This is a genomic window from Pseudoruegeria aquimaris (assembly GCF_900172235.1).
In the GTDB taxonomy this organism is placed as follows: Bacteria; Pseudomonadota; Alphaproteobacteria; order Rhodobacterales; family Rhodobacteraceae; genus Pseudoruegeria; species Pseudoruegeria aquimaris.
On the sequence record NZ_FWFQ01000007.1, the window covers coordinates 54,772 to 110,850 of the forward strand.

A 56,079-nucleotide genomic window follows, 5' to 3' on the forward strand; every position below is an offset into this window, starting at 1 on the left:
CCCTATTTCGACCGCCCCGCAAAGGAGGCGCTTTTTCCCTCCTTCTGGTGGGCGCTGAACCTCGTCGTGAACGGTGGCTTCGAAGAGCGGATGCCGCGCACCTTCTTCGGGCGCATTTTCGGCGTTTTCCTCGTGGTTTCGTCTCTGTTCATCGTCTCCATCTTCGTCGCCAACATCACCGCCGTGATGACGGTGAAGGCGATCCAGAGCTCGGTGAACTCGATCTCGGATCTGGAGGGAAAACTCGTGGGCACAACGGCAGGCTCCACCGCGAGCGTGTTCCTCGCCGGGCGCGACATTCGGTTCGAGGGCTACGAGGATCTCGAGAGCCTGCTGGCCGCCTTCGAGGCGGGGGATCTCGACGCCGTCGTCTTCGATGCGCCGATCCTGGCCTATTACGTGAACACCCGGGGGCGCAAACTTGGTGAACTGAAGGGCAGCGTGTTCCTGCGGGAGGATTATGGCATCGCCTTCCCGACAAACAGCCCGCTGGCAGAGCCGGTGAACCAGGCCCTGCTGCGGCTCAAGGAAAACGGCACCTACGACGATCTCAGCCGCAAGTGGTTCGGCCGGGTCAACTGAGGCCCGCTCAGCCCCTGGCCTCGTCGTAGAAGGGCGTCATTTGTGCCACGATCACGCTGTTTTCCTCCAGCGCCCGCGCCATCAGGGCCTGTTCTTCCTCGGGGATGTCGTGGCCCTCGGCCAGGCGCTCTTCGAGCGTGCCGTAGCCGCTGATTTCCAGCGGCGCGAGATCGGCCTGCTTCAGGATCGCCACGGTTTCGCGCACGGCCTCGGCTTCGTCCACGCCGGAGGCATAGCACACCAGCGCCGCGCCTGTGGCGCCCTTCGGGAGGCCGTCGCCCTCCTTGCGGCCCACTTCCACGAGGAGCGTGAAGACCTGCTGCCGGGACGGCTTCTTCTGTTTCTTCTCGGTGTTCATGCGTTCGCCCCTATCGGCTGGCGCGGGGCGGGTCAACCGGGCAGTCGGCCCGGCCGGATTGATCCGAATGGATAGGGCAGCCCCTACCCGAACGAATTTGACTCATACTTTCGGGAAAACCCTATCCCGAAGCCCGGATCGTTTTAGCCTTCGTTAGGCGTATGCCCTCTAGCGTGTCCTTTAACGCGTGAATGAGGTTTCGCCGTGGTTACCGCTTCTGAACTGAACATCGATACGAACGCCACCGCCGATGCCATGGCCGAGGCCATGTTCGGATCCGGCATCCAGATCGTTGACGCCAGCTACACGGGCGCGCAGGGCGCCTCCGGCATCTACTCCGGGGGGGACGCCACGGCGCCCCTGCTCACGCCGTCGGACACCGGCGTCATCCTGTCCACCGGCCGGGCGACGGACGTGACGAACAGCTCCGGCGATGCCAATGCCTCGAGCGGCACCACCACAAGCTGGGGCCTCGGCGGGGATGCGGATCTGAACGAAATCGCCGGCGCCCAGACGTTCGATGCCGCGATCTTCGAAGCCACCTTCATCCCGCAGGGCGATGTTCTGACAATGCAGGTCGTCTTCTCGTCGGAGGAGTATCTGGAATACGTGAATTCCGGCTTCAACGATGCGGTGGGGATCTGGGTGAACGGCCAGAAGGCCGAGCTCACCGTCGGCGACGGTGACATCACGATCAACAACATCAATGATCAGAGCAACCAGAGCCTCTACATCGACAACCCCGCCGGCTCCGATCCCGTCAACACCGAGATGGACGGGCTGACCGTCACGCTCACGTTGAAGGCCAACGTGAACGCCGGGGATCAGAACACGATCAAGATCGCCATCGCGGACGGGGGCGATTCCGCCTATGACAGCAACCTCCTGATCGCGGGGGACAGCATCCAGACGGCGCTTGTCGCCGGTGACGACGCCTACCAGCTCGACAACGTGCAACCCAAGACCGTGGACCTGCTGGCGAATGACTCTTCCACGGTGCCCGGCACGCTCACGATCACCGCCATCAACGGCACCCCGGTCGTCGCCGGCCAGGAGGTGACGCTCCCGACGGGCGAAAAAATCACGCTCAACGCTGACGGCACCATCACCATCGTTTCGGACGGAGACGAGGGCACGAACCAGTTTTCCTACGAAGTCACGGACGAAGGCGGCAACACCGATACCGCCTTCGTGAGCCTCACCACGGTGCCCTGCTTCGTTGCCGGCAGCCTGATCAAGACGGTGGAGGGCGATGTGCCGGTCGAACGTCTGCGCCCCGGCGATCGCGTGATGACCCGCGATCACGGGCCGCAACCGGTGCGCTGGGTCGGCATCTCCCGCAGGGTGGCGCGCGGCAAGGATGCGCCCGTCGTCTTCGAGGCCGGCGCCCTCGGTTCGCACGAGCGGCTTGCCGTCTCCCCGAACCACCGGATGCTCGTGGTTTCCTCCGATGCGCAACTGCTGTTCGGGGAGCGGGAGGTGCTGGTGAAGGCCAAGCACCTCGTGAACGGGTCCTCCATCCACATCGCGGAGAGCGACGCGCAGATCACCTACGTGCATCTGCTGTTCGACCGGCATGAAATCGTCTGGGCGAATGGCGCGCAGAGCGAAAGCTACCACCCGGGCCGTGAAACCATGGACGGGTTCGATCCGGAGACCCGCGCGGAAATCCTGCGGCTCATGCCCAGCCATGACAGCCTCACGGGCTATGGCTACGGGCCCACGGCGCGGGCTTCGCTGCGCAGCTACGAGGCCCGGCTTCTGACGCGGCATGTGGTGAGCGGTGCGGGGCGCGAAGAACGGCGGCAGGGCAACCAGCACTGAGGTTCCCCGGCCGCTCCGTTCGTGAAGTGGCCGCGAAAATCAGGCTCTGTTGACGCCGGATCGGGCTCCGTCGCGGCTTGGCTGAGGATTGAAAGAGCCGCCAGGGCCGGGTGTTTCAAGCGGCGCCGAAAAGGCGCCGCCATCGGGATCAATCCCGCAGAAGTTCGTTGATGCCGGTCTTGGAGCGGGTCTGCTCGTCCACCCGCTTCACGATCACCGCGCAGTAGAGGTTCACGCCGTTCTTCGACGGCATCGAACCGGCGACGACCACCGAATAGGGGGGCACCTCGCCATACATCACTTCGCCGGTTTCGCGATCCACGATCTTGGTGGATTTGCCGATGAACACGCCCATGCCCAGCACCGAGCCTTCGCGCACGATGCATCCTTCCACGACCTCGGAACGGGCGCCGATGAAGCAGTTGTCCTCGATGATCGTCGGGCCGGCCTGCATCGGCTCCAGCACGCCACCGATGCCGACGCCGCCGGAGAGGTGCACGTTCTTGCCGATCTGCGCGCAGGAGCCCACCGTGGCCCATGTATCCACCATGGTGCCTTCATCGACATAGGCGCCGAGGTTCACGAAGGAGGGCATCAGCACGACGCCCGGCGCGATGTAGGCCGATTTGCGCACCACGCAGTTGGGCACGGCCCGGAAACCGGCGGCCTTCCACTGGTCCGCGCCCCAGCCGGCGAACTTGCTGTCCACCTTGTCCCACCAGCCGGAGCCCTGCGGGCCGCCGGGTTGCTCTTCCATGTCCTTGATGCGGAAGCCCAGCAGAACGGCCTTCTTGGCCCATTGGTTGACGTGCCAATCGCCGCTTTCCAGCTTCTCGGCCACGCGCAGGGTGCCCGAATCCAGCGCGTTCAGCGTTTCCTCGATGGCTTCGCGGGTTTCGCCGGTGGTGGCGGGGGTGATGGTATCGCGCGCCTCCCAGGCGGCTTCGATGGCAGCTTCCAGCTGTGCGTTAGACATGAACGGCCTCCAATTGTCGCGCGCCTGCTATAGGCGGTTGCCCCCATTGGGGCAATCCCCGCAGCGCGACGCAGGGTCAGGCTTTTGCCTGCCGCCGATAGGGCGGACTGTGCGGAAAACGGGATCGGGGGGAGATCAAACATGATTCGCAGGATCGGTATCGGGCTGGGTGGAGCTCTTTTGGCGCTGGGCGTCGTTCTGGCCGTCAACACGTTGCGCTATGCGCCCGAGGCCGTCGCCACCGCGGCCAGGGTCTCCACCCCCACCGCGGTTGACGGCACGCGGCTGGCCGCCCAACTCGCCGAGGCCGTCCGGCTCAGGACGGTGGCGCCGGCGGAGCGGAATCGGGCCGAATTCGAAGCCTTCATCGCGCTGCTGGAGCGCAGCTTTCCCCGCGCCAACGAAGTGATGGAACGCGAGTTGATCAACGGGCTCACGCCGCTCTACCGCTGGCAGGGGCGCAACCCGGATCTCGCGCCGGTTTTGCTGACGGGTCATTACGACGTCGTGCCCGCGTGGGACGCGGATCCGGCCGGCTGGGAGCACCCGCCATTTGCCGGCGAGATCGCCGACGGGTTCGTCTGGGGGCGCGGCACGCTCGACGACAAGGGCGCGATCCTCGCCATGATGGCCGCGGCGGAGGGGCTGGCGGCAGAGGGCTTCCAGCCCGAACGCACCCTCTACTTCAGCTTCGGCCACGATGAGGAGACAGGGGGCCGGATGGGTGCTGCCGCCGTGGTGGCCCATCTGCAGGCGCAGGGTGTCCGCCTTGCCTGGAGCCTCGATGAGGGATCCATGGTGCTTCGGGGCATGGTGCCTGGGCTGAAACAGGACGTGGCCTCGATCAACGTCGCCGAAAAGGGCTACATGACGGTCGATCTCGTGGCCAGCGCCGCCGGGGGGCACTCCTCCCTGCCGCCGCGTGAAACCGCTGTCGGCATCCTCGCGGCCGGGATCGCCAAGTTGCAGGAGAAGCCCTTTCCGGGTGGGCTGACGGATGTATCTGCCGATTTCTTCGACGGGCTCGGCCCCCATTTCGGCTTTCCCGAGAAACTGGTGTTCGCCAATCAATGGCTGTTCCGCCCGGTTCTCGAAAGCCAGCTCGGCGGCTCGGAAGGCACGGACGCGATGCTGCGCACCACGGTTGCGCCCACCATGCTGGCGGGTTCCGATACCGAGAACGTGTTGCCGCAGGAGGCGGTGGCCACGGTCAATTTCCGCATCCACCCGCGCGATACCGTCGAGAGCGTTCTGGCCTATGTGCAAGCGGTGGTGGACGATCCCCGCATCGAGATCCGCCCGAGGGAAGGCGCCCGCGGTGCGAGCACGGTGTCCTCGGCGCAATCGGAGGCCTTCGGCCTGCTTTCCGCCAGTTTCAGAGCCGTTTTCGGGGATGTGGCGGTTGTTCCGGGCCTGACCGTGGCCGCCACCGACAGCGCGCATTACCAGGCCGTTGCCGAGGACAGCTATCGCATTAACCCCTTCGTGTTCGAGCCGCATGATCTGCCGCGCATCCACGGCGTCAACGAGCGTGTGTCGCTGGAAAACCTCGAAAAGGCCGTGCAGTTCTACAGGATCGTGATGGAAGGGGCGTGAAGGCGTCTTGCTGCCGTGCAGCGAAGCGGGGTAGCCTGATCGGGTAGCGAACAAGGAATTACCCATGAAAGACGAGCCCCGCGCCCATCCGTTTCGCGATTCCCATCAGGATGCGGAAACGGCCAAACATCTTCCCGACACCCCGCAGACCCGCTCGCCCGCCTACCGGCTCGCCTATGCGGACACGGATTTCATGTGCCGCGAGGAACTGCGCCCGGTTCGGCTGCAACTTGAGCTTCTCAAACCGCAGATGCTTCTGGACGAGCGCGGGATCATCTCGACCGTCGTGATGTTCGGCGGTGCCCGCATCCCCGAGCCGGCCAAGAAGGATACGGCGCGCACGAAAACCCTGGCGGAGCTTTCGGCCTACTACGACGAGGCCCGCGAGTTCGCGCGCCGCGTGACGGAGAAATCGCTTGCGACCTACGGCAAGGAGTATGTCGTCGTCACCGGCGGCGGGCCGGGCGTGATGGAGGCGGGCAACCGAGGCGCCGATGACGCCGGCGGCGCCTCGATCGGGCTCAACATCGTGCTGCCGCACGAACAGGCGCCGAACCCCTACGTCACGCCGGAACTGAGCTTCAACTTCCACTACTTCGCGATCCGCAAGATGCATTTCCTGATGCGCGCGAAGGCCATCGCGGTGTTTCCCGGCGGCTTCGGCACTCTGGACGAGCTGTTTGAAAGCCTGACGCTGATCCAGACGCGGCGGATGGAGCCGATCCCGATCCTCCTATTCGGCACGGACTTCTGGAAGACCATCGTCAATTGGGAGGCGCTGGCGGATGCCGGCACGATTTCGGCCGAAGATCTGGATCTGTTCCGTTTCGTGGATACGGCCGAGGAGGCGATCGAAGTGATGGAGGGCTGGGGGCAGGGCTGAGATCCCGCCTGCCGCAACGTCGCGCGGTGATTTCGATTTACCGCCACGCCGCTTTTCGCCCATCCTTCCGCTCAGGCTGAGGGAGGGCAGACATGGCACATCATTGGTCGAACTGGTCAGGCGGGGTGGTCGCGCAACCGGCGCAGATCCTCGATGTGGCGGACGAGGCGGCGCTCGCGGCGGCGATCCGCTCCGCCGCCGTTCCGGTCCGCCCTGTCGGCTCGGGCCATTCCTTTTCACCCGTTGCGGCGGTCCCCGGTGGCACCCTGTTGCGCCTCGCGGGGTTCGATCATGTCGAGCCGCTGGCAGATGGCGATGATGGCGCCAGGCACGTTCGCGTCGGGGCCGGGATCACGCTCGGCGCGCTGACGGAACGGCTGCACGCCATGGGCCATGCGCTCGCCAACATGGGAGACATCGACGATCAGACGGTCGGTGGCGCGCTGGGCACCGCCACCCATGGCACCGGTGCCGCATTCGGCTGCTACCCTTCTATGCTTGAGGCGCTGACGCTGATCGATGGCATGGGAAACCGGCGCATGATCAGCCGGGCCGAGGAGCCCGAACTGTTCAAGGCGATGGCCGTGGGGATCGGCACCGGGGGCGTGGTGACGGAGGCGGTGATCCGGACGGTCGCCCCCTACCGGCTGGAACGCAGCCGATACGCGCTGCCGATCGGCGACATGCTGGCGGATTTCGAGGCGCGCATGGCCGCGGCGCGCAACGTGGAATTCTACTACATCACCGGGTCCGGCCAGGCGCTGGTGATGGAAAGCCGGGAAACGGAGGGCGATCTGGTCGCCCGCCCGCCCGACAGGGACCAGGAGGGGCTGCGGCAGCTTCGGCTGGCAGCGAAACTCACGCGCGCAGCGCCGCGCCTGCGCCGGTTTGCGCTGGGTTTGGCTCTGAAAGGCCATGTGAAGGAACACTTCGTCGAGGATTGGCACAAGGCCTTCCCCACGGACAGGGACGGCATTCGCTTCAACGAAAGCGAGTATCACCTGCCTGCCGAGGCCGCCCCCGAAGCCCTGAAGCGGGTGATCGAACGGGTGGAGCGCAACTTCCGCGATGTCTATTTCCCGATGGAGGTGCGCACGGTGGCGCCGGACGATCTCTGGCTGTCCCCGTTCTTCGAGCGCCCCACGGTCTCCATCGCCGTTCATCACGAGGCCGGCCGGCCATTCGGGGCACTTCTGGCCGAGATAGAGACGATTTTTGCCGATTATGAGGGCCGCCCGCATTGGGGCAAGATGCATGGCCTGAAAGCCGGACAGCTCCGGAAGCTCTATCCCAAGTGGGACGAGGCGATAGCCGCGCGGCGCGAACTGGATCCGAAGGGCCTGTTCCTGACGCCCTACATGCGGGAGTTGCTGGGGCAGTGAGCTGCTACTTCGAAGCCATCGCGCGGGCGATGAAGGAGGCAGGTATCTTTCGGCCGGCGCTCGTTCTGGATACCGCACGCATGAACCGCAACCTTGCCACGTTGCGCAAGGGGCTGCCCAAGGGCTACGCCGTGCGGCTGGCCGACAAATCGCTGCCCGCGCCCTACCTGCTGCAGGCAGGCTTCAACGGGTTGGATACGCAGGCGGTGATGTCCTTCCACCTGCCGATCACCCGCGCCGTGCTCGGGCGGTTTCCGAATACGCAGGTTCTGATGGGCAAGCCGATGCCGGTGGCCGAAGCGGCCCGTTTCCTGAAGCAAGAGCCGCGGGCCGGGCAACTCACCTGGCTGGTGGATTCGCTCTCGACGCTGGCCGAGTATCGCGCCTTGGCCGAGCAGCGTGGGCAGGCGATGCGCATTGCCTTCGAGGTGGATATCGGCCTTGGCCGGGGCGGGCTGCCGGCGCCCGAGGATCTTGCCTCCGCGCTTCGGGCCTGCGACCCCCTCAAGCCCGTGGGCCTGATGGGATACGAAGCCCATGTCAATGCCCTGCCGGGGCTTCTGGGCCGGGGCGAAAAGGCGGCGCGCGCTGCGCGGGAGAGGCTTGCGCAGTTCAAGCGCATCCTGCCTGAAGGTGCGGCGGAGATCATCAACACCGGTGGTTCGACCACGGTGCTCGAGCTGCCTGAGGGCGGCCCGGCAAATGACCTGACCGTCGGGTCGCTGATCGTGAAGCCGTCGGACTTCGATCAGCCCAAAAACGCCCAAATAGAGCCTGCTTTGTGGATCGTCAGCCCGGTTCTGAAGAGGCACCCACACGGGCTGCCCGGCCATCCCCGGCTGTCCGAAGTGCTGCGCCGATGCGGGGTGATCGCCCCGAAGATTGCCTTCCTCTACGGCGGCAAATGGATGGCCGCGCCGGTCTGGCCCGAGGGGTTGAAGCAGAGCCCGTTCTTCGGGCCGTCGTCCAACCAGCAGGGCTTCACCTATCGCGCGGGGACGCCGGAGACGGTGGTGCTGCGGCCCACGCAATCGGAGGCCGTGATCCAGCATTTCCCGGAGCTTTGGCTGTTTGACGGAGTGCGGATCACAGGTAGCGAGCAGCCGTTTCCGATCTTGTAACGAGAGGCGCGCCCGGCCCTGGGTGGGTGCAGAATGCGCCCTCCCGGGGGGAGGGTCGGGCGCGGCTCGGGCGTACCGCCCAAGCTGTTTTTATCCCAGCCCGGCTTCGCTTTCGATCTGCTTGCGGCTCTTGCGGGCGCGCTCGGTTTCGCTCTTCAGCTGGCCGCAGGCAGCCATGATGTCCTCGCCGCGCGGGGTGCGGATCGGCGTGGCATAGCCGGCCTGGTAGATGATGTTGGCGAAGGCGCGGATCCGGTTGTTGGACGAGCGCTGGTAGGGCGCGCCGGGCCATTCGTTGAAGGGGATCAGGTTGATCTTGGCCGGAACGTTGTAATCCTTGATCAGCTTGATCAGCCGGTGCGCGTCCTCGTCGGAATCGTTCACGTCCTTCAGCATCACGTATTCGAAGGTGATCCGCTCGGAGTTCGAGGCCTTCGGATAGCTGGCCAGCGCCTGCATCAGCTGTTCGATGTTCCAGCGTTTGTTGATCGGCACCAGAACGTCGCGCACTTCGTCGGTGGTGGCGTGGAAGCTGATCGCGAGCTGGCAGCCGATCTCCTCGGCGGTGCGGGCGATCTCGGGCACCACGCCGGAGGTCGAAAGGGTGATGCGGCGGCGGGAGAGCGAGATGCCCTCCGGATCCATCGCGATCTTCATCGCGTCGCGCACGTTTTCGAAATTGTAGAGCGGTTCGCCCATGCCCATCAGCACGATGTTGGACAGAAGCCGCGTTTCGTTCTTCGGGTTGCGCCCGGGCTCGGGCCATTCGCCGAGGTCGTCACGGACGAGCAGCACCTGGCCGACGATCTCGCCGGCGGTCAGATTGCGCACCAGTTTCTGGGTGCCGGTGTGGCAGAAGGAGCAGGTGAGCGTGCAGCCGACCTGCGAGGACACGCAGAGCGTGCCGCGATCTTCCTCGGGAATGTAGACGATTTCCACCTCGTGGCCGCCGGCGATCCGCACGAGATACTTGCGCGTGCCGTCTTCGCTGACGAGCTTGCGCACCAGTTCGGGGCGGGCAATGACGAAGTTCTCTTCCAGCATGGCGCGGTAGGGCTTGGCGAGATTCGTCATCTCGCTGAACTCCTGCACGCCTTTCTGGTAGATCCACTGCCAGACCTGCCCGACCCGCATCTTCGCCTGCTTCTCGGGCGTGCCGGCTTCGATCAGGGTTTCGCGCAGCTGCTCGCGGGTCAGCCCCACGAGGTTTTTCTTCCCGCTGCCGTCAAGCTTGCGGGGGAGTGTCAGAACGTCCTGCGTGATCGGTGCCGTCGCCGTCATGATACGTGCCTTTCGAGGAATCGAAGGGGGCTGTTACACCATTCTGTCGCAAAACGGAATGGCCCGCAAAGATCAGGCGGCGTCGGGCAGTTCCATCAGCCTCAGGGCGAGGCGGGTTTCGTGGCGGCGCAGGGAGGGGGTCTCTGCCGGTGCGTGCTCCTCGCTGGGGGAGATCAGATCCGGGAAGCGCAACAGCAGCTCGCGCCTTGCCGGGCGCGAAAGATGCACCGCCGCGCGCGAGGCCGGGTGGAAGCACTCCGCCATGAAGCCGTTGGCCGAGACGGTGCAGGGGGTGTCGAACAGCAGTTGGATGTAGGTGATCCTGTTCAGGCGCCTCGCCGGGCGGACCCCTTTCCAGCCCACGAGCTGTTCGGCCGGAACAAGCACCTGTTCCCGATCGAAGAAGGCCGGGAACCGCGCATTGCCGAAGCAGAGCCTCTGGTTCGGCGACACGTAGAGATCATGCATCGGCGTGTTGGTTTCGAAGGCATGGGCCGGGATCCTGATCGGCATCAGGTTGTGCGCCACCGCGTAGGCGGCCGTCAACGTGCGGCGACCGACCCAGCGCAGGATGTGCAGGCCTTCCTCCGTCATCAGGACATCCCCGCTGCGCAGCTCTTCCACCGGCCGGGGTCCGTAGGGCGTCTTTACCACGGTGCCTTCGAGAAAGCCGGGCACGAGCGAACTGCCCTCGCCGGCGTGCACGCGGTAGGCGCGGCCATCGCCGGAAACGAGAGTTTCGCCGGTGGCATCGACGACGCCGACGCGGCGGGAGCTTCGCCCGATCGCGGGGCCTTCCACCGCGGTCACCGAGCGTTCGAACGACAGGAAGCTGGCGAGAACGCCACCGTGGGTCAGCGCCACGGCGCCTTCCCGCGAGATGCCGTTCGTCCGGACGACATGCAGATCGTAGCCGCAGACATGCGCCGTGATCGGGCCGAGCGCGTAGATGCCGCGCATGGTTCCGTTCGGGTGATACACGATGAGCTGGATCCCGGCCTTCAGGCTGTCGGGATCCACGGCTACTTCAACAAAATCGCCGGTTGCCGGCCCCGCGTAGCGGATCTCGGAGAGAAAAGGGTCTGCCATGCTGCTCTGCACTCGTTCCATGGGTGCGCTGTGCACCTTCTGATGTTGCAGAGACGCTAGCCGGAAATCGTGGCAAAATTTTGGGCGAAGATGTTATCCGCCGCACCGTTTTGCGGCTTCTTCGAGTGCAGCCGTGAAGCCGAGCAGCGAGAAAGTGTCCTCGGTGCGGGTGCCGCGGGAGGAGCGCCCGACAACCTTTGCTTCCGCGCCCCGTTTCATCGCCGCGATGATCGCCTTGTCCTGCTCGGGGGAGCTGGGCCAGGCGTTCTCGCCCTGCGTGAGGAAATCGAACTTGGAGTCGCCGATCTCGACGGACACGGTCGAGCCCGTGGCGAAGGGGTAGCCGCCGGTGAAGGAGACTTCGCCTTCCACGCCGGCGCCGGGGCGGTAGGTGACGAACAGCAGGATGTCGCTGCGGCGCACGGCGACCACGCGGCCATCCTTCGTGTTCACGGTCTTCTTTGGGCTGGAGACGGCCCAGCATTCGGTGGGATCATCCTCGACGAAAACGCTCCAGTCCGTTTTCGCGGCCACGCGGTTGGTGGATTCCGCGGTTTCCTGTGCGTTCGCGCCCGCGGCGAAACACACCAGCACCATCGCGCCAAATCCACGAGCAACGATCGATTTCATGATTTTGCTGCCTCCAGCTGGTATTGCCTCATGCCTGCGCCCGCCCGCTGCCTGTTTTGGCTTTTCAAAGGGTGGCGCATTCTTTACCCGATTGCGCGGACAATAGCTTGAAATCGGCCTGCGATGAAAGGCCTGTTGGCGGAAAATCGCGCAAGGGTGAAGGGAGAATGCAATGGCGGATCCGGTTGAAATGGTGGAGCTCTGGCGCGGCCCCTTCCTTGAATCCGTCCACCGCGGCCATGCGGTGGTGTGCGACGCCTCCGGCCGGATCGTCGCGGCCTGGGGCGATCCGGAGCAGCTGATCTTTCCGCGCTCCTCCTGCAAGATGATCCAGGCGCTGCCGCTGGTCGAAAGCGGGGCGGCCGGGGCCTTCGGGCTTACGCAGGAGCACCTGGCGCTTTCCTGCGCGTCGCACAACGGGGCGGCGATCCACACCGATCGGGTCAACCGTTGGCTGTCGGACCTCGGAATGACGGACGCGGATCTGCGCTGCGGCACCCAGGTGCCGGACGACAAGGAAGCGAAATTCGCGCTCATCCGCTCACATGCCGAGCCCTGCCAGGTGCACAACAACTGTTCCGGAAAGCACGCCGGTTTCCTGACCTTCGGCAAGCATATGGGGTGGGGGCCGGAATACACCGAGATCGATCACCCTCTTCAGCAGGAGATTCGCACGGTCTTCTCCGAGGTGACGGGGCTGGATACGCCGGGCTACGGCATTGATGGGTGTTCGGCGCCGAACTTCGCCACCACGGTCCACGGGCTGGCACGGGCGATGGCATTCTTCGCGAAGGCACAGCCTGACGCAGCGAGCGCGCGCGAGCGTGCGGCCGCGGCCCTGCGCGAGGCGATGGTCACCTATCCGGAACTGGTGGCCGGCGAGGGCCGGGCCTGCACCGAGTTGATGCGCGCGATGGGCGGCAAGGTGGCGATCAAGACCGGCGCGGAGGCGGTTTTCACCGCGATTCTGCCGGAACAGGGTCTAGGTGTGGCACTCAAGATCGTCGATGGCGCCACCCGCGCGTCCGAATGCGCGATCGCGGCGATTCTGGTGAAGCTGGGCGTGCTGGACGCCGCTCACCCGGCCACGCGCAAGCGGATGAACGCGGCGGTGCTGAGCCGCCGGGGTCTTGAGGCCGGCGTCATCAAGCCGGCGGCGGCGCTGCTGGCCTGAGCCTACTGGAACCAATCCCACATCAGGCGCAGGGCAAGGGCGGAGGAGGACAGCACCAGAAGCGGCTTGATCAGCCGCGCGCCCTTTTTCTGCGCCAGGCGGGAGCCAACCCGCGCGCCCGCGATCTGGGCGCCCCCCATCGCCAGCCCGGTGGCCCACCAGGGCGTGGCCACGAAGGCGAAAACGAAGATGGCTCCTGCGTTCGAGGCGAAGTTCAGCAGCTTGGTGCGTGCCGTCGCCTTGAGCACCCCGGCGCCGCCGAGGGTCACGAAGGCCAGCATGAAGAAGCTGCCGGTGCCGGGTCCGAGCACGCCGTCGTAGAAGGCCAGAAGCGGCACCATCGTGAGGCTGAAGACCATCGGAGAAAGCCGCTCGTGCCGGTCGGTATCGTCCAGCCCTTTCTTGAGCGCGAAATAGAGGGCTATTGCGATCATCAGGAAGGGCAACGTGTAGCGGATCCATTGCGTCGGGATCCAGCTCACGACGAGTGCGCCGATCATCGAGGCGGTGAAGGCGATGGCGGCCGGCAGGGCCTGCCGCCGCAGGCTGACGTGCCCCCCGGCGGCATAGGCCCAGGCCGCCGTGGCGGTGCCGAACATGCCCTGAAGCTTGTTGGTGGCAAGCGCCGTGACGGGCGGCGCTCCGGCCAGCATCAAAGCAGGAAGAGCGATCAGCCCGCCGCCGCCGGCGATGGAATCGAGAAACCCCGCGAAGAACGCCGCGCCGAGCAGGAGGATCAGGATCTCGGCGCTCACCTCGAACATCGGATCAGGCGCCTGCGAATTCGGATACGCTGTAGCCCTGGAGGTAGAGAAGCGCGGTCAGATCGCCGAAGTTGATCCGCAGGTCGCATTGGGCGGCGACCGAGGGTTTGGCGTGCAGGGCCACCCCGGCCCCGGCGCGCCCCAGCATCCCCAGATCGTTGGCCCCGTCCCCCACGGCGATCACGTCGGCCTCGCTGATCCCCAGCCGTGCGGTGATCTCTTCCAATGCCTGCACCTTGGCTTCGCGGCCGAGAATCGGCATCCCGACGGTTCCGCTCAGCACGCCGTTCTCGACGTTGAGCGTGTTGGCCCGGTTCTCGTCGAAGCCCAGCTCCGTGGCCACCTTGGCGGTGAAGGCGGTGAATCCGCCGGACACCAGCACGGCGTACCCGCCGTTGGCCTTCATCGTCGCCAGCAGAACGCGCCCGCCCGGCATGAAGGTGATGCGTTCGGCCAAAACCTTGGCGATCACGCTTTCCGGCAGGCCTTTCAGCAGGCCGACGCGCTCCTTCAGGGCGCCTTCGAAATCCAGTTCGCCGTTCATCGCGCGGGCCGTGATCTCCGCGACCCGCGGGCCGACGCCGGCTTCCGCGGCAAGTTCGTCGATGCATTCCTGCTGGATCATCGTGCTGTCCATGTCGGCCAGCAGCATTTTCTTGCGGCGGTTCTCGGCCGGTTGAACGGCCATGTCGATGCCGAGATCCTGAAGTTCCCGCCACACCTCCCATTGGTTGGACGGCACGGTTTCCACGGGAAATTCGGCGGCTTCATCGATGCAGAGCCAGCGTGCCGTGCCCCCGCCCCAGGCGTTGCGCAGCGCTTCGACGGTGGGGCCGGTGAGTGCGCCGGAGCCGGGCGCGGCGAGCAGGGTCACGATATGCATGGGCGTGTTTCCGATAGTGGACGCTCGAAGCGCGGATTTGTGTGTCAGCGGCGCTTTAGCGCAGAAAAGCGTCTTGCGCCATCCCCACGCTTGGGCGTATCCGGGCTGCGGGACACCCCTCCCCAACGAGGGGCGCTTATCTGGAAGGATACCACTGATGGTTATCGAAACACCGGCCGTTCGCCCGGCCAACCCCCGTTTCTCCTCTGGCCCCTGCGCCAAACCCCCCACCTGGACTCCCGATGCGCTTGCCGATGCCCCGCTGGGCCGCAGCCACCGTGCCGCCGTGGGCAAGGACAAGCTGAAAGCCGCCATCGAGGAAACGCGCGAGATTCTCGGAATCCCCGCCGACTACAAGATCGGCATCGTGCCGGCCTCCGATACCGGGGCTGTCGAGATGGCCATGTGGAGCCTCCTGGGCGCGCGCCCGGTCGAGATGCTCGCATGGGAAAGCTTCGGTGCCGGCTGGGTGACCGATGTCGTCAAGCAGCTCAAGCTCGACGCCGTGGTGAAGACCGCCGACTACGGCGAGATCGTCGATCTTGCCTCCGTGGATTTCAACAATGACGTCGTCTTCACCTGGAACGGCACCACCTCCGGCGTGCGCGTGCCCAACGGTGATTTCATCCCGGCCGACCGTGAAGGCCTGACGATCTGCGATGCCACCTCGGCCGCCTTCGCGATGGATCTGCCGTGGGACAAGCTCGATGTCACCACCTTCTCCTGGCAGAAGGTGCTGGGCGGTGAAGCGGCCCACGGGATGCTCATCCTGTCGCCCCGCGCGGTGGAACGGCTCGAAAGCTACACCCCGGCCTGGCCCCTGCCCAAGATCTTCCGCCTCACCAAGGGCGGCAAGCTGATCGACGGTATCTTCTCGGGCGCCACGATCAACACGCCGTCGATGCTCTGCGTCGAGGATTACCTCTTCGCCCTGAACTGGGCCCGCGAGCAGGGCGGCCTGAAAGGGCTGATCGCCCGCGCCGACGCGAACACGGCGGAAGTGGCGAAGTTCGTCGAGGCCCATGACTGGATCGATTTCCTGGCCGAAGATCCGGCGATCCGGTCCAACACGTCGGTCTGCCTGAAGTTCACCGATCCGCGCATCACCGATGGCGCAGCCTTTGCCAAGGCCGTGGCCAAGCGGCTGGAGGCCGAGGGCGTGGCGCTCGACATCGGCGCCTACCGCGATGCGCCCGCCGGCCTTCGCATCTGGTGCGGTGGCACGGTGGAGACCGCCGACGTGGCTGCGCTGATGCCCTGGCTGAACTGGGCCTTCGAGGCCGAGATCGCCGCGCTGGCCGAGGCCGCCTGATCCCAAGCATGAACGCCCGGCGGGGCACCGCCGGGCAGCGCCCGCCCCGCCCCATGGGCGGGCGCTTCGCCCCCACCCCGGGACGGGCGCTGCCCTATGTGAGATGCGCGCGCCGTCCGCCTTCGAAAGGACACAGCCAATGGCTCCCAAAGTTCTCGTATCCGACAAGCTCTCCGAAACCGCCGTCCAGATCTTCCGCGATCGCGGCATCGAGGTGGATTTCATGCCCGAACTGGGCAAGGACAAGGAAAAGCTCGCCGAGGTGATCGGCGAATATGATGGCCTCGCCATCCGCTCCGCCACCAAGGTCACCGCCAAGCTTCTTGAGGCCGCGACGAAGCTGAAGGTCGTCGGGCGCGCCGGGATCGGCACCGACAACGTTGACAAGGAAGCGGCCTCCAAGAAGGGCGTGATCGTGATGAACACGCCGTTCGGCAACATGATCACCACCGCCGAGCACGCCATCGCTATGATGTTCGCCGTGGCGCGCCAGATCCCCGAGGCCTCTGCCTCCACCCATGCCGGCAAGTGGGAGAAATCCAAGTTCATGGGTGTCGAGCTGACCGGCAAGACGCTGGGCGTGATCGGCGCCGGCAACATCGGCGGCATCGTCTGCGATCGCGCCCGCGGCCTGAAGATGAAGGTCATCGCCTACGATCCCTTCCTCTCCGAGGAGAAGGCGCAGAAGATGGGCGTTGAAAAGGTCGAGCTGGACGAACTTCTGAAGCGTGCCGATTTCATCACCCTGCACGTGCCGCTGACCGACAGCACCCGCAACATTCTCTCCGCCGAGAACCTTGCGAAAACGAAGAAGGGCGTGCGGATCATCAACTGTGCCCGCGGCGGCCTCGTGGACGAGGAGGCCCTGGCCGAACTGCTTAAATCCGGCCACGTGGCCGGCGCGGCCTTCGACGTGTTCTCCGTCGAGCCCGCCACCGAGAACCCGCTCTTCGGTCTGCCCAACGTCGTCTGCACGCCGCACCTCGGCGCTGCTACGACGGAAGCCCAGGAGAACGTGGCGCTCCAGGTGGCCGAGCAGATGTCCAACTACCTGCTCACCGGGGCCGTGGAAAACGCGCTCAACATGCCCTCCGTCACCGCCGAGGAGGCCAAGATCATGGGCCCGTGGATCAAGCTGGCCGATCACCTCGGTGCCTTTGCCGGCCAGATGACGGATGAGCCGATCAAGGCGATCAACATCCTGTATGACGGCGTGGTGTCCGAGATGAACCTCGAAGCGCTGAACTGCGCCGTGATCGCCGGGATCATGAAGAAGGCGAACCCCGACGTGAACATGGTCTCCGCGCCTGTCATCGCGAAGGAGCGCGGCATCCAGATCTCCACCACCAGCCAGGACAAGTCCGGCACCTTCGACGGCTACATCAAGATCACCGTCGTGACCGAGAAGATGGACCGCTCGGTCGCAGGCACCGTCTTCTCCGACGGCAAGCCGCGCTTCATCCAGATCAAGGGTATCAACATCGACGCCGAAGTTGGGGCGCACATGCTCTACACCACCAATGACGACGTGCCGGGCATCATCGGCACGCTTGGTCAGACGATGGGCGAGAACGGCGTCAACATCGCCAACTTCACCCTCGGCCGCTCAGATGTGGGCGGTGGCGCCATCGCTCTGCTCTACGTGGACGAACCGGTGCCGGCTCCTGTGATCGAGAAGCTCTGCCAGACGGGCAAGTTCCGGCAGGTGAAGCCGCTGGCATTCGACGTCGCCTGACGCGAATTCCGCATGAACAGAGACTGTTTCACCCCGGCCTTCGCGCCGGGGTGTTTCGTTTTCGGGGGCATGGCGGTAAGAAAGCCCCATTGGCAGGGGCGATTTCGAGCGAGGCGGCGATGCGCTATTACGCGATCGGGGATGTGCATGGGCATCTCGAGCAATTGAAACGGGCGCATGAGCTTATCCGCGCCGATATCGCGCGCTGCGGCCAGCCCGCGCCCGTCGTCCACCTCGGCGACCTGATCGACAGGGGGCCGGAGTCGCGTGGCGTGATCGACTACCTGATGAAGGGGATCGCGGCCGGCGAGCCATGGCATGTGCTGAAGGGCAACCACGATCGCTATCTCGAGCGCTTCTATCGCGAGCGCATCACGTTTGATCCGAACACGCGCACCGGGCTCGTTTGGTTCGATCACCGGCTCGGCGGCGCGCAGACGCTCGCGTCCTATGGCGTCGAGGCTTCGGAGAACCGCGATCCAGCGCAGATCCAGCGGGACGCCCATGCCGCCGTGCCGGAAGCGCATATCCGCTTCATCGAGGGGCTTCCGCTCTGTCTCGAAACCGAGGATCTGATCTTCGTGCATGCAGGCATCCGGCCCGGCGTGCCGATGGCGCAGCAGGCGGAGGACGATCTGCTCTGGATCCGGGACGGATTTCTGGATGACGACACCGATCACGGCCGCCTGGTGGTGCATGGCCATACCGCGCTGGAGGCGCCCGAACACTTCGGCAACCGGGTGGATCTGGATGGCGGCACGGGATATGGCCGCCCGCTGATCCCGGCGCTGTTCGAGGGCCGCGATGCCTGGCTTCTCGGTGAAGGCGGCCGCAGCCCGCTCCTGCCCCCCGAGCATCGGTTGCAGCGCGGCGCCTGAGCAAAAGCGCGCCCGTGGGGCACCCGCAAAAGGCGAACGGGATTGCAACACCTTGCGCCGCTTCTGGCAGGCCGGCAGCCAAGGGTGTGGATTTATGGCGGCAATCCTCTAGCCTGCCCTCATTCTTCGCATAGGAAGGGACGGAAGAATGACAGCAACAGACACGACTCCGGCCAAATCCCCCTCTTGGATCTGGCTTCTCATCCTCGGCATCCTGCTCACCGTCGGTGGGCTGATGTGCCTTTTCAATCCCCTGGCGTCCACGTTCACGGCGCTGATCCTCGCGGGCGCGACCTTCATGGCCGCCGGCATCATCCAACTCATCGCCGCCGTCGCCGACAAGGAAGACAGCACCGGCAGCCGCATTCTCGGGGCTCTGCTTGGCCTCGTTCTGGTTGTTTTCGCCATCTCGCTCATGCGGCATCCGCTGGCAGGCATCGTTTCGCTTACCCTTTTGGTGGCAATTCTGTTCCTGATCTCCGGCCTTGTGCGCGTGATCCTCGGCTTCCAGCTGCGCCCGACCACCGGTTGGGTCTTCGTGCTGATCTCCGGGATCATTTCCATCGTGCTGTCGATCATGGTGTTCAACAACATGCCGGAAATCGCGGCCGGCCTGCTGGGCATTTTGCTCGGCGTGGATCTGCTCTCCTCCGGGATCACCACGCTCTTGATGGCCTTCGGCGTCCGGTCGCTTGCCAAGGGCTGACCTCTCACGTCAGGCCATTTTCGGCTTGCTTGGAGCCTGAAAACGGAAAGCCCCGGCGCATCCGCCGGGGCTTTTTCTATGTCCAGTCCAGCACCACCTTGCCGCTCTTGCCGGATTTCATCGCGGCGAAGCCTTCGCGGAAATCGGCCACCTTGAAGCGGTGGGTGATGACCTTGCTCACGTCGAGCCCGTTCTGCAGCATGGCGATCATCTTGTACCAGGTTTCGAACATCTCCCGGCCGTAGACGCCCTTGATGGTGATCGCCTTGAAGACGATGCGGCTCCAGTCCACGGGGGATTTGCCGGGCGGGATGCCCAGAAGCGCGATCTTTCCGCCCATGACCATGGACTCCACCATCTGATCCAGCGCCGCCTGGTTGCCTGACATCTCAAGCCCCACGTCGAAGCCCTCCTTCATCCCAAGCTCGTGGATGACGTCATTCAGATCCTCCTCGGCCACGTTCACCGTCCGGACGTTGGGCACAACGTGGCGGGCGAGCGCCAGCCTGTCGGGGTTGACGTCGGTGATCACCACCCGGCGGGCGCTGGCGTGGCGGGCCACGGCGGCGGCCATGATCCCGATCGGGCCCGCCCCCGTGATGAGCACGTCCTCCCCAAGCAGATCGAAACTCAGCGCCGTGTGAACGGCGTTGCCCAGGGGGTCGAGGATGGCGCCGATCTCGTCGGAAATGTCGTCGGGCAGGGGCACGACGTTGAAGGCGGGCAGGCGCAGATACTGCGCGAAAGCTCCCTGCACGTTCACGCCGATCCCGCGCGTTCCGGGATCGAGGTGGAACTTGCCCGCCCGGCTCTGGCGGCTCTCGGTGCCGATCAGGTGGCCTTCGCCCGAGCAGCGCTGGCCCACCGAAAGCCCCGTCACGTCCCGCCCGATCTCCACGATCTCGCCGGCGAACTCATGGCCGGTGATCATCGGCACGGGCACCGTGTGCGAGGCCCAGTCGTCCCAGTTCCAGATGTGGATGTCGGTGCCGCAGATCCCCGTCTTGTTGATCTTGATCAGCACGTCGTCGGGCCCGATCTCCGGCACCGGCGCGTCCACCATCCAGAGGCCTTCCTCAGGGCGGGATTTCTCCAGTGCGGTCATCGTGTTCCTGCGCATCACAGCACCCCCACGCGTTTGCCGGCGGTGCCGAAGGCCTCCAGCGCCCTGTCGAGATCCGCCCGGGTGAGGGCCGCGTTCATCTGGGTGCGGATGCGCGCCGTGCCGCGGGGCACCACCGGGAAGAAGAAGCCGGCCACGTAGACGCCTTCGTCGTAGAGCGCCGATGCCATCTGCTGGCTGAGCCGCGCATCGCCCAGCATGACGGGCACGATGGGATGTTCTCCTGGCAGCAGTTCGAAGCCGAGCGCCTCAAGCCCGGCGCGCCAGTAGGCGGTGTTCTCGAACAGCCGGGCGCGCAGATCGTCGCCTGCTTCCACGAGATCCAGCGCCACCAGCCCCGCCGCCACGACGGAGGGCGGCAGCGCGTTGGAAAACAGGTAGGGGCGTGCGCGCTGGCGCAGGAGGTCGATCACGGCCTGAGGCCCTGCGATGTAGCCGCCGATCGCGCCGCCGAGCGCCTTGCCCAGCGTGCCGGTAAGGATGTCCACCTTGTCGGCCACGCCGGCGTGATGGGGCGTGCCGCGCCCCTGCGGCCCCATGAAGCCGGTGGCGTGGCAATCATCCACCATGACCACGGCGTCGTAGCGCTCCGCGAGGGCGGTGATCTCGCCCAGCCGGGCAAGGTAGCCATCCATGGAGAACACCCCGTCCGTGGCGATCATGATGTGCCGCGCGCCATCGCCGCGGGCCTGTTTGAGCGCTTCCTCCAGCGCCTGCATGTCGGAGTTCGGGTAACGGTAGCGCTTCGCCTTGCACAGCCGGATCCCGTCGATGATGGAAGCGTGGTTCAGCGAGTCCGAGATCACCGCGTCTTCCGGGCCCAGAAGAGGCTCGAACAAGGCGCCATTGGCATCGAAGCAGGCGGCGAAGAGGATGGCGTCGTCCTTGCCCAGGAAGCGGGCGAGGGCGGTTTCCAGCTGACGGTGCAGATCCTGCGTGCCGCAGATGAAGCGTACCGAGGCCATGCCGAAGCCGTGGCTGTCCATGCCGGCCTTGGCCGCTTCGATGAGGGCCGGGTGATCCGCGAGGCCGAGGTAGTTGTTGGCGCAGAGGTTGATCACCTCGCGCTCGCCTTCCACGGTGATCCTGCCCCCCTGCGGCGAGAGGATCGGGCGCTCCGTCTTGGTCAGGCCCTCGGCCTCGATCTCGGCGAGCGTCTGGCGAAGGGCGGTGATGAAAGCATCAGACATGGGAAACTCCGCTTCGGTTGTCCGGAGAATATGGGCCAATTGGCGCGCGATGCAATGCGCCGGGGGCGACCTCCGGTGGCGCAATCGGGCTTCGTGCCGCTCAATCGGGGGCAAGCAGCCGGAAATCCACCTGCGCACGGGCGCCGCGCGCGTCGATCGCGGTCACCACGTGAAATCCGGGGCCATCAAGGGGCAGCACCGTTTCGCGCTGCCGCGTGCCGGGCAGGGGCTGGCCATTGGCGAGCCAGGTGAAGGGCGGGGTGCCATGCCGAAGCTTGGCGACGATCGGTGCGCCGGGCAGCAGCTCCGCACCCGACGGCGGGAAGGCGATCGACAGCTTCGGCACCGAGGCATCTTCCGGCCCGGCCGCGATCCGCAGCGCCTGTGGCAGCTGGGCGGTGCCGACGGTCAGCGCCTCCGGCGGTGGTGGGGGCAGCGGTGTGCGCCGTGCCGAGAGCCGCGCGAAAGCTTCGAACAGAACCGGCGCGGCGAGGTCGCCCCCGAAGGCTCCGGGCACCGGGGTTCCATCCGGTCGCCCCATCCAGACGCCGACGGTATGCGCCCCGTCGAAGCCGATGGCCCAGGCATCGCGATGGCCGTAGGACGTCCCGGTCTTGAAGGCGATTTCCCCTTTGTCAGAGCCGATTGGGGATGGCATCCCCCGCAGTATGTCCGCGACATACCAGGCCGCCAGCGGGCCCATGAACTGCCGGTTTTCGGGAGATGCCACGGCGCCCGGCGCCCATGTGAGCGCGGTTGCGCGGCCGCCGTTTGCAAGCCCGGCGTAGAGGCTGACGAGTTCCTCAAGCGACACGCCGACGCCGCCGAGCGCCAATGCCAGACCGGGCGTCGAACCGGGTAGATCCGGCGCCATGCCTGCCCGCTTCATCGCCTGCAACAGCCGGGCCGGCCCGATCTGTTCGGTCAGCGAAACCACGGGCGTGTTGAGCGAGAGTTGCAGCGCCTCGCGCACGCGCAACCGGCCGCGGAACACACCGTCGAAATTCTGCGGAGCATAGGTGCCGAACTGACGCGGCCTGTCGTCGATGAGGCTTTCGGGATGGGCGAGCCCCTGATCGAAAGCCAGGCCATAGACCAGCGGCTTGAGCGTGGAGCCCGGCGACCGGCGCGCCTGCGTGAGATCGACGAAACCGGCATGGGGGCCGGTGATCCCTGCGGAACCGACGGAGGCCAGGATCCGGCCGGTGTCGTTCTCGACGGCAAGCAGCGCGATCTGCACCGCCCCGTCGTGCTCCGTGAGCCTGTCTCGCGCCAGCGCCTCCAACCCATGCTGGATCCGGGCATCGATCCCGATCCGAACCACGCCTTGCCCGGGAAAGGCGGCAAGGGCCCTGTCCGATAGATGCGGAGCAAGCTTGGGGAAAGGGTGGCGCCGGGTAGGAACAGGCTCTGACAAGGCCCGATCGTGGGTTTCCGGCGAGATTACCCCGGCCAGTGCCGCACGGTGCAGAACGCGGTCCCGCGCTGCCTTGGCGGCGGCCGATGCATGGTCCGGCCTGCGCGCCTCAGGGGATTGGGGGAGCGCCACCAGCAGCGCGGCTTCCGCCCGGCTCAACCGCCGGCAGGGCTTCGCGAGCCAGGCCCGGCAGGCGGCGGCGATCCCCTCGATGTTGCCTCCGAAAGGCGCACGCTGAAGGTAGAGGTCGAGTATCTCCCGCTTCGTCAGCCGCTTTTCCAACGCCAGCGCCAGCCGGATCTGTTCACGCTTCGCGGCGAAGCTGCGCGTTGATCCTCCGATCAGCAGCCGGGCCACCTGCATCGTGATGGTAGAGCCACCGCTCCTGATTTCGCCGGAAAGCGCCGCCTGTGCCGCTGCCCGCAGCAGGGCGCGCAGGTCCACGCCGCCATGGCCATGGAACCGTTTGTCCTCGTAGGCGAGCAGCATCGCGACATAGGTCTTGTCCACCTCGTCGGCGCGCGCGGGCAGCCGCCAGTAGCCGTCAGACGTCAGGTAGGCGCGCAGCAGGGTGCCGTCTTCGGTCTTCACCTGCCGGGACGTCTCCGTAATCAGCGCGGGCACAGGCGCCGTGGCGACCCAGTGGCGAAAGCCGTCCAGCGCAAGGGCGCCCGACCAGAGCGCCAGAACAGGCATGAAGAGCCAGCCGCGTCTCACGGCGCGGCGGCCGTCACCGTCAGCCGGCCCGGGGCCGTCTGGGCGCGATAGATGGGGCGATACATGTCTTCCACATGGGCCGCCGGGTGATGGTAGCTGCCGGGCCGGACGGCGCGCACCGTATAGGCCAGCGTGAAGGGGGCATTGCCGGCCCAGTTGACCGCGGCAAGAAATCTGTCGCTGCGAAACTCCGTCATTTCCGTCTCTGTTTCGGCGGAAAGCCAGTCTAGGGCGCGGATGTCGCCCGCGCGCAGCAGCGCCGGGTTGTCGATTTCGAAGCCGGCGGGCAGGGGATCGTCCACCATCAGGCGCGCGGCCCGATCACCGAAGAGCTGGATTGTCAGAACGGCGACGGCCCGCGTGCCGGCCGGCACGGACCCGATGTCCAGCGGCTCGCCCTCCAACGTGAAATAAGCGCGCGTGATCGCATAGCCCTCACCGCCGGCGCCCTCCGGCGTTTCCGGCACCCCGAAGCGGGCGACGGTGATCTCCACCGGCTCGCTGCCGCTGTTGGTGAACCGGGTTTCGCCCGGATCCCCGCTTTGCCGGAACTTCACGAGCGGCCCTTCGGCCGGGAGCCCGTCAACCAGGATCGCGCCGTCGGGGCTGTCCAACAGGGCGTGAGCGGCCAGAAGCGTCCAGCTCAACTCCTGCGGCGAGGCGTGGGCCAAACCTTCCGGCGGCGTGACCTCGGCCAGAAGCGCCGGCAGGGCCAACGCCTGGCTGCCGCTTTCCACCGCGAGAGCCAGCAGCGCGGCGCTGTCTCGCCGCGGTGAGCCGAAATCGGCCCGCATCACGAAGGGCTCATCGTCAGGCGGGGTGGAGATTCGGCTCTGTGCACGGGCAAAGAGCCGGTCCGCCCGCTGTTGATCGCCGTATTGCGCGAGCGCGGCGCCCAGCTGTGCAAGCGCCATCGGGGTGGCGAAAGCCTCCGCTTTCGTATCCGCGTAATACCGCAGATCGCTCATGGCCGCCTGCCCCTCGCGCGCCAGAACATGAAGCGCATAGGCAAGCCCCTCGCCGCCGATGTCGAAATCCGGCGCGTAGTTGACCTGGTTGCGCAGGTTGTCCATCGCGGCGCGGAAGGCCGGGTCCGGCACCTCATGGCCGAGGGCGCGCGCGCGGGACAGGAAATCGCTCACGTAGGCATCCAGCCAAAGCGCGCTCCCCTCCGCGCGCCACAATCCGAAGCCGCCGCCGGACGTCTGGCGCGCGAGCACGCCTGAGATGGCGCTTGATATGGCCTCGTCGCCTTGTGCGGGCAACGGCAGTCCGCTCTGCCGCGCCACATCCGACAGGTAGAGCAGCGGCAGCGCCTTCGAGGTGATCTGTTCGGTGCAGCCATAGGGGTAGCGTGACAGCCCCGCCAGAAGCGAAGGCGCATCCAGCTGGGCGAGCGGGCCGAGGCTGACCGTCGCCGTTGCGCTGCCCTTGCGCAGACCGCTGAACACCTCTTCGTCGAAAACGAAGGTCTTCCCCGGCTCCAGCAGGAATCGGCTGCGCCGGGCGATGGCAGGATCGTTCTCCACGACGGCAAGGCGCAGCTCCCTCTGCAGGGTTTCGCCCCCGGGAGTCGTGACCGTGAGGCGTATGAGGCCTTCGCCCGGATCGGCTGCGGCAATGGGCAGGCGCAGGTGCCGGGTTTCGCCCTCTGACAGCGGCACGTCGACGGAGGGGCTGCCGGAAAGGATGATGTTTTCCCCTGTCACAGAGACAGAAACGACCCCGCTCGCGCCGCTGGAATGGGTGAGCGAGAGGGCAAGCTCGGATTGATCCCCGGGAGAGAGGAAACGCGGCAGGCTGGGGCTGACGACGATCGGATCGCGGACGAGAATGTCTTTCGTGGCGGCGCCGACGCCGCTTTCGGACCAGAGCATGGCCGACAGTCGAAGCGTACCATTGAACGGCGGCAGATCGAGCGGCAGCCGAAAGCTTCCGTCGGCATCCGGCTCCAGTGGGCCCGCGAAGAAGGCAAGCAGATCCTCCGTCGGCGGTGGGGACTGCATCCGGAGCGCGGCACCGGCGTCTCCCCCCGACCGCAAGCGGCCCTCCGCCCCGACACTGCCATCGATCAGCCGCCCGTAGAGATCGCGCAGTTCCACGCCCAGTTTCCGCTGCCCGAAGAAGTGGGCGGCAGGATCGGGCGGCCTGTGGCCGGTGATGTTCAGGATGCCCAGATCGGTGGCGGCGATGGTCGCATAGATCGGGGTGCTGCCATCGTGGCCATCAAGCGTGAGTCGGATTTCGGCGGGCCTGTTGGGGCGCAGCTCCGCTGGCGCTTCGAACCGCGCGCTCAGGCGTCGTGCGCCGGGATCGACCGGCGCGTAGGCGATGCCCATCTGCCGCGCGGGCAAGGGGGCATCCAGCCGCGTGGAGGGCGCGATCAGCGTCGCGCTCAAGTAGGCACCGGCGCCCCATTCCTCGGTGACGGGCAGGGAGATTTCATTCTCTCCTTCCGCCAGTCTGGCCGTTTCCATGGCGATCACCCTGTCGCTCATCACGGTGATCAGCGCTTCGCCGGCCATGCGCGGCGTGATCTTCAGGCGCGCGGTTTCCCCGATGGCGTAGCCGGGTTTGTCGAGCGCGATGGCAAGGACATCCGGCGTCGTCGTCGTGTCGGCCGGGGCATACCAGCCGGCGTAGAACCGATGGGACGTTGCGGTATAGGGGCCGCTGGCGGTTTCCAGCTCCAGCTCGTATTCGCCCCAGTCAACGGGAACGGACAGCGCGACGCCTTGCTCCGGATCGGTTTGCAGCGCCCCTTCCGCCACCCGTTTGCGCGACGTGATGGGCTCCCACTGCCATTCGCCGTAGAGCTGATACCACTGATACCGTGTTTCAAGGCGGTTGAGCTGCCACTTCAGGGCCCTGGCGCTGCCTTCGCCTGCCGGAGCAACCGTGATGATCCTGAACTGGGCCTCACCGCCTTCGGGGGCCGCGTCATCGAACGCGGGGCGCAGGCCGATCACGTCCCGGTCCGGCGGGAGCGCTTGCGTGAGGCGCCGCTCCACCGGGCGGCCCGAGGCCTCGGAAAGGCGCAGGGTGAACTCCGCCGTCAGAAGATCGGATTCAGTCTCTGTTTCAGGGAAACCAGCGCTGACAACGGCGTTTCCCTCCGCATCCGTTTCGAAGGCCCCCTCGATGCTCCGGCGGGATGTCCGGCCGGTCTGATCGTAGCGCCCGAAGAGAAAGCCCTCGTAGCCTGCGATGCTTCGGCTGGGTGAAAGCGCCACTTCGCCTTCCACGGGCAGGCCTGGGGCGGGGGCGCCGAACAGGTAGCGTGCGGAGAGGGCGATCCGGGCGGGCAGATCCCGGCGAAGGGGGAGACCATCGGCGAGCGACAGGTCGAAATCGATGCGCTCGGGCAGGAAATCTTCCACCAGCACGCGCGCACGGGCAATCGCTGGGGCCTCGGGATCGGCATGGAGGCTGAGCAGCCAGGTGCCGCGCGGGGCGTCCGGCGCTACGGGAAAGCTGAACACGTGGCCGCCGGCCTTGCCGCTTTCAGAGCGCTGGCGGCTGTACTCGAGCCCGTCCGGGCGTTCGAGGATGGCGGTAGCCGGGAGGCCGTCCAGTGCCTGGGCACGCGCATCGCGCAACAGGGCCGTGGCGTGGATCGTGTCGCCCGCGCGGTAGGCGCCCCGATCGGTGGCGAGATAGCCATCGATCGGCCCCGGTGCGGCGCGCCCCTCTACGCCACGGTCCGACAGGTCGAAGGCCGGATCGGACAGGGACAGGAAGTTGGCGTCCTCTCCGGCCTCGACGAGAATCATCGCAGCTTCCCCGGCTCCGCTCCCGCGCAGAAGGGCCGGTGCAAATCGGGCAATCCCGCCTGAATTCGTCTCTGTTTCGGCCAAGATCTCGTTGCCACGGCTCAGAAGCCGCACCTTGGCTTCCGCCACCGGCAGGGCGGTCCTGAGGCTGCGGGCCACCACGTGCAGCCCATCGGCGCCGCCCATCGTGGCGAGCCCGAGATCGCTCAGCACGAACCACTGGAGCGCGGGCGGGGTCTCGTATGGATCCGCACCCGGAACGCGGGCCTCCAGGGCGTAGATCCCGGCCGGCTGGCCGTCGATGATCCCGCTCACCGGGAGGCGCGTGGTGATCTTGCGGTTGAGTTCCATCCCGGTTTCGCCCTCGCCCTCCCAGATCGGGGCGGCGATGCGGTTGCCGAATTCCGCGCTGCGGTAGGAGGGAAGCGATTGCCCGAAGAAATCCTCCTGCAGCGCGCGCAGGAGATTGCGCTCGCTCATGCGGTAGAGCTTGAGATCGAGGCGGTCGGTGTTGACGGTATCGACTGGCAGTGCCGCCGGGCCGTGCCGGGGCAGCACGTAGGCCCGCCCCGGAAAGCGCACCGAGGGGCTTCGGTCCCGCACGTAGAGGGCCAGCTCCACGGTCCGGACGAGGGACTCCCCGCTCTCCGCCGGCAGGCCTTCGCGGAACCGCAGTTGATACCGTGCGCCATGGGTCAAGCCGCCGATGCAGATGCGGCGCCCCTGCGCCTCGACGGTCAGCCCCGGTTCGGGCAGGCCCACGAAGGGCGTGTAATCCTGCCCGTCCGCGAGCGCCTCCGAGAACCGCGCGCAGATCCTCGGGCTCTCGAGTTCGTTCTCCACCTCGTGCTCGACGATGCGGAAGCCGTAGCGGCCGATGGCCTTCGTCAGCAGGCTCTCGGCGGCATCGCTCCGGTGTTCGGAAAGCGCCAGTCGCAGGGCCGGAATCATTTCCTTGCCGCGCCCCGTCTCCTCAAGGCCGAGCGCAAGCAGGTAGAGGCTGGCGGCCACATCTTCGCCGGTCTCGGCGCGCAGATAGGCGTTGAGCGCTGCCGAGAGGGCCCGCGCTTTCATCCGCCGCTTGGCCTCGGAAGACTCGGAATCGAGCGCCAGCGCGGTGCGCGCGTAGTCCTGCCAGAGTGCACTGGTGTCGGCCGCTGAGACAGCCGAGCCGAAGAAGCGGTGAGCGGTCTGCATGTCGCCCTGGCCCTCTCTCTCACGCGCCGCTCGGGCCAGATCCTCGGCGGGCCAACGTCCGGCCGGGTGACGAAACCCAAGGGTTTTGGCCTGTATCAGAGCCTGTTCAAGATCTTCCGGCCGAAGGAAATCCAGCCGATCCGCCCGCGCCGGGGCGTTGGCAAGAATGCCGGGATCCGTGGCCACGACACGACCCGAAGTCGCGCCTTCGTAGGCTGAGGGCGGGCCGGGATCGGCCTTGGGGAAGCAGCTCGCCGAGCGCGCGTTGAAGGTGAGGGCCGTGCAGGACGGATCCGCGAGGCAGGCCGTCTGGCAGGCGTCGAAGGTCGTGTCGAACAGGCTGGCGATGTCGCCGCCCGGAAGGTCTACATCCTGCTCGGTCACGAGGCGCCGCTCGGGCACGGGCTGTGCGATGGCTGCGGATGCAAGAAAAAAACAAAAAAATCCAAAGAGTATGCGGCGCATGTCTGGCCCTCCCTACCGGGAAAGGCTCTCACAGTGCGGCGCTCAAGGCAAATTCTGGGTTCGGACGTGCCGCCGTGGGCTCAGGATGCCAGCCTGCGGGGGGCGGCTTCCGGGTAGTCCCGCAGGAACACGAGCCGTTCCGGGGTGCTTTCGGCCTGCGACAGCCGGTAGCCGCCGTAGCTGAAATCCCGCAACCCCTCAGGCCGCGTGACGCGCTGATCGATGATGTAGCGGGCCATGGAGCCGCGCGCCTTCTTGGCGAAGAAGCTGACGACCTTGGCTGTTCCGTCGCGCTCCTCCATGAAAACAGGCTCTATTACGGCTGTTTTCAGGGCGTTCCGATCGACGGCGCCGAAGTATTCCTGCGAGGCACAGTTCACCAGAGTGTCCGTTCCCGCCGCTTCGGCGGCCTCGTTCAGGGCGTAAGCGATCTTGCTGCCCCAGAAGTCGTAGAGCGATTTCCCTTTGCCGGTTTCCAGGCGGCTTCCCATTTCGAGGCGGTAGGGCTGGATCAGGTCGAGCGGGCGCAGCAGGCCGTAGAGCCCCGACAAGATGCGCAGGTGGGTTTGCGCGAAGCGGAAATCCTCCTGCGATAGGCTTTGCGCGTCCAGCCCGGTGTAGGTGTCGCCCGCGAAGATCAGCGCGGCCTGCTTTGCGTTGCCCGGGTGCGATTCAGGCTCGAATTCGGCGAAACGCTCGGCGTTCAGCCGCGCCAGCTTGTCGGAAAGCTTCATCAGCTTTCCAAGCTTCTCGGCCCCCAACGCGCGGGCATGTCCGGCCAGTTCATTGGCCTCGGCCTGAAAGGCGGGCAGTGAATGCGGAACGCCTTGTGCCGGGGTTTCGTCGAGTTTCTTGGCGGGGGAAATGACGGTGAGCATGGTATCTTTCAGGCGTTCTGCAGCACATCGAAGAAGGCGGGGCCGAAGCGCTCGGCGCGTTTCGCCCCCAGGAGCCGTTCCAGCGCTCCCATGTCGGGGTCACGTAGGGCGGCGACCTTGGCAAGCAAGCCCGCCGGGCAGGACATCGGCTTGTCGAGCCCGTCGGGCCCGCGGGCAAGCTCCGCCTGCACCTTGAGAAGCTCGTCGTAGATGCCGCCGGCCGCGCGGCCCGAGAGCGCCCGCCGTGCGGGATGCTCCGGCGCCGGGGCATCGCCGGTGATGACCGACAGGAAGGCATCGCCGTATTTCTCGAGCTTCGTCGCCCCGACCCCTGTGATCCGCGCCATGGCATCGCGCGTGGCCGGGCGTTTTTCGGCCATTTCGATCAGGGTGCGATCGTTGAACACCATGTAGGCGGGGAACCCCGCGGCCTCGGCGAGGGCGCGCCGCTTGGCTTTCAGGGCGGACAGCAGCGGCGCGTCTTCCTCGCTCACGAGCATCTTGGCCGCCGGCCGGCTCTTCGCCGCCTTCACGGTATCCTTGCGCAGGGTGATGCTTTCCTCGCCCCGCAGGATAGGCCGGGCGGGCTCCGTCATGCGCAGGGCGCCGTGGCGTTCCGGATCGGGGCGCACCAGATCCTGCGCCATCATCTGCCGGAAGATCGCCTGCCACTGGCTGCGGGTGAACTCCTTGCCGACGCCGAATGTGGGCAGCGCATCATGGCCGCGCTCCCGGACCTTCGCCGTTTCGTTGCCGAGCAGGATGTCGGTTAGGTGGCCGGAGCCGAAATACTCGCCGGTGCGCAGGATCGCCGAAAGCGCTTTGCGCACGGCCTCGGTGGCGTCGAACAGCTCGGGCGGGCTTTCGCAGAGATCACAGTTTCCGCAGGCCGCGCCGCTTTCGCCGAAGTAGGCGAGCAGGCTCTCGCGCCGGCATTTCTGGGCTTCCGCGAGCCCGAGCAGCGCGTTCAGCCGCGCGTGATCGGCAGCGCGGCGTTCGGGCGGGGCGAGGCCCTCGTCGATCTGGGCGCGGCGCAGGCGGATGTCGTCGGCGCCGTAGAGCGTCAGGGTTTCGGCGGGCGCCCCGTCGCGGCCGGCGCGCCCGATCTCCTGGTAGTAGGCCTCGATGGATTTCGGCAGGTCGGCGTGGGCGACCCAGCGGATGTCGGGTTTGTCCACGCCCATGCCGAAGGCCACGGTCGCAACGACGATCAGGCCGTCTTCCTGCTGGAATCGTGCCTCTACGGCACGGCGCGCGTCCGGCTCCATGCCGCCATGGTAATGGCAGGCCGGGTGGCCGTCTTCGCTCAGGGCCTTGGCAAGGCTTTCGGTCTTGGCTCGGGTTGCGCAGTAGACGATGCCGGATTGCCCGCGGCGGGCATCGGCAAAGGCCAGGATCTGGCGGCGGGGGCTGTCCTTCGCGGCGAAAGCGAGGTGGATGTTGGGGCGATCGAAACCGTGCAGGAAGGTGTCGGGCGTTTCGCCGTCAAACAGCCGCGTGATGATCTCCGAGCGGGTCTCGGCATCGGCGGTGGCGGTGAAGGCGGCCAGCGGCACGCCGAGCGCCCGGCGCAATTCGCCGATCCGCAGGTAGTCGGGGCGGAAATCGTGCCCCCACTGGGAAACGCAGTGCGCCTCGTCCACCGCGATCAGCGAGGTGCCGATCCGGCGCAGCAGTGGCAGGGTTCCCCCCGAGGCCAGCCGTTCGGGCGCCATGTAGAGTAGCTTGAGGCGGTTCTCGTCGAGCGCCGCGAAGACGGCATCCGTCTCTTCCTCGGTGTTGCCCGAAGTCAGCGCGCCGGCCTCGACGCCGGCCTCGCGCAACGCCCGGACCTGATCGCGCATCAGGGCGATGAGCGGCGAGATCACCACCGTCACGCCCTCGCGCGCCAGCGCCGGCAGCTGGTAGCAGAGCGATTTCCCGCCCCCCGTGGGCATGATCGCGAGCGTGTTGCGCCCCGCGATCACCGCGTTCACGATCTCCTCCTGCCCGGGCCGGAAGGCCGGGAAGCCGAAAACCGAAGAGAGAAGCGTGTCCGCTGCGGGCATGGCCTGTGGGTATGCTGACGTTTTTCGTTAAGTCTGCTCTACCCTCGAATCTTTCACACTAACGAAGCGTGAACAAGGGCCGGCTCAGAAGAAGAGCGCCGCGTTGTTGGCCAGGATGATGCGCAGGGCGTAGAGGCCGAGAAGGGCGATCAGCGGCGCCAGATCCAGCCCGCCGGTATCGGGCAGGAACTGCCGGATCCGCCCGTAGACGGGCTCCAGAAGCCGGTTCAGCCCGTACCAGAGCTGCGCGACAAGGGGTTGCCTCAGGTTCAGAACCTGGAAATTGATCAGCCAGCTCATGATGATATGCGCGATCATGATGAACCATGCCACGTCGATCAGCAGCATCAGGATCTGGAATAGCGAGGTCATTTGGCGTCCTTTGTCTGTCTTGCGCACCAAACACCTAAGGCCGCCGCCGGGGCATGGCAAGAAGCTGCCGCGACGTTTCCCTTGTGCGCCGCTTTCCGTGAGGGGAAGGTGCGCCCGAAACGCCCCTTTCCGGGCCCCAGAATAGCCGGACACGCGCATGTACCCTGTCATCCGAATGCTCAAGGAAATCGTCATCGCCCGCCGCCGCCCGCCGATGGGCATTCTCGAGGTCAACGAAACCGAACACATCTGCTGGCCTTGGGACATCGACATCTTCATGGAGCTCAACAACGGCCGCACGCTTACGCTCTACGACTTGGGCCGCATCCCGATGGCGATCCGAATGGGGTTCGACAAGGCTCTGAAAAGGCAGAAATGGGGTCTGACGATTGCCGGATCCTCCGTGCGCTATCGCCGCCGGATCCGCATGTTCCAGAAGTTTCGGATGAAAACCCGGGTGATCGGATGGGACGAGCGTTTCATCTACATCGATCAGACGATGTGGCGAAACGGGGAGTGCACCAGCCAGGCGCTGCTGCGGTCCGCGATCACCGACAGGAACGGGATCGTATCTCCGGAGAGGTTCTGCGCGGCGGTTGGCGCGGATCCACAAAGCCCACCGTTGCCGGCCTGGGTGGTGGCCTGGATCGAGGCCGAGAATACGCGGGTTTGGCCCCCGGTCCTTCCGGGGTGAACAGGCTCTGTATCTGAGGGACTCGCCCTAAAGGCGAGCACAAGGCCCCTTGCCCACATCGAACTAATCGGTTTACCTCAAGTTGGGCAAACCCGGCGCGCGGGCACCGTGCGCTGGCATGATCCGTAAAAGGGTCTATCAGGGGGCGGCGATGACGGAAAACGTGGCGAAACGCCGGGTCTGGGGCTGGATGATGTTCGATTGGGCCAGCCAGCCCTATGCCACCCTGCTTCTGACCTTCATCTTCGGCCCCTATTTCGCGGAAGTCGTCACGCAGTCTCTCGTGAACGAGGGGATGGAGCGCCCCGCTGCGGCCGCGCAGGCCCAGGCCTACTGGGGCTACGGGCTGACGGCGACAGGGCTGGCCATCGCCTTTCTCGCCCCTGTGCTGGGGGCTCTGGCCGATGGCGCCGGGCGAAGGATGCCCTGGATCCGCGTTTTTTCGCTGTTCTACATCGTCGGGGCCGCGGGGCTTTGGTTTACCGCGCCAGACCAGTTCAGCGTGCCGCTTGCGCTGATGTTTTTCGGCATCGGGCTTTTCGGTGCGGAGTTTGCCACCATCTTCACGAATGCCCTGCTGCCGACCCTCGGCCCCCGCGACCAGATCGGGCGGATATCGGGCTCGGGCTGGGCGCTGGGCTACGCCGGCGGCGTGCTGGCGCTGGCGCTGATGCTGCTGTTCCTCGCCGAGAACGCGAACGGGGTGACGCTTCTGGGCAACCCGCCGGCCCTCGGCCTCGATCCGGAGGCACGCGAGGGCACACGCTCGGTCGGCCCGCTCACGGCCGTCTGGTATGCCGTCTTCATGATCCCCTTCTTCCTCTGGGTGAAGGAGCCGCCGGTGCCGCGGGGGGCGGGCGTCCGCCTCGGGGATGCGCTGCGCGATCTGTGGAACACCCTGTCCTCGCTGCCGAGCAATCCAAGCTTCCTCGCCTATCTCACCTCGTCCATGTTCTACCGGGATGCGCTGAACGGCCTCTACACGTTCGGCGGCATCTACGCGCTCGGAGTGCTTGGCTGGTCCGTGGTGGAGATCGGCGTCTTCGGCATCATGGCCGCCATCACCGGCGCGATCTTCGCCTGGGTGGGGGGGCGCGCCGACCAGCGCTTCGGGCCGCGGCCGGTGATCGTCACCAGCATCATCGCGCATCTCATCGTCTGCGCGCTGATCGTGTCCATTTCCCGCGACAGCGTGATGGGTGTGCCGCTGCCGGAAGGGTCGAAACTGCCCGACATCCTGTTCTTCGTCTCCGGCGGCGTGATCGGCGCGGCCGGCGGGGCACTGCAATCGGCAAGCCGAACGATGCTTGTCCTGCAGGCCAATCCGGCGCGGATGACCGAGGGCTTCGGCCTCTACGCGCTGGCCGGTAAGGCCACCTCCTTCCTCGCGCCGGCGGCCATCGCCGTCGCATCCGACGTGAGCGGCTCGCAGCGGGTCGGCATCCTTCCCCTGATCGCCCTCTTCCTTATTGGGCTGGTTCTGTTACGCTGGGTCAAAACACCAAGCGATTAAGCATTACTGATAGAGAAAGAGCAGCCCTATGTTTCGCCAGATGATCGGCGCGCTGTTTGCCCTCTGTCTGGCAACGAGTGCGCAGGCGGAAACAGCGGCCAAGCAATACTTCGGAAAGGCCACCGGAGGATCCCGACAGAACGCGGCCCCCTACGGCAGTTACGCCAAGGGCTGCCTCGCAGGCGGTGTGCAACTGCCCGAAACGGGCCCGCGCTGGCAGGCCATGCGCCTGAGCCGCAACCGCAACTGGGGCCATCCCGAAACCATCAAGTTCATCGAGCGCCTCAGCAAGAAGGCCGCGGCGCAACCGGGCTGGAACGGCCTCTACATCGGCGATATCTCGCAGCCACGGGGCGGCCCGATGCTCTCGGGCCACCGGTCCCACCAGATCGGGCTGGACATCGACATCTGGATGCGCCCGGCCACCGATCTGAAGCTCTCCCGCCGCACGCGGGAAAACATCTCCTCCATCTCCATGCGCCGCAACGAAGGAGCCTTCGTGAACGGCAACTGGACCCGGGCGCACCATGAAATCCTGAAGGCCGCCGCGAAAGACAAGGCCGTGGCCCGGATCTTCGTCTTTCCCGGCGCGAAGGTTCAGATGTGCAAGGACGAGAAGGGCAACAAGGCCTACCTGCGCAAGATCCGCCCGTGGTGGGGCCATCACTACCATTTCCACGTGCGCCTTGCCTGCCCCCGCGGGGCCAAGGGCTGCGTCGATCAGGCGCCGCCGCCCAAGGGCGACGGCTGCGCCGAGGCCCAGCAGTGGGTCGACAACATCCTCAATCCGCCCCCGCCCAAGCCGCGCGATCCCAATGCGCCGGCGCCGAAACCGCGGCGGGAGCTGACACTTGCGGATCTTCCCAAGCAATGCACAAGCGTCTTGCGGTCGCGTTGACCCTGTTCCTGGCCGTGTGCCCGGCGGCGGCCGTCGGCCCCGCCACCTCGGGCCCGCGCGTCGAGCTGATGAGCCAGACCGTCTGGCGCGACGGCGATGCGCGGTTCGGCGGGTTCTCTGGGCTGCATGTCTACCCCGGCGGGCTGCGCTTTCTCGCCATCTCCGATCGCGGCAGCATCGCCGAGGGGCATTTCCTGCGCGCGGGCGGGCGGATCTCGCGGGTGGCGCTGGACAGGCTGCAACCCCTGAACGATCCCGACAAACGCCCCGTGGCCGGTGGGGCCGGAGATGCCGAGGGGCTTGCCGTTCGCTCCGATGGCCGGATCTTCGTCTCCTTCGAGGGGCAGCACCGGGTCTGGACCTATACCAGCCCTTCCGGCGAGGCGGCCTGGCTGCCCCGGCATGAAGATTTCAGACGGATGCAGAACAATTCTTCGCTGGAAGCGCTTGCGGTGGATGCGGCCGGGGCGCTCTATACGCTGCCAGAACGGTCGGGCCGGCTGGACAGGCCCTTCCCCGTCTACCGCTACAGGAAGGGCACTTGGCGGCGGGCCTTTTCCGTGCCCCGGCACGGGCCGCATCTGCCGGTAGGGGCCGATATCGGCCCGGACGGGAAATTCTACCTGCTCGAACGCAATCTGAGCGGGCTGCTCGGCTTCGAAACGCGCCTGCGCCGTTTCACCTTCAGGGGCGGGCAATTGGGTGACGAGGAGATCCTGCTCGCCACGCGCTCCGGCACCCACGACAACCTCGAAGGGCTTTCGGTATGGCGGGACGGCGACGGAAACCTGCGCTTCACCATGATCTCCGACGACAACTTCAAGCTGTTCCAGCGCACGGAGGTCGTGGAGTATCGAATCCACGAATAGCTTGCTATTCTGCAAGCGGGCCGTTAAACGCGCGCCCTTAGCGCCCGAACCGCGGCGCCCCAAGTCTCCGCGACCTTGTAAAAAACGGACAACAGAAAATGCAACGAGCCCTCATTCCCGGCGTTCTCGCCATGGCCGCCATCGTGGTGGCCTCCAACATCCTGGTGCAGTTCCTCTTCGGCAACTGGCTGACCTGGGGTGCCTTTACCTACCCGCTTGCCTTCCTCGTGACCGATGTGATGAACCGCGTCTACGGTGCCGCCACCGCCCGCAAGGTGGTGTTTGCCGGTTTCGTGACGGGCATCATCTGTTCCTTCATCGGCACCCAGATCATGGGCGAGTTCGGCCCCCTCGTGACGCTGCGGATCGCGCTTGGCTCCGGCCTCGCCTTCCTGACCGCGCAGCTGATGGACGTGGCGATCTTCGACCGCCTGCGCGAGGGCCGCTGGTGGCGCGCGCCGCTGGCCTCCACGCTGGTCGGCTCCACGCTGGACACCGCCATCTTCTTCACCGTCGCATTCTCGGCCACGCTCACCTTCCTGGAGCCCGGCAACGACGTGTCCTGGGCCGGTGAGATTCTGCCCATCCTCGGCGTCGGGCCGGAAGCGCCGCTCTGGGTTTCTCTCGCGATTGCCGACTGGATGGTCAAACTGGCGCTCGCATTGATCGCTTTGGTGCCGTTTCGCGCAATCGTGCACCGTTTGATGCCAGATGCTGCGTAAAATGTTTTGACAAACACCAGATCTGTGGCACCCTCCTATTACGTTCAGAACAACCAGAAAGGAGGTGCCAATGATCATTGGGAAACAGGAGCAGCTGGTGAAGGTTACGAGCGAGGTGAAAGTTTAGGGGGCAGCCCCTCTATGCAATCCCTGGCTTCGGGCTCTGCTATCTAGGAGTACCGCTTGCCACCTCCAATTCTCGAGAGGAGCCCCCGCGCAGATGCCGCGGGGGCTCTTTCATTTTTGGCACAAGTCGGTTGAAGGCACCTGTTGCGCAAAAAAACAGATACGCGCCTGCCCGTCTCGTCGCGCCACGGCTGTGTTTCAAGCCCAATCGCAGGTGCGCTCCGCTCCCGCCCGGGCCGCCGCTCATCGACAAATATTTCAAGGTGGCTTTCGTTCCCGATCTGGTCGCCCGCCGCATGCGCCGCTAGGGTGCGCCCATGTTGCGGATCAACGACGATATCACCCTTGCCGACTGGGAACTGACCGAAAGCTTCAGCCGTTCCTCGGGGCCTGGCGGGCAGAACGTGAACAAGGTGTCCACGGCCGTCGAGCTGCGCTTCGAGGCCGAGCGCAGCCCCAATCTTCCGGCCCATGCCAAGGCCCGTCTGAAGCGCATCGCGGGGCGGAAATGGACGACCGACGGCGCCATCGTGATCCGCGTGGAAGACACCCGCAGCCAGGCCCGCAACCGCGAAATCGCGCAGGAACGGCTGGCGGAGATGATCCGGCAATCCCTGATCCGGCCCAAGCGGCGGATCAAGACACGGCCCACGCTTGCCTCCAAGCGCCGCCGCGTGGATACGAAGGTCAGGCGCGGGCAGGTCAAGGCCCTGCGCGGCAAAGTGGACAAGGAAGACTGATGGACGATCTGCAAACGCGGCGCCAGCGCGCCATGGGGCGCCACGTGACGACCTTCTACCGGGAGCCTGTCCACGTGGTGCGCGGCGAGGGCCCATGGCTGTGGGATGCGAATGGGCGCAGGTATCTGGACTGCTACAACAACGTGCCGCACGTGGGCCATTGCCACCCGAAGGTGGTGGAGGCGATCGCGGCGCAGGCCGCCACGCTCAACGTTCACACCCGCTACATGAACGAACGCGTGGTGGAGTATCTGGAGGCCCTGTTCGCGAAATTCGATCACGGGCTCTCCAGCGCGATCATGGTCTGCTCGGGCTCCGAAGCCAATGATCTGGCGCTGCGCTTCGCCCAGGCCGTCACCGGCAGGACGGGCCTGATCGGGACGGACAACACCTATCACGGCAACACCGCCGCCGTGAGCCAGCTAAATGCCTCCAAGGTGCCGATCGGCGGCTATGCCGATCACGTGCGCAAGGTGCCGGCGCCCGACAACCTGAACCCTGTCGGCGGCAGCCGCGACGGGCAGGGCGCGGCCTTCGCGGCCCATGTGAAAGCCGCCATCGCGGAGCTTGAAGCCAGCGGCCACGGCGTATCGGCCCTGATCGTCTGCCCCTATTTCGCCAACGAAGGCTTCCCCACGCTTGAGCGTGGTTTCCTCGACGAGGCCATCGCCGCGGTGCGCGCCGCAGGCGGGTTGATCATCGCCGACGAGGTGCAGCCGGGCTTCGGGCGGCTAGGCAGCCATTGGTGGGGGCATGAGAAGCTCGGTTTTGCGCCGGATATCGTCACGCTGGGCAAGCCCATGGCCAACGGCCACCCGGTCGCCGCCGCCGTCACCCGGCCCGAGATTCTTGAGGCGTTTCAGGAGTCCTTTAAATATTTCAATACCTTCGGCGGAAACCCCGTTTCCGCGGCCGCAGCCCATGCCACGCTCAGGGTGATCGAAGAGGAAGGCATCCGCGAGAACGCTGAAAGCACCGGGGCCTACGCGGTTTCGCTGCTGTGCGATCTGGCTTCGCGCCACGATTGCATCGCCGACGTGCGCGGCTCGGGCCTGTTCTTCGGGGCGGAACTGGTTGAGGAGGGTGCCCCGGCCACCGCGCTGTGCGACGCCGTCATCAACGAGATGCGCCGGCGCGGTGTCCTGCTGCACAGCGAAGGCCGGCACGACAACATCCTGAAGGTGCGCCCGCCCTGCGTGTTCTCGCGCGAAAACGCGGATCTTCTGGTGGACACGCTGGACGCCGCCCTGACGGCCGTGCGGGCCGCGCGATGAAGGATGCAGAGGCCATCGCCTTCGCCCGGGCGGCGCTCAGGGCTTGGGATGCCCCGGCGCAGCGGCCACGCCTCATCAAGAACCGCGAGAACGCGGTGTTCGAAGTGCGCGGCCCCGGCGGCGCCCGTGCCGCGCTGCGCCTGCATCGCCCCGGGTATCAATCCGCCGGTGCCGTCCGGTCCGAACTGGTCTGGACGCAGTTGCTGGCCCGCGAGGGCATGGCTCTGCCGCGCCCCCTGCCCACCGCTGAAGGGCACCTCTGCGTCGAGGTGCCGGAGGCCGGCCGGCTCGCCAGCATGGTGGGCTGGGTCGATGGACACCAGCTCGGTGAAGGCGGCGCGCCGCTGGGCGGCAGCCCGGCGGATCAGTCGCGCCTGTTCCACGCGCTGGGCCGTGAACTGGGCCGCCTGCACCGGTTGAGCGATTCCCTTGCGCTGCCTGCGGGCTTCACCCGGCCCCGCCTCGATGCCGAAGGCCTTCTCGGTGATGCCCCGCTCTGGGGCCGGTTCTGGGAAAACCCGGCGCTGTCCGAGGCGGAGTCGGCGCAGCTGATCTCGCTGCGCGCCATGCTGCGCGATGCCGTCGCCACGGCTTCGGCCCTGCCCGGCGGCTTCGGCCTGATCCATGCCGATGCCCTGCGCGAGAACGTCTTCGTCTCCGGCGACGCCCTTTGCCTGATCGATTTCGACGATGGCGCCTTCGGGCCTCGGCTCTACGAGCTGGGTGTTGCCATGTCGCAGAACTGGGAGCTTGCCAATGCACGCGAACTCGCGGCGGCGCTCTGCTCCGGCTACCGGGAGGAAATGCCCCTTTCCGCGGATGCGGAAGCCCTGTTGCCGGCCTTCACGCTGCTGCGCTGCCTTGCGTCCTGCGGCTGGGTGATCGGCCGCTACCCGCCCGAGGCGCCGGAAACCGCGGACTACGCTGCGCGTGCCTGCCGTGCGGCAGAGGCGTTCGCGGGGGGCGATTTCTTCGGGGCGGGTGCCTAGACCACGACCTCGATCCGCTCCTGGTCGGCCACGCCGAACACGCGCTTGTAGCGGGCGACCTCATCCGCCGGCCCCATCGCCTTGTTGGGATTGTCCGACAGCTTCACCGTCGGGCGGCCGTCGGCGCTGACGGCTTTGCAGACGAGGGAGAAGGGCGCGAGCGCGTCGTTCGGCGTGAGGTCGCGGAAATCATTCGTCATCAACGTGCCCCAACCGAAGGAGATGCGCGCGCGGCCGGCGAACTGGGCGGAAAGCTCGGCGATCTTGTCCACGTCCAGCCCGTCGGAGAAGATGATCAGCTTGTTGCGCGGGTCCTCGCCGCGTTCCTGCCACCAGCGGATGGCGGTTTCCGCCCCTTTCGCGGGGTCGCCGGAATCGATGCGGATGCCCGTCCAGCCGGCCAGCCAGTCGGGCGCGTCCCGCAGGAAGCCCTCGGTGCCGTATGTATCGGGCAGGATGATGCGCAGGTTGCCGGAGTGCTCTTCCTGCCAGTCCGCCAGAACGTCATAGGGCGCGCGCTTGAGCGCGGCGTCGTCCTCGGCGAGGGCGGTGTAGACCATGGGCAGCTCGTGGGCGTTGGTGCCGATCGCCTCCACCTCGCGGCGCATCGCGATCAGGCAGTTCGACGTGCCGATGAACTTTCCACCCAAGCCTTCCAGCATCGCCTGCACGCACCAGTCCTGCCACAGGAAGCTGTGCCGGCGGCGGGTGCCGAAATCGGCGAGCCGCAGGTCGGGCAGCTGGCGCAGGCGTTCGACCTTCTCCCAGAGTTTCGTCATCGCACGGGCGTAGAGCACCTGCAGTTCGAAACGCCCCATCGGCGCCAGGACCGCCCGCGAGCGCAGCTCCATCAGCACCGCCAGCGCCGGGATCTCCCACAGCATGACCTCGGGCCAGCGGCCTTCGAACGTCAGCTCGTATTGGCCGTCTCGTTTTTCCAGGTGGTAGGGCGGCAGGCGCAGCGCTTCGAACCACTCCATGAAATCCGGGCGGAACATCTGGCGCTTTCCGTAGAAGGTGTTGCCGCGCAGCCAGGTGCTTTCGCCGCGGGACAGCGAGAGGGAGCGGATGTGATCCAGTTGTTCCCGCAACTCGCCTTCGTCGATCAGCTCGGCGAGCCGGATGTGCTTGCTGCGGTTGATCAGGCTGAAGGTGACATGGGTGTCGGGCTTGTTGCGGAAGACCGATTGGCACATCAGCAGCTTGTAGAAATCGGTGTCGATCAACGAGCGGACGATCGGATCGATCTTCCACTTGTGATTGTAGACGCGCGTCGCGATGTCGACCAAGGCACCGCCCCTCCCTGCGATTTTCGCTTGGTTCGGGTATCGCAGGCCCTAGGCCCGCGCGCAAGTTTCGCCTGTGCCCGGTTGCGGCACATGGCGCGCGATCTCGGCGAAAAGCGCTTCGCGCCGGATGGGTTTCGCGAGGAAGCCGTTCATGCCGGCCGCATCGCAGGCCGCGCGGTCTGCGTCGGAGGCGTTGGCCGTCACCGCGACGATGGGCGTGGGCGTGCTCTGGCGGCGCTGCTCCTCGGCGCGGATGGCGGCGGTGGCCTCGAGCCCGGTGCAGACCGGCATGGCGAGATCCATGAGAATGATGTCGGGCTTGTCGGCGCGCCACTTCTCGATGGCTTCCTGCCCGTTCTCCGCGAATTCGGGCGAAAGCCCGCCGGCTTCCAGCATCTTGCGCAGCAGAAGCCTGTTGGTGCGGTTGTCTTCCGCCACGAGCACGCGCAGCCCGGAGGGAAGGGGCCGGCCGGGCGCTTTCGGGCGGGTGGCGGCGCCCTCCGAAGCGGTGGCCTCGCCGCCAGTCAGCGGCAGATCGAGGTGGAAGGTCGCGCCGGCGCCGGGGGTGGACTCGGCGCTCAGATCCCCTCCCATGCGCTTGGCGAGCGTCCGGCAGATCGCGAGCCCGAGCCCGACGCCCCCCTGCTCGCGGCGCTGGGGCGAATCCGCCGTCTGGAAAGGCTGGAACAGCCGCTCCAGCACCTCCGGGTCCATGCCCTTTCCGGTATCCTTGACCGTGATTCGGCAGGAGGCGTCACCGCGCCGTGTGAGCGAAACCGCGATGCAGCCGGCCTCGGTGAACTTGATGGCATTCGTCAGAAGGTTGAGCAGGATCTGCCGGACCCGGCCGGCATCGCCGCAGGTTTCCAGCGGGCCGTCGGGCACGTCACAGGCCAGCACGAGCCCCTTTTCGCGCGCGTTGGGCTGCATCAAGGTGCAGGTTTCCAGAACGCAGGCCGCAAGATCGTAGGGCTCGGGCCGTATTACCAGCCGGTCGGTTTCCAGCGCGGTGAAATCGAGGATGTCCGAAAGGATGCCGAGCAGGGCTGCGCCGGAGTTCTCGATCGTCCGCACGAGCAGCGCCTGATCTTCGGTAAGCTCGGTGTCCAGCAGTAGTTCCGTGGTGCCGATGATGCCGTTCATCGGCGTGCGCAGCTCGTGGCTCATCATCGCGAGGAAATCCGATTTCGCCCGGTTGGCCCGCTCCGCGTCGCGCCGCGCCCGCGCCAGCTCGGCTTCGCGGGCCTTGGCTTCCGTGATGTCGCGCTCGATGGCGACGCGCATGAGGACGTTGCCGCGATTGTCGAGGATCGGGGAGATCGAGGTTTCGACCCAGATCAGGCGCCCGTCCTTGCAGCGGTTCCGGATCTCCGTCCGGATGGGGGCGTTGCGGGCCACGGCGAGCTGGATCCGTTTGATCGTCTCCGGCGAGGTTTCCGGTGCGTTCAGCAGATCGCCGGGGCGTTTCCCGATCGCCTCTTCGCGGCTGTAGCCCGTCAGGCGCGTGAAGGTTTCGTTGACCCACTCGATGCGCCCTTCCGGATCGCTGATGATCACGCTGTCATTGGCGCGCTTGGCCACGTGGGCGAGCCGCAGCGCCTGCCGCGAATGCGCTTCGATGGCGGTCGCGGCTTCTTCCAGCCTGCGCCTGCCTTCCAGCATCCGGCGCTTGTCTTCGGTGCGGGCGAAATAGCTCCGGACGACGTAGCTCAGGAAAACGCCAGACACGTAGAACAGCAGCGCGGCGGCCAGCGTGTCGAACAGGAGCCGCGGGTTGATGACGCCGGTTTCGATCCAGTCGAACAGGAAGAAACTGCAGACGGCGCCGAATATGATGGCCATGCGGGCCCTTGACGCCAAGGGGCAATGGGGCAGGACGAGCCCGGCGTTGAGCAGGGCGCCGACCATGAAAGCGACGGTGAAGAAGCGCGTTTCTCCGCCCGGCGCTCCAAACCAGGCCAGAGCGCCGCAGGCTGCAAGCGTGCTGGCCTGAAAGGCGCCGGTGACGGCGGACCAGAACCTTATTCTTTCAAAGGGCCAGCCGTTGGTGCGCAGGCGGCCGAGCTGCAACAGAAACAGGCAATCCACCGCTTCACCGAAGAGCGCGAGGCAGACCGCCAGGGCCCCCACGGCCGGCGAAACCAGCCAGGCAAGCGCGATGCCGCCGATGGCCGTGGGGATCTGGCGCGACAGAAACTGCTCCACGCGACGGCGCGCGTAGCGCCGCAGGCGGCCCTCTTCGCTGTTGCGCCGTTCAAAGAGCGCCAGTTGCTCGGCGGCTCTTCCGCTGTCTGTCTGTTCCGCGGCCAAAACGAATGCTCATGGTTTCCAATGCCGCGAGGGTCGCAGGCGGAACTTAAGAAAACGCTACGGCGGCAGGAGGCTGCCCGATTTTTAAGGCCGGCCATTCAGCCCGGTTCCCCAGCCTGTTTTCTCGGGCCACTGTCTTTCTCAGGCCAGTGTCTTTTTCAGGCCAGTGTCACGCCGGCCTTGGCCATGGCGTCGCAGGCCGCGGCAAGCGATCCATCCAGGTCGATGGCCCGGCAAAGCGCCATCTCGACGGTGACCTCGAAACCGAGCCGCGCGGCGTCCAGCGCCGAATAGTTCACGCAGAAATCCGTGGCGAGGCCCACGAGCGTGACCCGCCGGACGCCGCGTTCGCGCAGGTAGCCTTCGAGGCCCGTCGGCGTGCTGCGATCGTTTTCGAAGAAGGCGGAATAGCTGTCGATGGCGCTGCGGAACCCCTTGCGCAGGATCAGATCGGCCGGCTCGGTGGCGAGGGCGGGATGAAACGCGGCGCCCGGCGTGCCCTGAACGCAGTGATCGGGCCAGAGCACCTGCGGGCCGTAGGGCATTTCCACCATGTCGAAGGGCGATTTTCCCGGATGGCTGCTGGCGAAGGAGGAGTGGCCGGCCGGGTGCCAATCCTGTGTCAGAACGCGCACCGCGAAATCCGCCATGCGGGCGTTGATCCCGGCCACGATTTCGTCGCCGCCCGCAACGGCGAGCGCGCCGCCGGGGCAGAAATCCTGCTGAACGTCGATCACGATGAGGGCTTCGTCTGGCTGGGGCATGGGCTGGCTCCGTTTTGAAGGTGCCCCAAGGCCTAGGCAATGGCCTGCCGCCCGTCAACGCCGGGTGCCGCCGCCCCTTGTGCCCGAACGCCCTTTTGCCTAGATGCGCGGCTATGTTTACCGTTGCCGCCCTCTATCACTTCACCCGGTTCGAAGATCCCGCCGCGCTCAAGGCGCCGTTGCAGGCGCTGTGCGACGCGCAGGGGATCAAGGGCACGCTCCTTCTGGCGCAGGAGGGCATCAACGGCACCGTTGCCGGCTCCCGCGCGGGGATCGATGCGCTGCTGGCCCATGTCCGGAGCCTGCCGGGCTGCGCCGATCTCGAACACAAGGAAAGCCTGTCCGAGGAGATGCCCTTCATCCGGATGAAAGTCCGCCTGAAGAAGGAGATCGTGACGATGGGCCAGCCCGACGTGGATCCGCGCGCCGCCGTCGGCCGCTACGTGGCTCCGAAGGAGTGGAACGACTTGATCCGCTCCGAGGATGTCGTCGTGATCGATACGCGCAACGACTACGAGGTGGCCATCGGCACGTTCGAAGGCGCGGTGGACCCGAAGACGAAGACTTTCGGCGAGTTTCCGGCCTGGTGGGAGGCCAACAAGGACAGGTTCCACAACAAGCGCGTGGCGATGTTCTGCACCGGCGGGATCCGCTGCGAGAAATCGACGAACTACCTGCTGGGGCAGGGGGTCGAGGAGGTGTTTCACCTGAAGGGCGGAATCCTGAAGTATCTCGAAGAGGTGCCGAAGGAGGAGAGCCTGTGGTCGGGGGAGTGCTTCGTCTTCGACGGGCGCGTGTCCGTCGGCCATGGGCTGGTGGAAGGGCCGCATGAGCTGTGCCACGCCTGCCGCCGTCCGATCACGCCGGAAGACATGCAGCGGCCGGACTACGAGGCCGGCGTGTCGTGCCGCCATTGCATCGACGAGCGCAGCGAGGCGGATCGGGCGCGCTTCCGGGAACGGCAGAAGCAGATCATGCTCGCGGCAAGGCGCGGCGCCCGCCACGTCGGGCCGGGGGCCGGCTGACGGCGGGTCTTGCAGGGGCTCCGCCCCCGCTCCCTGCGGGAGCTCCCCCGAGGTATTTTCAGCGAGAGGAAAGCCCGGGCGCGGCGCCTCAGCTGCGCCCGGCGAGTTTGGACCAGGCCGACTTCGCCAGTGTGCGCGCCATCATCGGCAGGGTGAATTCGCTGCGGAAGGCGGCCGCAAGTTCGTCTTCTCCGAGGCGGCGGATGCGGCGCACGGCGCGGTCCCAATCCTCGGGGCCGTAGGCGGCGGCGCGCTGGTTGGTCAGGTAGCCGAAGCGGTAGTTGCGCGCGTAGCGGCGGGCGCAGTCGCGCTCCCACTTGCCCAAGGCGGCGGCGTCGCCGTCAAGCGCCTTGCCGAGGGCCTTGCCGAGGGCCTTTCCGGAAGCGATGGCGGTGCGGATGCCTTCGCCCAGCGTGGGGGTGGCCATGTTGGCGCTGTCGCCGACGCGCACGACCGGGCCGAAGACCAGCCGGGGATCGTAGGGCGCGGAGGGCAGGATGCCGGCGTTGACATGCATCTCGGTGGGCCTGGGCAGCCCCATGCGTTCCAGTTCGCCGCTGGCGAGAAAACCCTCCATCAGGGCCTTGGGGCTTTCGGCGCTGTCGGGTTGTATGATGCCGATGCCGAGGCGCAGGGTGCCCTGACCGGTGGGCAGGGCCCATCCGTAGGCGGAGAGCGCGTGGCGCCCGAAGAAAAGCACGACGCGGTGCGGGTCCATGCCCTGGAGCGGGTATTCGTATTCGATGCCCACGGCCCGGCGCTCCGGGGGACTTGCGAGGCCGAGGGCGTTCAGGGCCGCGCAATGCCAGCCGGAGGCATCGACGAGGTAGCGTGACGTCACCTCGCGCTCGCCGTCCTTGGCCCGCAAGCGAGAGATGATCCGCGCGCCGTCCTGCCGGCTGCCGAGGTATTTCGTTGCGAGGAGCAGCTGCCTGTCGTGCCCGTCGGAGAGGCTTGCGAGGTGGCGGTAGGTCTGGGTCACGTCCAGCGCGACGACGGTGCGGCGCCGGATCTCGAAATGGGCGGATTCGTTGTCGGAGTAGATGTCCGTCCGGTGGATCGGGTGGAGGCAGTGATCGGGCAGGCCGAGGGCCTTTGCATCCGAGAGCCAGCTGACGCCGCTCGTGCGCACCGGCAGGCCGATGGCCTTGTCCTGGTGGGCGATCACGCAGCGCACCTGCGGGGGCAGGCCGGCGGCCACCGAAAGGCCGGCGGGGCCTCCGCCGACGATGAGAACATCGCACTCCGGCCGTGGCGGGCGCGTGGCATCCGGGGAAGCAGGTGGCATGGCGGCTCTTCAAATCACTGGCCCGGGCTTGGCCCGGATAATCCCTGCCGAGGCTACAGGGGCGGGCCGGCTACTTCAACGGTAGCCTTGGATCGCGCACCTGTGCCGATTCGTAGCTTGCGATCAGGAATTCGGCGCGCTTCAGGACGCGTTTCAGCTGGCAGTAGAGCTGTTCCATGTCCCTGGTGGCGGGGGCGAAATCCATGGCGTTGAAAGCGCAGGCGCTGGCATCGTAGCGGGCCCAGTCGGCCACGTAGCGTTTGAACCTCGCCTGGTGTTCACCGCTGTAGGTTGCGGCGGCGCGGCGCATCAGCCCTTCATGGATGCCATCCCATGCGCTGGTGAGCCGCACCAGGCAGCTGCGCTGGGCGCCCGCCGTCTCTGACGTGGATTTGGCCTCTTCCAGGCATTGGCTGGCGAATTCTTCGGAACAGGTGCCGGGATCACCGCCGCCGTCGAAACACAGCATGATCTGCACCACGTCCCCTTCGTCGGCGTTGGCGGGGGAGATGGCTCCGGACGACAGGAACCCGGCTGCGGCGAACAGCACGGCAGCCGCCGCCGCAATCGGGCCGGATATGGCAGGGCGCGTTGGAATCGGGGCCTCCTTCAGGGTAACGGCCGAATGTGATGCGCGCCCAACTTGCCGCCCGAGAGTGAGAGTCTGGTTAACCGCATTCCCGCGCGGGCGCGCATTTGGCTAAAATGCGCTTAAACTTGGAGGCAAATGCCATGGGGCACCGGCTCCGCCACCAAGCCGGGCATGACGCCTTCGGAAGGAAGCGCCGCGGGGGCAGCCCCGGTGGCAGTGGTGATGACGACCGCGCCCTTGCGGTGCCGCCTCTGCACGTAGGCATGGGCATCGGGCACGTCCTGCAGGGGGTAGATTCTGTCGATCACGGGGCGCAGCTGCCCGTTCCAGACCATCTCGGCGAGGGTTTCCAGATCCTCCGCCCTGTCTGCGTTGACGCCGATGTGGACGCGCGGCCCGCCGAACATGCGGCCACGCAGCGCATGGTAGATCTCGGGCAGGGAGAAATTGAGCGGCAGGAAAAGCCCGCCGGGCTTCAGGATTGCGCGCGAGGCAGGCACGTTCATGGCGCCGACGGTATCGAAAACGACGTCGTAGCGGCGGGGGCGATCAAGGGGCGATTCGGTGTGGTAGTCGATCACATCCTCTGCGCCCAGATCCCGGGCGAGCCAGCCGTTCGCGGCGCTGCACACGGCCGTCACCCGCGCACCGAGCGCCCTGGCGATCTGCACGGCATAGCTGCCCACGCCACCCGTCGCCCCGACCACCAGCACGTCCTGGCCGGGCGAGACCCGGGCGAAATCCCGCAGGAAGACGAGCGCGGCCAGCCCGCCGAAGGGCAGGGCGGCGGCTTCGGCGAAGCTCAGAGAGGCCGGGCTGGGCGCGACGCAGGCGTCTTCGCGGATGGCGAGGAACTCGGCGTTCGCCCCGTGGCCGCTGAAGCCGAACACGCTGTCGCCCGGTTTGAAGCGGCGCACCGCGCGCCCGGTTTCCACGACCCGCCCGGCGAACTCTCCGCCCGGGATGGCGTGGCGGGGCCGGAACAGGCCCGTCATCAGCCGGCCCGGAAGCCAGAGTGCGGGCGGAAAGGCGGCGGCGCGCATCCGCCAGTCCGCCGTGGTCACCGAACTCGCGTGAACCTTCACCAGGATCTCGTCCTCTCCGGTTTTGGGCAGCGGCGCCTCGCCCAGGCTGAGGACTTCAGGGCCGCCGTACCGCGTGTGAACAATCGCTTTCATCCGTCTGTCTCCGTGCTTCGATCACGGCGGAAGATAGACGGCCGACCGGCGCGGCAGAATTGACGGAATTCAGATAATCGCTATGCGTATCTGCATGGATTGGCGCTCTGTCGGATTTGACTGGAACCGGGCGCGGGCTTTTCTGGTGACCGCCGAGGAGGGTTCGCTCTCCGCGGCTGCGCGGGCGCTGGGGATGACCCAGCCGACGCTGGGCCGGCAGGTCTCCGCGCTGGAGGAGGAACTGGGCGTCGCCCTGTTCGAGCGCGAGGGCACGCGGCTGGCGCTCACCCCCGCGGGGCGCGAGATGGTTGAGCATGTGCGCGCGATGGGCGAGGCCGCGGCGAACGTGGCGCTCACCGCTTCGGGGCAGTCGCAATCGCTGGAGGGCAACCTCTGCATCACCGCCAGCGAGTTCTTTTCGGCGCGGATCCTCGCGGAGTTGATGGTGGGATTCCGGGCCCGGCATCCCGGCATCCAGATCGAGATCGTGGCGGCCAACGACGTGCGGGACCTGCGCCGGAGAGAAGCCGACATCGCGATCCGCAACACGCAGCCCACGCAGCCTGATCTCATCGCCCGCAAGCTGGGCGACAGCACCGGCGGCTTCTATGCCGCGAAATCCCTGCTGGATCGCCGGGGTCGCCCACGGGACGCGGCCGAAATGCTGGCGCTGGGGATGATCGGCTTCTGCGACAATGCGCAGATGGTGGCCGGGTTGAACCGGATGGGATACCCCGCGCAGGACGGCGATTTCGTGGCCTTGAGCAACAGTCACCTCGTGCAGTGGGACATGGTGCGCGCCGGGCTGGGCGTCGGGGTCTTTCCCTGCCTGCAGGCCGATGCGGCACCAGACGTGGAGCGGGTGCTGCCCGAGGCCGATCCCATGCGCTTTCCGGTGTGGCTGGTGGCCCATCGCGAAGTGAAATCGAACCGGCGCGTGCGGCTGGCCTTCGATTACCTCGCCGAGCATTTCCCGATCGGGTGAGGCGCGCGCAGCCGTTTGGACGATGCCAAAAACGAAAAGACCGGAGCTGATGCTCCGGCCTTTTCGCAGTCTGGTGTGTCGCGGCTTACTGGCGTTCTTCTGCCATCTGGGCCGGCGCGGCTTCCTCGCGCGGTTCGCGCGGGGGGCGGCCGATCACTTCGCGCAGTTCGTCCAGCTCGATGAAGTTGTCGGCCTGACGGCGGAGTTCATCGGCGATCATCGGCGGCTGCGAACGGATCGTGGAGACAACGGAGACCCGCACGCCCTGGCGTTGCAGGCTTTCCACGAGCGGCCGGAAATCCCCATCCCCGGAGAACAGCACGATGTGATCCACATGCGGAGCAAGCTCCATGGCATCCACCGTCAGCTCGATGTCCATGTTCCCCTTGACCTTGCGGCGGCCCTGGGAGTCCGTGTACTCCTTGGCCGGCTTGGTCACCATGGTGAAGCCGTTGTAGTTGAGCCAGTCCACCAGCGGGCGGATCGGCGAGTAGTCGTCGTTTTCCAGAAGCGCCGTGTAGTAAAAGGCGCGAAGGAGTTTGCCCCGACGCATGAATTCCTGACGGAGGAGCTTGTAATCGATGTCAAACCCAAGCGCTTTGGCAGCGGCATACAGGTTCGAACCATCGATGAACAGCGCAAGCCGTTCGTCTCGGTAGAACATCTATCTAAACCTTCCAACTAAGGTAGACGCGATCGTGTTGTGAGTGAGTGAAAAATAGAGATGATCGCGAAACCACCTTAAAAATAGGGCAATCGCCGTGGTGCCTCAACCCTCGTCCAGTCACAAAACCGAAACAATTGCCCTGATAGCGCTGGGCGGTAACGTAACGTCATCCATCGGGACGCCGCTTCAGACGCTGCAATCGGCGATCCGGGAGCTCGCCGCCGAGGTGGGCACGATTCGCCGAAGAAGCCGCTTTTTCCGCACCCCTTGCTTTCCGGCCGGCGCCGGGCCGGACTACGTGAACGCGGCCATCGCGCTGGAAACGCGCCTTGCGCCGCGCCCGCTTCTGGACGCCCTGCACCGGATCGAAGCCGCCTTCGGGCGCGAGCGGGTCGAGCGCTGGGGTCAGCGCACACTGGACCTTGATCTGCTGGCCTACGGGGATCTCGTCCTGCCCGATCTCGCCACGCAGGATCGTTGGCGCAACCTGCCCGAGCAGGAGCAGCGCCTGCGCGCGCCCGATGATCTGGTGCTGCCGCATCCCCGCCTCCAGGAGCGTGCCTTCGTGCTGATTCCCCTCGCCGAGGTCGCGCCGGAGTGGCGCCATCCCGTTCTGGGGCTCACGGTGGCGCAGATGCGCGAATCCCTGTCTGCCGAGGCCTGCGAAGGGGTCGAGCCGCTGGCGGAGAGCCGCCGGGCCGGTGCGTGAACCGTTCAAATCCGTGAAATATGGGGCAAACGCCCCTGTTTTGCGCTTGTCAATACCCGTCCGAGGGCCTAGATAGGCGGCTTCGACACACCCTGCAGGAAAATGGAGTCGTCATGGCCCGCGTTACCGTAGAAGATTGCGTAGACAAGGTTCCGAACCGGTTCGAGCTGGTCATGCTCGCCGCGCACCGTGCTCGCGAAATCTCCGCCGGCGCCGAGATCACCGTGGATCGTGACAACGACAAGAACCCCGTCGTCGCCCTGCGCGAGATCGCCGAGGAAACCCAGTCGGCACAGGAGCTGCGCGAGCGCCTGATCGAATCCAACCAGACCCAGATCGAGGTGGACGAGCCGGAAGAAGACGCGATGGCGCTTCTGATGGGTGCCGAGCAGGACAAGCCGGCGCAGGACGACATGAGCGAAGAGAAACTGCTGCGCGCGCTGATGGAAGCGCAGGGGCAGCGCTGAGGCAACGTCAGGAACCTCACAACCCGTGAAGGGCGCGGACCGGAGATGATCGCAGTCGAAGACCTGATCGCGCTGGTCCGCAACTACAATCCCAATACCGACGCGGAACGCATCCGGAAGGCCTATGCCTACGGGATGGCCATGCACGAGGGGCAGTTCCGCCGCTCCGGCGAGCCCTATTTCACCCATCCGGTGGCCGTCGCCGCGATCCTGACCGAGCAGCGGCTCGATGACGATACGATCATCACCGCGCTCCTGCACGACACCATCGAGGACACCAAATCCACTTATGGCGAAGTGGCCGAGATGTTCGGCACCGAGGTCGCGGAGCTGGTGGATGGCGTCACCAAGCTGACGAACCTGCAGCTGTCCTCCTCCGGCACCAAGCAGGCCGAGAACTTCCGCAAGCTGTTCATGGCGATGAGCAAGGATCTGCGGGTGATCCTCGTCAAGCTCGCCGACCGCCTGCACAACATGCGCACCATCAAGGCGATGAGCCCGGAGAAGCAGGCCCAGAAGGCCCGCGAAACGATGGACATTTTCGCGCCGCTGGCCGGGCGCATGGGGATGCACTGGATGCGCGAGGAGCTTGAGGATCTCGCTTTCCGCGTGCTCAACCCCGAGGCCCGCAACTCGATCATCCGCCGCTTCATCACGCTCCAGCGCGAAACCGGCGACGTGATCCACAAGATCACCCGCGACATCCGCAAGGAACTGGACGACGCCGGCATCGAGGCCGACGTCTTCGGCCGGGCCAAGAAGCCCTATTCGATCTGGCGCAAGATGGAGGCCAAGCACATCGGCTTCTCCCGCCTCTCCGACATCTACGGCTTCCGGGTCATCACCAAGTCGGACGCGGATTGCTACCGGGTGCTCGGCGCGATCCACCGCCGCTGGCGCGCGGTGCCGGGGCGGTTCAAGGATTACATCAGCCAGCCGAAATCCAACGGCTACCGCTCGATCCACACCACGGTATCCGGCCGGGACGGCAAACGCGTCGAAGTCCAGATCCGGACGCGCCAGATGCACGAGGTGGCCGAATCCGGCGTCGCGGCGCATTGGGCCTACCGTGACGGCGTGCGCGGCGAGAACCCCTTCGCGGTGGACCCGGCGAAATGGGTCGCCGGGCTGACGGAGCGGTTCGACAGCGCCGAGAACACCGATGAATTCCTCGAGCACGTGAAGCTCGAGATGTATTCGGACCAGGTCTTCTGCTTCACGCCCAAGGGCGAGGTGGTCAAGCTGCCGCGCGGGGCGACGCCGCTCGATTTCGCCTACGCGATCCACACCCGCATCGGCGACAGCTGCGTGGGCGCCAAGGTCGATGGGCTGCGCGTGCCGCTCTGGACGCGTCTGAAGAACGGCCAGTCGGTGGAGATCATCACCGCCGAGGGCCAGCGCCCGCAGGCCACGTGGCTCGACATCGTGACGACGGGGCGCGCCAAGGCCGCCATCCGCCGGTCGCTGCGCGAGGAGGATCGCGAGCGCTTCATCAAGCTCGGCCGCGAACTGGCGCGCGTGGCCTTCGAGCATGTCGGCAAGAAGGTGACGGACAAAGCGCTGCGCACCGCCGCCGCCAACCTGCGCCTGAAGGACGCCGAGGAACTGCTGGCGCGGCTGGGCAGCGCGGAGCTGAAAGCGCGGGACGTGGTGGAAGTGCTCTACCCGGATCTCGCCCCCGAAAGCGGTGCGGAGATCGACGCCTCCCGCGCCGTGATCGGCCTGTCCGAAGACCAGAGCTTCCACCGGGCGCCCTGCTGCCAGCCCGTTCCGGGCGAACGGATCGTGGGGCTCACCTTCCGCGGGGCAGGGGTCGTGGTGCACGCCATCGACTGCCCGCGCATGGGCGACTACGAAGACCAGATGGAGCGCTGGGTGGATCTGCACTGGCACTCCGGGCGGCACAAGGCGGCCTACGACGTGACGCTGGACGTGACTCTTTCCAACGATGCCGGCGTGCTGGGACGAATCTGCACATTGATCGGGGAGCAGAAGGCCAATATCTCGGATCTGCACTTCAAGGATCGCAAGCCGGATTTCTACCGCCTGTACATCGACGTCGAGGTGAGGGACGTGGAGCATCTCCATGCCATCATCACCGCCCTGGACGCCGAGACGGACGTTGCCGCGGTGGAGCGCCTGCGCGACCTGACCCGCAAGGACAACCCCTAGCCCTGCACCCGCACTGAACCCGCCCCGAAACCCGGCAAGGATACGCCCGTTGGTTTTCAAACGCCGAGACAGACGCCCACTGCACCACGCCGTGATGGATTTCGTCTATCCGCGGCGGGGCTGGGGCCGGGGATTCAGCTACCTCAAGCACCGGCTGCGCCGCCTGCCGGACACCCCCGAGAAGATAGCGCGCGGCATCTTCGCCGGCGTCTTCGTGTGTTTCACCCCGTTCTTCGGGCTGCATTTCTTCGCCGCGGCCCTCCTCGCGATGATCCTGCGCGGCAATGTCGTGGCCTCTCTGCTGGCCACCTTCTTCGGCAACCCGATCACCTTCCCCTTCATCGCCGTCGTTTCGATGAAGACGGGCCACTTCCTGATCGGGGAGACATACAGCGCAGAGGAAAGCCGCTCGCTCTACCAGAATTTCCGGGGCGCGGCGGCCGACGTGAAGGACAACTTCCTCGCCATCTTTTCCGATCGCACCGCGGACTGGTCCCAGCTGGGCCAGTTCTACCACGATGTCTACCTGCCCTATCTCGTGGGTGGGCTGATCCCCGGCCTGATTGCCGGCATCGTGGCCTACTACATGAGCGTTCCGGTGATCGCGGCCTACCAGAAACGCCGCAAGGGCCGGCTGAAGAAGAAACTCGAACAACTCCGCTCCAAGGCCGCGAAGGCGGCTGACGAGGCCGCCTCCGGGCGTTAACCTGCGCATCGCAGACCCGGCGCGACAGAGGAAGGAAACACCGCACCATGACGACCGCCCCCCTTGGCAAGCTGCGGCTTGGCGTCAACATCGATCACGTGGCCACCGTGCGCAACGCCCGCGGCGGGGCCTACCCCGATCCGCTGCGCGCGGCCAAACTGGCCGAAGAGGCCGGGGCCGATGGCATCACCGCGCACCTGCGCGAGGATCGCCGTCACATCTCGGACGCCGACATCGAGGGGCTGATGGAGGTGCTCACCGTGCCGCTGAACTTCGAGATGGCGGCCACCGAAGAAATGCAGGCCATCGCCTTGCGCCACAAGCCCCATGCCGTGTGCATCGTGCCGGAGAAACGCGAGGAGCGGACCACCGAGGGCGGGCTGGAAGTCGCGCGGGAGGAAAACCGCCTGGCCCATTTCATCGCGCCGCTGCGCGATGCGGGCTGCCGGGTGTCGATCTTCATCGCCGCCGACAAGCGCCAGATCGAGGCGGCGCACCGGATCGGCGCGGCGGTGATCGAGCTGCACACCGGTGCCTATTGCGATGCCCATGCCGAGGGGCGCTTCGCCGACCGCGACCGCGAGCTGGAGGCCCTGCGCGAGATGTCGGCCTTCGCGCATTCGCTGGGGCTTGAGGTGCACGCGGGCCACGGGCTGACCTATGAAACCGTGCAGCCGGTGGCGGCTTTTCCGGAAGTCATGGAGCTCAACATCGGCCATTTCCTGATCGGCGAAGCGATCTTCCGCGGTCTGTCTCCGGCAATCGCCGAAATGCGGCGGCTGATGGACGAGGCCCGCGCATGAAGCCGAACCTGATCCGCTACGGCGGCACCGTGATCGCCACCGTCTTCGCTCTGGCGATCCTGAACGCGCTGACGCTTCAGTACCTGGGCGTCCGAATCCCGCCGGCGGCGACGGTTCTCGTGCCGCTGATGCTGGCGGCGGCCCGCGAGGGGCAGATCGCTGCGCGCGGAAAGGCCCCGGCGCCGGATCTCAAGATGCTCGCCGGTGCGGCGGGCCTCTGCACGCTGATCTTCGCCGTGATCGCCCTTTGCCTGTTCGTGATCCTGCGCCTCACGCTGGGCGAGGCCTTCACCATGCCGGGCGGCGGCGCGGCGCGCTACGGGCTCACGCTCTTCACGCTCGTCGCGGCCTTCGTCGTCAACGCGTCCTTCCTCTCGATCGGGCATCGGACCGAGGCCCGCAAGCTGGCGCAGAAGGCAGGCGAATGATCCTCGGCATCGGCACCGATCTGGCCAACATCGAGCGGATCGAGGCCACGCTGGAACGCTTTGGCGATCGCTTCCGCAACCGCGTCTTCACCGAGGCGGAGCAGGCCAAGGCCGAGCGCCGGCGGGATACGGCTGGCACCTATGCCAAGCGCTGGGCCGCGAAGGAGGCCTGTTCCAAGGCGCTGGGCACCGGCCTGCGCATGGGCATCGCCTGGAAGGACATGAGCGTCACCAATCTGCGCAGCGGCCAGCCGGTCATGCATGTCACGGGCTGGGCGGCGGAGCGGCTGAAGGCGATGACTCCCGAGGGCCACGAGGCGATCATCCATGTAACCCTGACAGACGATCACCCCTGGGCGCAGGCCTTCGTGGTGATCGAGGCGCGGCCCATTGTGCGTGTCTGACGAATCCCTTTGCCGGTGTCGCCCGGCGGCACGCCGGGCAGCGCCTGCCTGCCCCCCGGCAGGCGCTTTCGCGCCCGCCCAGGCACGCGCCGCCCTTCGGTTCGACGCACAAC

General features: G+C 66.4%; 49 protein-coding genes (1 of these 49 only partly in view). 28 read left to right on the forward strand and 21 right to left on the reverse strand.

The window, feature by feature from the left end:
- Positions 1-582, forward strand: the 3' portion of a protein-coding gene (locus PSA7680_RS06495) for a transporter substrate-binding domain-containing protein (RefSeq protein WP_085867859.1). Its footprint begins 474 nt before the window's first position; only the last 582 of its 1,056 coding nucleotides appear in the window; the start codon falls outside the window, past its left edge; it ends in the stop codon at positions 580-582.
- Positions 583-589: 7 nt separating this feature from the next.
- Here PSA7680_RS06495 and PSA7680_RS06500 read toward each other — a convergent pair whose 3' ends face one another.
- Complete coding sequence (locus PSA7680_RS06500; RefSeq protein ID WP_085867860.1) at positions 590-940, reverse strand: DUF8846 family protein; 351 nt, start codon at positions 938-940, stop codon at positions 590-592.
- Positions 941-1,144: 204 nt separating this feature from the next.
- On the opposite strand from PSA7680_RS06500, the gene PSA7680_RS06505 reads away from it, so the two are divergent.
- Positions 1,145-2,764: a choice-of-anchor L domain-containing protein gene (locus PSA7680_RS06505; protein WP_085867861.1), complete on the forward strand. Its 1,620-nt coding sequence runs from the start codon at positions 1,145-1,147 to the stop codon at positions 2,762-2,764.
- Positions 2,765-2,912: 148 nt separating this feature from the next.
- Here the strand turns inward: PSA7680_RS06505 and dapD are convergent, their stop codons facing one another.
- Positions 2,913-3,740, reverse strand: a complete 828-nt coding sequence (gene dapD / locus PSA7680_RS06510) for a 2,3,4,5-tetrahydropyridine-2,6-dicarboxylate N-succinyltransferase (RefSeq protein WP_085867862.1) — start codon at positions 3,738-3,740, stop codon at positions 2,913-2,915.
- 141 nt (positions 3,741-3,881) lie between these two features.
- On the opposite strand from dapD, the gene PSA7680_RS06515 reads away from it, so the two are divergent.
- The 4 genes from PSA7680_RS06515 (at position 3,882) to PSA7680_RS06530 (ending at position 8,722) form a co-directional block, all read left to right on the forward strand.
- Complete coding sequence (locus PSA7680_RS06515) at positions 3,882-5,336, forward strand: M20 family peptidase (protein ID WP_085867863.1); 1,455 nt, start codon at positions 3,882-3,884, stop codon at positions 5,334-5,336.
- A 64-nt stretch (positions 5,337-5,400) separates the two neighbouring features.
- Positions 5,401-6,219: an LOG family protein gene (locus PSA7680_RS06520; RefSeq protein ID WP_085867864.1), complete on the forward strand. Its 819-nt coding sequence runs from the start codon at positions 5,401-5,403 to the stop codon at positions 6,217-6,219.
- A gap of 92 nt (positions 6,220-6,311) precedes the next feature.
- A complete protein-coding gene (locus tag PSA7680_RS06525) occupies positions 6,312-7,601 on the forward strand; it encodes a D-arabinono-1,4-lactone oxidase (protein WP_085867865.1) in 1,290 nt (429 codons plus the stop codon).
- On the forward strand, positions 7,598-8,722 hold the full coding sequence (locus tag PSA7680_RS06530) for an alanine racemase (RefSeq protein WP_085867866.1): 1,125 nt from the start codon (positions 7,598-7,600) through the stop codon (positions 8,720-8,722). Before PSA7680_RS06525 ends, PSA7680_RS06530 begins: the two co-directional genes overlap by 4 nt.
- Positions 8,723-8,812: 90 nt before the next feature.
- Here the strand turns inward: PSA7680_RS06530 and rlmN are convergent, their stop codons facing one another.
- The 3 genes from rlmN to PSA7680_RS06545 all read right to left on the reverse strand — a co-directional run bounded on the left by rlmN (position 8,813) and on the right by PSA7680_RS06545 (position 11,722).
- The gene (rlmN, locus tag PSA7680_RS06535) at positions 8,813-10,003 is read right to left on the reverse strand and encodes a dual-specificity RNA methyltransferase RlmN (protein ID WP_085867867.1); all 1,191 of its coding nucleotides are present in this window, start codon (positions 10,001-10,003) and stop codon (positions 8,813-8,815) included.
- 72 nt (positions 10,004-10,075) lie between these two features.
- Positions 10,076-11,092: a Hint domain-containing protein gene (locus PSA7680_RS06540; RefSeq protein WP_176244089.1), complete on the reverse strand. Its 1,017-nt coding sequence runs from the start codon at positions 11,090-11,092 to the stop codon at positions 10,076-10,078.
- A gap of 93 nt (positions 11,093-11,185) precedes the next feature.
- Positions 11,186-11,722, reverse strand: coding sequence for an invasion associated locus B family protein (locus PSA7680_RS06545; protein WP_085867869.1), 537 nt, complete (start codon positions 11,720-11,722; stop codon positions 11,186-11,188).
- Between the two features lie 172 nt (positions 11,723-11,894).
- Here PSA7680_RS06545 and PSA7680_RS06550 point away from each other — a divergent pair, with 172 nt between their 5' ends.
- A complete protein-coding gene (locus tag PSA7680_RS06550) occupies positions 11,895-12,896 on the forward strand; it encodes an asparaginase (RefSeq protein WP_085867871.1) in 1,002 nt (333 codons plus the stop codon).
- Positions 12,897-12,898: 2 nt separating this feature from the next.
- On the opposite strand, the gene PSA7680_RS06555 is transcribed toward PSA7680_RS06550, so the two are convergent.
- Together PSA7680_RS06555 and serB are read right to left on the reverse strand one after the other, a co-directional pair.
- Entirely contained in the window at positions 12,899-13,660 is a 762-nt protein-coding gene (locus tag PSA7680_RS06555) for a TSUP family transporter (RefSeq protein WP_085867872.1), read from the reverse strand.
- A 4-nt stretch (positions 13,661-13,664) separates the two neighbouring features.
- A complete protein-coding gene (gene serB / locus PSA7680_RS06560) occupies positions 13,665-14,543 on the reverse strand; it encodes a phosphoserine phosphatase SerB (RefSeq protein WP_085867873.1) in 879 nt (292 codons plus the stop codon).
- 157 nt (positions 14,544-14,700) lie between these two features.
- Between serB and PSA7680_RS06565 the strand changes: the two genes are divergently transcribed.
- The 4 genes from PSA7680_RS06565 to PSA7680_RS06580 all read left to right on the forward strand — a co-directional run bounded on the left by PSA7680_RS06565 (position 14,701) and on the right by PSA7680_RS06580 (position 19,174).
- Positions 14,701-15,855: a phosphoserine transaminase gene (locus PSA7680_RS06565; protein ID WP_085867874.1), complete on the forward strand. Its 1,155-nt coding sequence runs from the start codon at positions 14,701-14,703 to the stop codon at positions 15,853-15,855.
- Between the two features lie 139 nt (positions 15,856-15,994).
- Positions 15,995-17,590, forward strand: coding sequence for a phosphoglycerate dehydrogenase (gene serA / locus PSA7680_RS06570; RefSeq protein ID WP_085867876.1), 1,596 nt, complete (start codon positions 15,995-15,997; stop codon positions 17,588-17,590).
- Positions 17,591-17,709: 119 nt separating this feature from the next.
- Complete coding sequence (locus PSA7680_RS06575) at positions 17,710-18,468, forward strand: metallophosphoesterase (protein WP_085867948.1); 759 nt, start codon at positions 17,710-17,712, stop codon at positions 18,466-18,468.
- 148 nt (positions 18,469-18,616) lie between these two features.
- Positions 18,617-19,174: an HdeD family acid-resistance protein gene (locus PSA7680_RS06580; protein WP_085867877.1), complete on the forward strand. Its 558-nt coding sequence runs from the start codon at positions 18,617-18,619 to the stop codon at positions 19,172-19,174.
- A gap of 76 nt (positions 19,175-19,250) precedes the next feature.
- Here PSA7680_RS06580 and tdh read toward each other — a convergent pair whose 3' ends face one another.
- The 7 genes from tdh to PSA7680_RS06615 all read right to left on the reverse strand — a co-directional run bounded on the left by tdh (position 19,251) and on the right by PSA7680_RS06615 (position 32,354).
- The gene (gene tdh, locus PSA7680_RS06585) at positions 19,251-20,279 is read right to left on the reverse strand and encodes an L-threonine 3-dehydrogenase (RefSeq protein WP_085867949.1); all 1,029 of its coding nucleotides are present in this window, start codon (positions 20,277-20,279) and stop codon (positions 19,251-19,253) included.
- A gap of 14 nt (positions 20,280-20,293) precedes the next feature.
- Complete coding sequence (locus PSA7680_RS06590) at positions 20,294-21,487, reverse strand: glycine C-acetyltransferase (RefSeq protein ID WP_085867878.1); 1,194 nt, start codon at positions 21,485-21,487, stop codon at positions 20,294-20,296.
- Between the two features lie 100 nt (positions 21,488-21,587).
- The gene (pbpC, locus tag PSA7680_RS06595) at positions 21,588-23,621 is read right to left on the reverse strand and encodes a penicillin-binding protein 1C (protein WP_245824493.1); all 2,034 of its coding nucleotides are present in this window, start codon (positions 23,619-23,621) and stop codon (positions 21,588-21,590) included.
- Positions 23,618-29,056 (reverse strand): alpha-2-macroglobulin family protein, encoded by a 5,439-nt coding sequence (locus tag PSA7680_RS06600; protein WP_085867880.1) that lies wholly within the window; start codon positions 29,054-29,056, stop codon positions 23,618-23,620. Before PSA7680_RS06600 ends, pbpC begins: the two co-directional genes overlap by 4 nt.
- 80 nt (positions 29,057-29,136) lie before the next feature.
- Positions 29,137-29,934 carry a peroxide stress protein YaaA gene (gene yaaA, locus PSA7680_RS06605; protein WP_085867881.1) on the reverse strand — a complete coding sequence of 266 codons (798 nt, stop codon included), beginning with the start codon at positions 29,932-29,934 and terminating at the stop codon, positions 29,137-29,139.
- An 8-nt stretch (positions 29,935-29,942) separates the two neighbouring features.
- The gene (gene recQ / locus PSA7680_RS06610; RefSeq protein ID WP_085867883.1) at positions 29,943-31,982 is read right to left on the reverse strand and encodes a DNA helicase RecQ; all 2,040 of its coding nucleotides are present in this window, start codon (positions 31,980-31,982) and stop codon (positions 29,943-29,945) included.
- Positions 31,983-32,066: 84 nt separating this feature from the next.
- Positions 32,067-32,354 (reverse strand): YggT family protein, encoded by a 288-nt coding sequence (locus PSA7680_RS06615; RefSeq protein ID WP_085867884.1) that lies wholly within the window; start codon positions 32,352-32,354, stop codon positions 32,067-32,069.
- A 157-nt stretch (positions 32,355-32,511) separates the two neighbouring features.
- Here PSA7680_RS06615 and PSA7680_RS06620 point away from each other — a divergent pair, with 157 nt between their 5' ends.
- The 8 genes from PSA7680_RS06620 (at position 32,512) to PSA7680_RS06655 (ending at position 40,179) form a co-directional block, all read left to right on the forward strand.
- Entirely contained in the window at positions 32,512-33,048 is a 537-nt protein-coding gene (locus tag PSA7680_RS06620) for an acyl-CoA thioesterase (RefSeq protein ID WP_085867885.1), read from the forward strand.
- Positions 33,049-33,199: 151 nt separating this feature from the next.
- Positions 33,200-34,561 carry an MFS transporter gene (locus tag PSA7680_RS06625; protein WP_085867886.1) on the forward strand — a complete coding sequence of 454 codons (1,362 nt, stop codon included), beginning with the start codon at positions 33,200-33,202 and terminating at the stop codon, positions 34,559-34,561.
- Between the two features lie 28 nt (positions 34,562-34,589).
- Positions 34,590-35,459, forward strand: coding sequence for a penicillin-insensitive murein endopeptidase (gene mepA / locus PSA7680_RS06630; RefSeq protein WP_085867887.1), 870 nt, complete (start codon positions 34,590-34,592; stop codon positions 35,457-35,459).
- On the forward strand, positions 35,432-36,328 hold the full coding sequence (locus tag PSA7680_RS06635) for an esterase-like activity of phytase family protein (protein WP_085867888.1): 897 nt from the start codon (positions 35,432-35,434) through the stop codon (positions 36,326-36,328). The genes mepA and PSA7680_RS06635 overlap by 28 nt, the downstream gene beginning before the upstream one ends.
- Positions 36,329-36,426: 98 nt before the next feature.
- Complete coding sequence (locus PSA7680_RS06640) at positions 36,427-37,050, forward strand: queuosine precursor transporter (RefSeq protein ID WP_085867889.1); 624 nt, start codon at positions 36,427-36,429, stop codon at positions 37,048-37,050.
- Between the two features lie 443 nt (positions 37,051-37,493).
- On the forward strand, positions 37,494-37,916 hold the full coding sequence (arfB, locus tag PSA7680_RS06645) for an alternative ribosome rescue aminoacyl-tRNA hydrolase ArfB (protein WP_085867890.1): 423 nt from the start codon (positions 37,494-37,496) through the stop codon (positions 37,914-37,916).
- On the forward strand, positions 37,916-39,190 hold the full coding sequence (locus tag PSA7680_RS06650) for an aspartate aminotransferase family protein (protein WP_085867891.1): 1,275 nt from the start codon (positions 37,916-37,918) through the stop codon (positions 39,188-39,190). Before arfB ends, PSA7680_RS06650 begins: the two co-directional genes overlap by 1 nt.
- Positions 39,187-40,179, forward strand: a complete 993-nt coding sequence (locus PSA7680_RS06655; protein WP_085867892.1) for a phosphotransferase enzyme family protein — start codon at positions 39,187-39,189, stop codon at positions 40,177-40,179. The genes PSA7680_RS06650 and PSA7680_RS06655 overlap by 4 nt, the downstream gene beginning before the upstream one ends.
- Here PSA7680_RS06655 and pncB read toward each other — a convergent pair.
- The 3 genes from pncB to pncA all read right to left on the reverse strand — a co-directional run bounded on the left by pncB (position 40,176) and on the right by pncA (position 44,542).
- Complete coding sequence (gene pncB / locus PSA7680_RS06660) at positions 40,176-41,468, reverse strand: nicotinate phosphoribosyltransferase (protein ID WP_085867893.1); 1,293 nt, start codon at positions 41,466-41,468, stop codon at positions 40,176-40,178. The genes PSA7680_RS06655 and pncB overlap by 4 nt on opposite strands.
- Positions 41,469-41,516: 48 nt before the next feature.
- On the reverse strand, positions 41,517-43,778 hold the full coding sequence (locus PSA7680_RS06665) for an ATP-binding protein (protein WP_085867894.1): 2,262 nt from the start codon (positions 43,776-43,778) through the stop codon (positions 41,517-41,519).
- 158 nt (positions 43,779-43,936) lie between these two features.
- Complete coding sequence (pncA, locus tag PSA7680_RS06670; protein WP_085867895.1) at positions 43,937-44,542, reverse strand: bifunctional nicotinamidase/pyrazinamidase; 606 nt, start codon at positions 44,540-44,542, stop codon at positions 43,937-43,939.
- Between the two features lie 113 nt (positions 44,543-44,655).
- On the opposite strand from pncA, the gene trhO reads away from it, so the two are divergent.
- The gene (gene trhO, locus PSA7680_RS06675; RefSeq protein WP_085867896.1) at positions 44,656-45,567 is read left to right on the forward strand and encodes an oxygen-dependent tRNA uridine(34) hydroxylase TrhO; all 912 of its coding nucleotides are present in this window, start codon (positions 44,656-44,658) and stop codon (positions 45,565-45,567) included.
- A gap of 88 nt (positions 45,568-45,655) precedes the next feature.
- On the opposite strand, the gene PSA7680_RS06680 is transcribed toward trhO, so the two are convergent.
- The 3 genes from PSA7680_RS06680 to PSA7680_RS06690 all read right to left on the reverse strand — a co-directional run bounded on the left by PSA7680_RS06680 (position 45,656) and on the right by PSA7680_RS06690 (position 48,625).
- Positions 45,656-46,855, reverse strand: a complete 1,200-nt coding sequence (locus tag PSA7680_RS06680) for an FAD-dependent monooxygenase (protein ID WP_085867897.1) — start codon at positions 46,853-46,855, stop codon at positions 45,656-45,658.
- A gap of 70 nt (positions 46,856-46,925) precedes the next feature.
- On the reverse strand, positions 46,926-47,405 hold the full coding sequence (locus PSA7680_RS06685; protein WP_085867898.1) for a lysozyme inhibitor LprI family protein: 480 nt from the start codon (positions 47,403-47,405) through the stop codon (positions 46,926-46,928).
- A 161-nt stretch (positions 47,406-47,566) separates the two neighbouring features.
- Positions 47,567-48,625 carry an NAD(P)-dependent alcohol dehydrogenase gene (locus PSA7680_RS06690; RefSeq protein WP_085867899.1) on the reverse strand — a complete coding sequence of 353 codons (1,059 nt, stop codon included), beginning with the start codon at positions 48,623-48,625 and terminating at the stop codon, positions 47,567-47,569.
- A 94-nt stretch (positions 48,626-48,719) separates the two neighbouring features.
- On the opposite strand from PSA7680_RS06690, the gene PSA7680_RS06695 reads away from it, so the two are divergent.
- A complete protein-coding gene (locus tag PSA7680_RS06695) occupies positions 48,720-49,610 on the forward strand; it encodes a LysR family transcriptional regulator (RefSeq protein ID WP_176244090.1) in 891 nt (296 codons plus the stop codon).
- A gap of 85 nt (positions 49,611-49,695) precedes the next feature.
- Here PSA7680_RS06695 and PSA7680_RS06700 read toward each other — a convergent pair whose 3' ends face one another.
- On the reverse strand, positions 49,696-50,274 hold the full coding sequence (locus PSA7680_RS06700) for a LabA-like NYN domain-containing protein (protein WP_085867901.1): 579 nt from the start codon (positions 50,272-50,274) through the stop codon (positions 49,696-49,698).
- 97 nt (positions 50,275-50,371) lie between these two features.
- On the opposite strand from PSA7680_RS06700, the gene folK reads away from it, so the two are divergent.
- The 7 genes from folK (at position 50,372) to acpS (ending at position 55,966) form a co-directional block, all read left to right on the forward strand.
- Entirely contained in the window at positions 50,372-50,986 is a 615-nt protein-coding gene (folK, locus tag PSA7680_RS06705) for a 2-amino-4-hydroxy-6-hydroxymethyldihydropteridine diphosphokinase (protein WP_245824497.1), read from the forward strand.
- A gap of 113 nt (positions 50,987-51,099) precedes the next feature.
- A complete protein-coding gene (gene rpoZ / locus PSA7680_RS06710; protein WP_085867902.1) occupies positions 51,100-51,453 on the forward strand; it encodes a DNA-directed RNA polymerase subunit omega in 354 nt (117 codons plus the stop codon).
- Positions 51,454-51,498: 45 nt separating this feature from the next.
- Positions 51,499-53,625, forward strand: a complete 2,127-nt coding sequence (locus PSA7680_RS06715; protein ID WP_085867903.1) for a RelA/SpoT family protein — start codon at positions 51,499-51,501, stop codon at positions 53,623-53,625.
- Between the two features lie 49 nt (positions 53,626-53,674).
- Complete coding sequence (locus tag PSA7680_RS06720; RefSeq protein WP_085867904.1) at positions 53,675-54,331, forward strand: DUF2062 domain-containing protein; 657 nt, start codon at positions 53,675-53,677, stop codon at positions 54,329-54,331.
- Positions 54,332-54,378: 47 nt separating this feature from the next.
- A complete protein-coding gene (locus tag PSA7680_RS06725; protein WP_085867905.1) occupies positions 54,379-55,134 on the forward strand; it encodes a pyridoxine 5'-phosphate synthase in 756 nt (251 codons plus the stop codon).
- Entirely contained in the window at positions 55,131-55,562 is a 432-nt protein-coding gene (locus PSA7680_RS06730) for an ABZJ_00895 family protein (protein ID WP_085867906.1), read from the forward strand. The genes PSA7680_RS06725 and PSA7680_RS06730 overlap by 4 nt, the downstream gene beginning before the upstream one ends.
- Positions 55,559-55,966 carry a holo-ACP synthase gene (gene acpS / locus PSA7680_RS06735; protein ID WP_085867907.1) on the forward strand — a complete coding sequence of 136 codons (408 nt, stop codon included), beginning with the start codon at positions 55,559-55,561 and terminating at the stop codon, positions 55,964-55,966. Before PSA7680_RS06730 ends, acpS begins: the two co-directional genes overlap by 4 nt.
- Positions 55,967-56,079: the final 113 nt, after the last annotated feature.

What these genes read in the sequence shown, in the direction of transcription:
- serA (WP_085867876.1), top strand. Translation starts at nt 15,995, where the DNA reads ATGGCTCCCAAAGTTCTCGTATCCGACAAGCTCTCCGAAACCGCCGTC.
- rpoZ (WP_085867902.1), top strand. Translation starts at nt 51,100, where the DNA reads ATGGCCCGCGTTACCGTAGAAGATTGCGTAGACAAGGTTCCGAACCGG.
- PSA7680_RS06695 (WP_176244090.1), top strand. Translation starts at nt 48,720, where the DNA reads ATGGATTGGCGCTCTGTCGGATTTGACTGGAACCGGGCGCGGGCTTTT.
- PSA7680_RS06520 (WP_085867864.1), top strand. Translation starts at nt 5,401, where the DNA reads ATGAAAGACGAGCCCCGCGCCCATCCGTTTCGCGATTCCCATCAGGAT.
- PSA7680_RS06550 (WP_085867871.1), top strand. Translation starts at nt 11,895, where the DNA reads ATGGCGGATCCGGTTGAAATGGTGGAGCTCTGGCGCGGCCCCTTCCTT.
- serB (WP_085867873.1), bottom strand. Translation starts at nt 14,543, where the DNA reads ATGCATATCGTGACCCTGCTCGCCGCGCCCGGCTCCGGCGCACTCACC.
- PSA7680_RS06680 (WP_085867897.1), bottom strand. Translation starts at nt 46,855, where the DNA reads ATGCCACCTGCTTCCCCGGATGCCACGCGCCCGCCACGGCCGGAGTGC.
- trhO (WP_085867896.1), top strand. Translation starts at nt 44,656, where the DNA reads ATGTTTACCGTTGCCGCCCTCTATCACTTCACCCGGTTCGAAGATCCC.
- PSA7680_RS06615 (WP_085867884.1), bottom strand. Translation starts at nt 32,354, where the DNA reads ATGACCTCGCTATTCCAGATCCTGATGCTGCTGATCGACGTGGCATGG.
- tdh (WP_085867949.1), bottom strand. Translation starts at nt 20,279, where the DNA reads ATGACCGCACTGGAGAAATCCCGCCCTGAGGAAGGCCTCTGGATGGTG.
- PSA7680_RS06580 (WP_085867877.1), top strand. Translation starts at nt 18,617, where the DNA reads ATGACAGCAACAGACACGACTCCGGCCAAATCCCCCTCTTGGATCTGG.
- PSA7680_RS06635 (WP_085867888.1), top strand. Translation starts at nt 35,432, where the DNA reads ATGCACAAGCGTCTTGCGGTCGCGTTGACCCTGTTCCTGGCCGTGTGC.
- PSA7680_RS06715 (WP_085867903.1), top strand. Translation starts at nt 51,499, where the DNA reads ATGATCGCAGTCGAAGACCTGATCGCGCTGGTCCGCAACTACAATCCC.
- PSA7680_RS06540 (WP_176244089.1), bottom strand. Translation starts at nt 11,092, where the DNA reads ATGGCAGACCCTTTTCTCTCCGAGATCCGCTACGCGGGGCCGGCAACC.
- dapD (WP_085867862.1), bottom strand. Translation starts at nt 3,740, where the DNA reads ATGTCTAACGCACAGCTGGAAGCTGCCATCGAAGCCGCCTGGGAGGCG.
- recQ (WP_085867883.1), bottom strand. Translation starts at nt 31,982, where the DNA reads ATGCCCGCAGCGGACACGCTTCTCTCTTCGGTTTTCGGCTTCCCGGCC.
- pncA (WP_085867895.1), bottom strand. Translation starts at nt 44,542, where the DNA reads ATGCCCCAGCCAGACGAAGCCCTCATCGTGATCGACGTTCAGCAGGAT.
- PSA7680_RS06500 (WP_085867860.1), bottom strand. Translation starts at nt 940, where the DNA reads ATGAACACCGAGAAGAAACAGAAGAAGCCGTCCCGGCAGCAGGTCTTC.
- PSA7680_RS06515 (WP_085867863.1), top strand. Translation starts at nt 3,882, where the DNA reads ATGATTCGCAGGATCGGTATCGGGCTGGGTGGAGCTCTTTTGGCGCTG.
- PSA7680_RS06565 (WP_085867874.1), top strand. Translation starts at nt 14,701, where the DNA reads ATGGTTATCGAAACACCGGCCGTTCGCCCGGCCAACCCCCGTTTCTCC.
- PSA7680_RS06640 (WP_085867889.1), top strand. Translation starts at nt 36,427, where the DNA reads ATGCAACGAGCCCTCATTCCCGGCGTTCTCGCCATGGCCGCCATCGTG.
- PSA7680_RS06590 (WP_085867878.1), bottom strand. Translation starts at nt 21,487, where the DNA reads ATGTCTGATGCTTTCATCACCGCCCTTCGCCAGACGCTCGCCGAGATC.
- rlmN (WP_085867867.1), bottom strand. Translation starts at nt 10,003, where the DNA reads ATGACGGCGACGGCACCGATCACGCAGGACGTTCTGACACTCCCCCGC.
- PSA7680_RS06650 (WP_085867891.1), top strand. Translation starts at nt 37,916, where the DNA reads ATGGACGATCTGCAAACGCGGCGCCAGCGCGCCATGGGGCGCCACGTG.
- PSA7680_RS06600 (WP_085867880.1), bottom strand. Translation starts at nt 29,056, where the DNA reads ATGCGCCGCATACTCTTTGGATTTTTTTGTTTTTTTCTTGCATCCGCA.
- PSA7680_RS06690 (WP_085867899.1), bottom strand. Translation starts at nt 48,625, where the DNA reads ATGAAAGCGATTGTTCACACGCGGTACGGCGGCCCTGAAGTCCTCAGC.
- arfB (WP_085867890.1), top strand. Translation starts at nt 37,494, where the DNA reads ATGTTGCGGATCAACGACGATATCACCCTTGCCGACTGGGAACTGACC.
- PSA7680_RS06725 (WP_085867905.1), top strand. Translation starts at nt 54,379, where the DNA reads ATGACGACCGCCCCCCTTGGCAAGCTGCGGCTTGGCGTCAACATCGAT.
- PSA7680_RS06525 (WP_085867865.1), top strand. Translation starts at nt 6,312, where the DNA reads ATGGCACATCATTGGTCGAACTGGTCAGGCGGGGTGGTCGCGCAACCG.
- acpS (WP_085867907.1), top strand. Translation starts at nt 55,559, where the DNA reads ATGATCCTCGGCATCGGCACCGATCTGGCCAACATCGAGCGGATCGAG.
- PSA7680_RS06700 (WP_085867901.1), bottom strand. Translation starts at nt 50,274, where the DNA reads ATGTTCTACCGAGACGAACGGCTTGCGCTGTTCATCGATGGTTCGAAC.
- PSA7680_RS06555 (WP_085867872.1), bottom strand. Translation starts at nt 13,660, where the DNA reads ATGTTCGAGGTGAGCGCCGAGATCCTGATCCTCCTGCTCGGCGCGGCG.
- PSA7680_RS06625 (WP_085867886.1), top strand. Translation starts at nt 33,200, where the DNA reads ATGACGGAAAACGTGGCGAAACGCCGGGTCTGGGGCTGGATGATGTTC.
- yaaA (WP_085867881.1), bottom strand. Translation starts at nt 29,934, where the DNA reads ATGCTCACCGTCATTTCCCCCGCCAAGAAACTCGACGAAACCCCGGCA.
- PSA7680_RS06730 (WP_085867906.1), top strand. Translation starts at nt 55,131, where the DNA reads ATGAAGCCGAACCTGATCCGCTACGGCGGCACCGTGATCGCCACCGTC.
- PSA7680_RS06545 (WP_085867869.1), bottom strand. Translation starts at nt 11,722, where the DNA reads ATGAAATCGATCGTTGCTCGTGGATTTGGCGCGATGGTGCTGGTGTGT.
- PSA7680_RS06620 (WP_085867885.1), top strand. Translation starts at nt 32,512, where the DNA reads ATGTACCCTGTCATCCGAATGCTCAAGGAAATCGTCATCGCCCGCCGC.
- PSA7680_RS06655 (WP_085867892.1), top strand. Translation starts at nt 39,187, where the DNA reads ATGAAGGATGCAGAGGCCATCGCCTTCGCCCGGGCGGCGCTCAGGGCT.
- PSA7680_RS06575 (WP_085867948.1), top strand. Translation starts at nt 17,710, where the DNA reads ATGCGCTATTACGCGATCGGGGATGTGCATGGGCATCTCGAGCAATTG.
- mepA (WP_085867887.1), top strand. Translation starts at nt 34,590, where the DNA reads ATGTTTCGCCAGATGATCGGCGCGCTGTTTGCCCTCTGTCTGGCAACG.